The following is a 56,312-nucleotide window of genomic DNA, read 5'->3' as shown; positions in this document are numbered from 1 at the left end:
TCGGCACGCGCGTCGACGTCCAGTGTGTCCGGAGCGAGGACGACGATCTGGCCCTGTGGCGGACGCGGGGTGATCAACGGCCCCTTGACGGTGAAGGACGCGCCTTCGAAGTCGATGTGGTGGACCCGGGCCGAGTCGAGGAACCGGCCGCTCGCCACGTCCTTGATGACCGCGTCGTCCTCCCACGAGTCCCACAGGGCCCGGGCGGTGTCGATGACGTCCGAGGTCTCACGGGCGAGGGCGGCGGCGGGGAGCGCCGCTCCCCCGACGGTGGCGAGGTCGTCGCGGCCCGAGGCCCCGCCGACCACCCAGCCGGCCCGCCCGTGCGAGGCGTGGTCCAGGCTCGCCAACTGCGTGGCGAGGTGGAAGGGTTCCGTGGTGGCGACGTGCAGGGTGGGCGCCAGACCGATCCGGTCGGTCAGGGGCGCGGCGTACGAGGCGCGGGTCCCGGCCTCCAGTCGTCCGGCCGCGCCGGTGCCCGTACCGGGCGGCAGGGGTGAGTCGGCGAAGGTGACGAGGTCGAAGCCCGCGCCCTCGGCCGCGGCGACCACGTCGCGGAGTGCGCGGGGGCCGAGGACGGCGCCCGGCGCTCGCCCTGAGTGGCGCCAGGCGGCGGGGTGGGCGCCGTCGCCGTCGGCTTCCAGCGCGAGGCGCAGTCCGGCGAGCCCGGTTTCACGGTCGGTCATGGGGTGGTACCTCCGGTCGGAGTGGAGTCGGGTGCGTAGGGATCGGCAGGGGTCGGGACGGGGGCGGGAGGGAGGAGGACGGGAGCTTCCCGGTCGCGGACGGGTGCCGGGTCCTGGACGGGTGCCCGGTCATGGAGGGGTGGCCGGTCATGGAGGGGTGCCCGGTCCTGAACGGGTGCCGGGTCCTGGGCGGGTGGCCGGGCGCCGGTCCGCTGCCGGGACAGCCACAGCGCCACCGCGAGTGCGGCGAGGACGGCTGCCCCGGCGCCCGACGCCATCCCCCAGCGCACTCCGGCGTGCTGGGACACCCAGCCGATGACCGGGCAGCCGATCGGGGCTCCGCCCATCGAGATCACGGTGTAGACGGCCATCACCCGTCCGCGCATGGCGTTGCCGACCTCCGACTGGACGAAGGCGCTGACCGCCGTGTTGAGCGTCATCAGCATGAATCCGGCCGGCAGCAGCAGGGCGAGGAAGGTGACGTACGTCGGCATGAAGGCGGCCAGCACCTCGCACAACCCGAACAGCACCGCACCGGTGACCACCGTCCGTACCTTCGGCGAGGCGCGGCGCGTGGCCACGAGCGTTCCGGCGATCGTGCCGATCGACAGGGCGGTGGACATGAGCCCGAGGCCGCGGGAGCCGACGTCGAAGACCCGCCCGGCGAACAGGGTCAGGGTCGTGGAGAAGTTCAGCGCGAGGGTGGAGACCAGGCCGAAGACCGCGAAGACGGCGATCAGTTCGGGCCGCGCGGCGACGTAACGGAGCCCGGCCACGCCCGCTCCCGCCCAGGGGGGCCGCTCACTGCCGGCCGGCTTCGGCTGGGGGCGGATCGTCAGGAGGCCCACGAGAACCACCGCGAAGGACACGGAGTTCACCGCGAACACCCCGCCCGTGCCGATGAGCGTGATCAGCACTCCCGCGACGGCGGGGCCGATCAGATCGCCGACCGGGTGGGGGTGATGCGGCAGGGACGTCTGGTCGAGACGGGCACGACGGACGACATCTTCGCGGCGCCGTCCGATCCGTACACGAAGGAACTGCTCGCCGCCATTCCGGGCAGGCGGCGGGTGACCGCCGCCCCGTGAGCCCCGGAGACGACGCCCGGGGGCCCCGGGGCCGGCGGCAGAGCCCGCCTCTACGCAAGGAGCACGCCGCAATGGACGTCCACGCCTCGCTGACCGATGTGGTCGGCAACACGCCGCTGGTGCGGCTGAACCGTGTCACCGGCACGGTGCCCGCACCCGTCCACGTAAAACTGGAGTACGTCAATCCGGGCGGCAGTGTGAAGGACCGCATCGCCCTGGCAATGGTCGAAGCGGCCGAGGAGGCCGGGGAGTTGCGGCCGGGCGGCACCGTCGTCGAGGGCACCTCGGGCAATACGGGGGTCGGCCTGGCCATGGTCGCCGCGCAGCGCGGCTACCGCTGTGTCTTCGCGATCCCGGAGAAGAGCAGCGCGGAGAAGATCGCCGTCCTGCGCGCCTACGGTGCCGAGGTCATCGTCTGCCCCAGCGATGTGCCGCGCGAACACCCCGCCCATGTGCACTCCGTGGCCGAGCGGGTGGCCGCGGAGACCCCGGGCGGCTGGCTGGCGAACCAGTACGACAACCCGGCCAATCCGGGGGCCCACTACCGCACCACGGGTCCGGAGATCTGGCGGCAGACCGACGGGCGCGTCACGCACCTGGTGTCCGGGATCGGCACCGGCGGCACCATCACCGGGACCGGCGAGTACCTCAAGGAGGTGAGCGGCGGCCGGGTGACGGTCGTCGGCGCCGACCCGGAGGCCTCGCTCTACTCCGGCGGGGACGGCAGTCCGTACCACGTGGAGAGCATCGGCCGGTTCCGCCACCCCGAGACGGTGGACGACACCTGGCCGCGGTCCTACCACCCGGCGGTGGTGGACCGGTTCGAGCGGGTCAGTGACCGTGACTCCCTGCTGACCGCCCGGCGTCTGGCGCGGGAGGAGGGCCTGCTGGTCGGCGGCTCGGCGGGCACCGCGGTCGCGGCCGCCCTGCGGGTGGCGGCCGAACTGGGCCCGGAGGACTTCGTGGTGGTCCTGCTGCCGGGCTCCGGCCGCAACTATCTCTCCAAGGTCTTCGACGACGACTGGCTCCGCGGTCTCGGTCTCGGTCTGCTGGACGACGAGGTGCCCTCCGAGCCCTCCCCGACGGCGGAGGCCCGGATCGCGGGCGGTGCCCTGTGAGCGCGGAGCGCCCCTTCGATACGGATGTGGATGTCCTGCCGTCGCGCGGCGGCCCGGCGACCCCGTGCGGAGGCACCGTTCGGTGGGTCGCCGCCGGCTGGGACCACCCGGACGCGCTGGCCCTGCGTAACCGGATGGACGCCGAACTGCGGCCTCGTTACGCGCCCTTCGACGCCCAGCGGGCAGGTCGGCGCCCCGGGCCGCCGACCGCCGGGGAGATCGTCGTCACCTGGCTCGCGTACGAGGCCGGACGGCCGCTGGCGACGGCCTCCCTGAGACTGCTCACCCAGCGGGACGGTGAGGACCTCTACGAGGTCAAGCGCGTGTACGTGCACGACGAACACCGCGGACGCGGCCTGGCCAGGGCGGCGCTCGACGCCGTCGGGACCAGCGCACTGGCGCTCGGCGTGCGCCGGCTCTCCCTCCAGACCGGAAAGCTCCAGCCGGAGGCCATGGGTCTCTACGAACGGCAGGGCTGGCACCGGATCCCGTGCTACCCGCCCTACGACACCGATCCGTTCAGCGTCTGCTACGGCAAGGACCTGTGACCCGCCCGGACCCGGCGGAGCGCCCGGGACCGGCTCACGTATCTCACGTACACCCGAGGCACGTATCTCTCGTACACCCCATGAAGGAGCGAACATGAGTGTCCAGGACGTCGGCGTCGACCGGTCGGATTTCGTCAAGGACTGGGAGCAGTGGCACCGGGAGCACGAGGAGGTGCTCGCCGGACCGCACGGATTCCTCGCCATCACGAGCCTGCACTGGCTGAACGCCGAACCCACCCGCTTCGAGGACGCCCCGGGAGCCTGGTCGACCACGCCGGAGGGAGTGGTGGTCGAGCTGGCGGAGGGCGAGGAACTCACTGTGGACGGTGTGCCGGTGAGCGGCCGGTACGACTTCGGCGTCATCGGCGAGAGGGAGAGCCTGTACCCGGGGTTCGGCGACGCGGTGATCGAGGTCGCCAAGCGGGGCGGGCATGACATCCTTCGCCCCCGCCACCCCGGGAACGCGCTGCGTACGGCGTTCACCCGTACCCCGGCGTACGCCCCCGACCCCCGCTGGGTGCGCCCCGGCCGCTTCGTTCCCTTCGACGCGCCGCGCGCGGTGACGGTCGGCGCGGCGGTCGAGGGGCTGGAGCACGTCTACGAGTCCCCCGGCCAGGTGGAGTTCGAGCTGGACGGCGCGGTACACCGGCTCACGGCGTTCAACGGCAGGGCCGCCGGAAGCCTGACGGTGCTGTTCACGGACGCGACCTCGGGGGTGACCACGTACGCGGCGAACCGCTCCCTGTCGATCGCGGCTCCCGACGCCGAGGGCAGGGTGACGATCGACCTGAACCGCGCCGCGAATCTGCCGTGCGCGTACACGGATCTGGCGACCTGCCCGCTGCCCCCGGCGGAGAACCGGCTGCCGGTCGCGATCGAGACGGGAGAGAAGATCCCTCTGGAGCGCGGCGGGCAGCCCTGACCGCGTAGGGCTCCCGGCTCGCCCCCTGACCGCGTAGGGCTCCCCGGCTCGCCCCTGTCAGCGGGACGAGCCGGGAGCTCCTGCTGTTTGTCATGGGCCAGGCCCATGTCGGCGTCCGTACGGGCCGGGGCCTCGTCCGTGCCCGTCCGGGGCCTTACGCCACGGACCCGGCGTCGCTCGTCTCCGGCTCCCCCACCGGCTCGCTGAGCTGCTCGCGCAGGTAGTTCCAGACGACGGCGGCCAGCGCGGCGGCGGGTACGGCGAGCAGGCTGCCCACGATGCCGGCCAGGCTGCCGCCCAGTGTCACCGCGAGCAGGACCACGGCGGCGTGCAGGCCGAGTCCGCGGCTCTGGATCATGGGCTGGAACACATTGCCCTCGAGCTGCTGCACCAGGACGATGATCGCCAGCACGATGAGCGCGTCGGTCGGTCCGTTGGAGACCAGGGCGATGAGCACGGCGACGAAGCCGGCGAACAGGGCGCCGACGATCGGCACGAAGGCGGACACGAAGGTCAGCACGGCCAGCGGGAGCACCAGCGGCACTCCCACGATCCACAGGCCGAGGCCGATGAGGACCGCGTCGAGCAGGCCGACGTAGGCCTGGGAGCGCACGAATCCGCCCAGGGTCTCCCAGCCGCGCTCCGCCACGACCGGGACGTCGGTGGCGAACCTGCCGGGCAGCTGACGCGCGAGCCACGGCAGGAACTTGGGGCCGTCCTTGAGCATGAAGAACATCAGGAAGATCGCCAGCACGGCGGTGACCACTCCGTTGACCACGGTGCTGACGCCGGTGACGACCGTGGTGACCATGCTGCCCAGACTGTCCTGGATCCGGGCGGTCGCCGAGTCGAAGGCGCCGGTGATCTGGTCGTCGCTGATGTTGAGCGGCGGCCCGGAGGCCCACTCGCGCACCTTCTGGATGCCTCCGACCACGCCGTCGGCGAGTTCCCCGGACTGGGAGGCGACCGGCACCGCGATCAGTGCCACGACCCCCAGGGCGACCACGAGGAACCCCACCGTCACGACCGAGGCCGCGAGGGCCGGGGGCCACCCGCGCCGACGGAGGTAGCGCGCGAGGGGCCAGGTCAGGGTGGTGAGCAACAGGCCGACCACGAGCGGCCAGACGACCGACCACATCCGCCCGAGTGCCCACACGGCCACTACGGCCATGGCGAGGACCAGAAGCAGCTCGCCCGAGACGCGGGCCGAGACGCGGAGTGCGGCGCGGGTCTTGCTGGGGCTCAACGTGTCAGACATGCGCGTCAGCCTATGGGCCGAAGAATCCCCTCGTGATGTCAGGTCCCTCTCAAGCTCGCAGGAACGGGGATCGCGGCGGACGGCCCCTGCCTCGACGTGCCGACCGGCCGTGTGGCCGCCTGTGACAGGCATTGACACGGCGACTGCCCGTACTTAACGTGGCGCCCCGTCATTACATCGATGTAAACGCGCGTGTGGTCCCCATCCCGCAACGGGTTCAGCCCCGGAAGGAAGCCTCATGCCCTCGCAGTCACACCGACCCCCCGCAAGACACGCCCTCCCCCTCCTCGTCGCACTCCTCGGGCTGGTCCTGGGCCTGCTCCCCGCTGCCGCGGCCCCGGCAGCGGCTTCGGCGTCACCGGCCCCGGCCGCCGCGGCAGGGACGTTCCGCAACCCGCTGAACTCGGGGCCCGACCCGTTCATGACGCATTGGAACGGGAATTACTACCTCACCACCACCCAGGGCGACAGCATCAGGATGTGGCGCTCGCCCTCCCTCGGCACCCTCGCCGCCGCCGACCCCGTCACCGTGTGGACCGACTCCGACCCCTCCCGCAACCGCAACATCTGGGCTCCGGAGTTCTACCGCTTCGGCGACCGCTGGTACCTCTACTACACGGCGGACGACGGCGTCGACGACCACCACCGCCTGTACGTCCTGGAGTCGGAACGCGACGACCCCACCGGCCCGTACCACTTCAAGGCGAAGCTCGCCCCGCCCAACCACGCCGACGAGTTCGCCATCGACGCGGGCATCCTCCAGCTGAACGGCCGTCTCTACCTCGCCTACAGCGGGATCAACCAGTACCAGCACAACGGACTGAACATCGCCCCGATGTCCGATCCGTACACCGTCTCCGGGAACGCCGTGCCGATCGACGCGGCCGGCGGGTGCCCGGAGGTGCGTGAAGGCCCGGAGTTCCTCTACCGCAACGGCCGTGTGTGGATGACGTACTCCGCCTGCGACACCGGGAAGCCCGACTACCAGGTCCGCATGATGTCGCTCCCCACGGACGCCGACCCGCTGGTGCCGGGCGCCTGGCACCAGCACCCGGACGCGGTGTTCTCACGGGCGGACGACCGTGGTGTGTTCGGCCCCGGGCACCACGCGTTCTTCACCTCACCGGACGGCACGGAGGACTGGATCGTCTACCACGCCAAGACCACATCGGTGAACACCTACAGCAACCGCACCACCCGTGCGCAGAAGTTCACCTGGCGCGCGGACGGCACGCCTGACTTCGGCCGCCCGCTCGCCCTCGGCGCCACCCAGGACCTGCCCTCCGGCGACCCCGGTTCGGGCAACTACTGGATCAACGACGACGGCCGCTCCAGCGGGTCGGGCGGCGTGACCTACAGCGGGGCCTGGAACTCGGGTACGGGCTGCGCGACCCAGTGCTTCTGGGGCGACGACCACTGGAGCGACGCCGCCGGCGCCACGGCGACGTTCACGTTCACCGGTACGCGCATCGCGCTGCTGTCCGTCAAGGACACGGGCAACGGTTACGCGGCCGTCAGCATCGACGGCGGAGCGGAGCAGACGGTGGACCTGCACGGCCCCATCCGCGTGGGCGAGGCCGTGCAGTACAGGAGCCCACGGCTCGGATACGGCGCTCACACCCTCCGCGTACGGGTGACCGGTCAGCACAACGGCCAGTCACAGGGGTCCTTCGTGAGCATCGACCGCGCCGAGGTCTACGTCGACTGAGTCCGCGCCCACCGGCCGCCGGCGGGGGCGCCGACGGCCGGTGCCCCCGCCGCCGGACCGTCCCGCCGCCCAGCCCCGTCGGTCAGCCCCGCCGTCGGATCATCGACAGCAGGGCGCCATGGGTCTCGGCGTCCGCCGCCGCCACGAGCCCTCGCCCCGACTCCCCGGCCGGGGCGCCGTCGACTCCGGTGACGACGCAGCCGGCGGCCCGGCACAGAGCGATTCCGGCCGCGAAGTGCACGCTCCCGGCAAGGCCGTTGCCATCGGTGACGTACGCGGCGCGCTTGCCGGCCGCGACCCAGGCGAGCGCCAGCGTCGAGGACACGACCCGGGGCCGGAACCCCTCGACGAACCGGGGGTGGGCGAGCAGGTCCACCGCCCTGAAGGCGGGCGCGCCGGGAAAGGGCGGGTCGAGGTTCACGTCCACCAGCCGGGTGGCGGCCGTCGGCGCCAGCGGCGTATCGCCCCCTCGACCCCCTTCGCCCCGGGCCCAGGCGGTCCCCTCGCGGGTGAAGAAGACCTCGCCGCTGAAGGGATCGGCGACCGCCACCGGGCCGTCGGTCAGGTCCACGTTCACGGCCACCAGCATGCTGCCGACGGCATAGTTGAGGGTGCCGCAGAGGGGGTCCACCAGCCATCGGCGCTCCGCGTCGGCCGCGCCCCGCTGCCCGCCCTCCTCACCGTGTACCGCGTCCTCGGGCCGTGCGGCACGGATGACGCCCAGGATCGCCTCCTCGGCGGCCACATCGACATCGGTGGCGAAGTCCCCGGCGCCCTTCTCGATGCGGGAGTGCCGCCGCCCGTATCCGGCGCGCACCACCTCCGCGCCGGCCCGCGCCGCTGCCACCGCGATCTCTGCATCGTCCAGGCCCGCATATGTGTCGATCACGGCGTGCAGATTAGCTGAGTTCGCCGCCGAGGTCAGTCGGCGGTGGGGATCCAGGGGTCCGGCCGGGACAGCGCCTGGGACAGCGGGACCCCCTCCCGTGCGGCGGCGGACCGGCGGGCCCGGAGAGCGGCTCGTGTGCGCGGCCGGTAGCGGGGCTCCTTGCCGCAGCCGCAGGCCGACAGCCCCTCGTAGCGCAGCCCTTCCCCCAGCACCACCGCGACCACCGTCCAGGCGCGGCGGTCACGCCTGGGCGGTGGTGCGAAGTCATGTCCGGCGCACACCAGGGGCCGGGCGCAGTTCGGGCACGGGTGACCACGGCGCGGATCCGGGTGCCGCTTGAAGCTGAGGCGGCACGGGACGCACGCGTGGTGCAGCTTGTAGGAGGTCATGGCGTAGAAGCACACCGAACGACCGTACGGGACGGGCTTTGGGGCGGACCACTCGTTTCCAGGAGGCCAGGTAGGCCGGGTAGGCCGGGTTGTAGCGGACGATCCGCGCACACCCCCGCCCCCGGCGTCACGGGTGCCGGGGGGCGGGGGTGTGTGCGGGATCGTCGTACGACGGTCAGGTCAGGAGGCGACGAAGCGCGCGATCTGGCCCAGCACGATCGTGTCCGCCAGATACCCGATGTGGGTCTGGCAGGCCACGTTGTTGTTCGTCGCACCGCTGAGCTTGGTGCTGGTGTACGGGAGGATGATGCCGTCGCAGGCCGAGTACCAGGTCGCGTACTTGGTGTCACCGGGCGTCTCGTCCCCCGCGGTGATCTGCGCGATGAACGAGGAGCCGGGGTACATCTGCTGGCAGGTCGTGTAGATCAGGCAGGCGCCGGCGTACGTCGTGCCGTGGTTCGCGCCCGCGATCGACGCGAGGTGGCTGACGCTGGTGTTGCCGCCCAGCACCTTCAGGTAGTACTGGCTGACGAGGCCGCCCATCGAGTGGTTGACGATCGCGACCTTGCTCGCGCCGGTCCTGGACTTGACGTCGTTGACGAAGGTGGCGAGGCCCTGGGCGTTGGTGATGTTGTTCCCGTAGGAGTTGTACTCGTACGCGAAGAGGTTGGAGCTGGACCAGCCGTTGCGCTGGAAGACGCTTCTGGCGGTGACCCAGTTGGAGGCGTTGCCGGTGTACCCGTGGACGAAGACGACCGGTGTGCTGGTCGACAGCGGCTGAGCCGCGGCGGCGCGTGCCGCCGGTGCGGCCGTGCGGTCGGCGGTCTGGGCGGCACCGGCCGTCGGTGCCGAGGAGAACAGGGTGAACGCCACGGTGACGGCGGCGAGGGCGCCGAGAAGCCGGCGGGGGGAACGACGCATGGAGCACTCCTGACGGGGATGCGGGTGCCTGACCCGACAAGAGTCGGGGCGCTGGGCTCCCCCGCCATCGGTGAAATCACCGGCGTTCGCGGGCGGGGGCGCGGTCGGGCGGGTCAGCTGCCCGCTTGCCCTCAACCGCGCTTGAGGTCCTACGGTCTCGGCATGACCCGCACACCGTGCGGGTCCGACGCCGAAACACCAGGAGGGCCACCTCATGACGACCCAGCAGACCGCCGACGCCGAACTCGCCGGACAGCCCGCCGCCTACTGGACCGGGGTCGCCCATCACGCTCTGATCGCGTACACCCGGGCCCGGCAGGCCGAGAAGGGCTACACCCAGCCCCAGTTCTGGCTGCTGCGCAATCTGTCGGCGAACGACATCTCCCCCGACGGCAAGGGGATGACCCTGCCCGAGCTGCGGGAGGCCATGACCTCCTACATCCGGCCCGAGGACGACCTCGCGGCGGAGGCCCAGGGGCTCCTGGAGCGCGGCTGGCTGACCCGCGACGCCGAGGACCGGCTGTGGCTCACCGAGGAAGGGGAGCAGGCCCGGGTCGACCTCGCCCGCAACGCTCCCGCGATCCGCGCCGCCCTGCACGAGGGCATCGACGACGCGGACTACGTCACCACGGTGAAGGTGCTCCAGCGGTTGATCCGCAACGCGGGCGGGCCGGTCGCCTGACAGGCGGCGGCCACCGAAGCGTGGCCGACCGGCCGCAGCGAGGCGCGGTCGGGTGGCGCCCCGAAGGCCGTGTCAGAGGCTGTTGCCCGGGGTGGGAGAAGCGGTCAGGTTCTCCCAGTGCACGGTGTGGTCGCACCAGCGTTCCAGGAGGGTGCGGTCGTGGCCGACCGCCAGGAGTCCGGCGCCGGTCGCGCTGCGGTAGCTCTCGACGACGGCGACGAGCGCGGCCGTGGTGGACGCGTCGAGCATCGCGGTCATCTCGTCGCAGATCAGCCACCGCGGTCGCAGGATCAGGGCGCGGGCGAGGCAGGCGCGCTGGAGCTGGCCGTCGCTGACCTCGTGCGGTCGTCTGCCCAGCAGGTCCTGGGTGAGACCGACGGTCCCGGCCAGTTCCGCGACCCGCTCCCGGGCGGTTTCACGGCGGCCGGTGGCCCGCAGCGGCTCCTCGATCAGGTCGCTGAGCGTCAGACGGGGGTCCGCCGAGAGCCTCGGCTGCTGGAAGACGACCCCGAAGGCCGTGCGTTGCGCGCGCGGGGCACGGTGGCGCCAGTGCCTCACCGGTTCGCCGTCCAGGACCACCGCGCCGGAGTCCGGGCGGTGCAGCAGCGCGGCGACACGGGCGAGGGTGGACTTGCCGCAGCCACTGGGGCCGACGAGGCCGACGGCTTCGCCGGGGGTGACGGTCAGGGAGACGTCGTCGAACACCGGCTCGTTCCTGGCGTAACCGGCGGTGACTGAGCGCAGTTCAAGCACGGTCGGCACCCTTCCGCATGAGCGTGTACGGGGCGGCCTCCGGCCCCTGGTGGGGGTGGTGGCAGGAGATCCCGTCGACCGTCGGCGGGCGGGTGGAGCACAGGCCGGTGGCCCGCTCGCAGCGGGCGGCGAAGGCGCAGCCGTCGGGGAGGTCCCCGAGTTCCGGTGGCATGCCGGGAATGGCCGTGAAGGCGCGGTCCGGCAGCGCCTGGAGCAGCCGACGGCTGTACGGGTGGCGTGGGCCCGGAGCCCCGAAGAACGCGTCGGCCTCCCCCAGTTCGACGATACGGCCCGCGTACATCACGGCGACCCGGTCGGCGATCCGCTCGGCGGCGGCGAGATCGTGCGTGATCATCAGCAGCCCGTGGCCCGCAGCACCGCTCCGGGCGTCGACGTGCCGGCGCAGTTCGTCCACCGTACGGTCCACCAGCTCCCGGTCGAGACCGGTGGTCGGCTCGTCGGCGAGCAGCAGCGGCGCGTCACCGACCAGGGCCAGGGCGGTCGCGGCGCGCTGGGCGAGGCCGCCGGAGAGCTGGTGGGGGTGGCGGTCGAGGTGGTCCTCGGGAAATCCGGCCCGCCCGGCTGCCGCCAGGACCGCGTGCTGGAGCCGTGCTCCGCGTCGTATCCCCTTCAACTCGGATATCACCTCTCCCAGTTGCGAGCGGATCGTGCGTACGGGCGTGAGGTGGGCGGCCGGGCTCTGGGGCACCAGTCCGATCCGGCGGCCCCGGACGGTGCCGGCCAGGGTGCGTTCGTCGGCGGTGAGGAGGTTCAGATCGCCCAGGAGTGCCTCGCCCGCGGTCTGCGCGTTGCCGGGGAGGAGGCCGAGGAGGGCCGAGGCGAGGACGGACTTGCCGCAGCCGCTCTCGCCGAGCAGGGCGAGGCACTCGCCGGGCAGGACGTCGAAGCGCGCGTCGGTGACCGCGGCGACGGGGCGGCCGTGCGGCATGAGGAAACGCACCGACAGGCCGCGTACGGACAGGACGGGGGGCGGCACTGTCACAGCATGAGCTCCGATCGGCGACGCGGGTTGATCCGCTCCCGCCAGGCTCCGGCGAGTCCGGCGACGGCGAGGGTGGGGATGATGATGAGGAGGCCGGGGAAGAGCGTCGGCCACCACTGGCCGGCCAGCAGGCTGCCCCGCGCACCCTGGATCAGGTTGCCGAGGCTGGCCAGGTGGGCGGGCAGGCCGAGGCCGAGGAAGGACAGGGCGGACTCGTGCCACATGGCGTGCGGAACCATCAGGGTGGCGGCGAGTCCGGCCTGCGGCAGCACGGCGGGGATCAGGTGCCGCACCGCGATCCGTCGTCGGGACGCGCCGCCGGAGATCGCCGCGTCGATGTAGGGGCGCGAACGCAGGGAGAGCACCTCGGCGCGGACGATGCGGGCGGTCGACACCCAGTGGGTGAGCCCGACGGAGACCACCACCGGCCAGACACCGGGCCGGAACATGGCGACGATGAACACGCCGAGCAGGAGGTGCGGTACGGACGAGATCGTGTCGACCGCCCGCATCATGGCGCGGTCGGCCCAGCCGCCGAGCGCTCCGGCCGTCGCCCCGACCGCGATGCCCAGGACGGCGGCGGTGAGCGCCGCCACCAGCCCGACGGTCAGGGACACCCGCAGTCCGTAGACGCACCGCAGCAGCAGGTCGCGGCCCACGTCGTCGGTGCCGAAGGGGTGTGCCCAGCTCGGAGGCAGCAGCTCGGCGGAGAGATCGACGGCCTGCTGGTCGAGCTGGACGAGCGGCGGGACGAGCAGAACGGCCAGGACGGTCGCCCCGGCCACGACGGCCGAGACGCGCACCCGCGAGGTGCGCGTGGAGCGGCGCCTTCCGCCGTAGGAACGCCAGGGGGTGGTGGCCGTGAGGGACGGGGTGGGTTCCGCCGTCGCACCGGCGGACGGCGATTCACATGTCACTGAACTTCACCCTCGGGTCGAAGAGTCCGTAGAGCAGGTCCGCCAGGAGGTTGCCGGCCAGGACGGCGGCGGTGGCGAGGACGGTCACGGCGGCGAGCAGCGGGAAGTCGACGGCGGTGGCCGCCTCGACGGTGGCCGCGGCCATGCCGGGCCAGCTGAAGACGGTCTCCACCAGCAGTGCTCCGGTGATGAGTTCGGGGACCCGGGTGCCGATCAGGGTGAGCACCGGCAGGAGGCCGGAGCGCAGGGCGTGCCCGAGCAGGACGGTGTGGTCGGCGAGTCCGCGCGCACGGGCGCCGCGCACCGGGTCCTCGGTCAGCGCGTCGGCGACACCCTGGCGCGTGTAGAGGGTGAACCAGGGAAGCTGGGACACGGCGAGGACGGAGGCGGGAAGCGCCAGGTGGCGCGTCACCTGCCCGAAGGTCACCTGTTCGCTGCCCGTGTCGGTGAGTCCACCCGCCGGGAGCACATCCCACTGGAGGGTGAACAGCCAGACGGCGAGCAGAGCGGTCCAGAAGACCGGCGCGGCCTCCAGGGAGTAGCAGAGCGAGCTGACCGCGCGGTCCAGCACGGAGCCGGGGCGGCGCGCACAGAGCACTCCGAGCAGGATGCCCGTCAGCAGGGCCAGCGCGAAGGCGACGGCGCACAGCAGCGTGGACCACACCACCCGCTCGCCGATGACCTGGGCGACCGGCTGGCGCATCACCGTGGACCAGCCCCAGTCGCCGCCTGCCGCTGAGGTCAGCCAGTCCCACCAGCGGACCACGAAGGGCTCGTCCACACCGAGGTTCTCGCGCAGCCGGTCCAGGGTCCGCCGGTCCGCGTTGAGGGCGGCCGTGCCGGCGTAGGCCCTGACCGGGTCGAAGGGGGACGCGGCGGCGATCGCGAACACGCCGAAGGTGACGGTCAGCAGGACGGGGACGGCGAACAGGATCCGCCGCCCCGCCATGCGCGCCGTCGCTCCCCAGGGGAGGGAGGTCACCGCTTCGCCTTCCAGTCCTCGATGTTCCACCACGGTCCGCTGCCGAACCCGTGCTCGTGCGGCTCCAGCTGGGTGGTCAGTCCGGCCCAGCGGTCGGCGAGTACGTAGACGTGGTCGATGTGGGTGAGGAAGGTGTAGCCGGGGTCCTTCACCAGCTCGTGCTGGATCTCGGTGTAGGCGGACTTCCGCTCCTGCCGGTCCTCGGTGCGACGGGCGGTTTCGAGGGCCCGGTCCACGGCGGGATTGTCGTAGTGGGCCATGTTGTTGAAGCCGTCGCCGGCCAGGGAGGAGTGCAGCAGGGTGTAGAGGCCGAAGTCGGGGTCACCCGTGCTGCCGCCTCCGGCGAGGACCGCGTCCCGGTCCATGCGGGGTTCGATGACCTCCCAGGTGGCGCTCTCCACCTTCACCTCCACCCCGGCCTTCTTGGCGTCGGAGGCGTAGGCGAGGGCGTGGTCCTGGCGGAGTTTGTCGCCCGACGGCGCGTACAGGGTGAAGGAGGCCCGTCGGCCGTCCTTGGCGCGGATGCCGTCCTTGCCCGGCTTCCAGCCGGCCTTGTCGAGCGTGGACCTCGCCCGGTCCAGATCCTGGGTGCGCTTGATGTCCGGGGCGAACGCGGGGTCGGCCACCGGCAGCGGCCCGTACGCCGGTGCCCCGGCGCCGTCGAGGATCGTGTCGACCATGGCCTCGCGGTCGACCGCGGCATCGAGGGCCTGGCGGACGGCACGGTCGCCGGTGACCGGATTGCCGGTGGGGAGGGTGACGGTGCGGAAGTCGTAGGACTCGGCCGCGTACGTGCGCAGCTCGTCGCCCTTGAAGACGGCGGCCAGGGCGGGTGGGAGCACGGCGCCGTCGAGGTCACCGGAGCGGAGCCGGGTGGCCCGTACGTCGTCGTCGGCGATGAACGCCATGGTGAGGTTCTTGACCTCCGGCTCACCACCCCAGTAGTCGGGGTTGGCCTTGAAGGTGAGCCGGTCGCCCTTGCGCCAACCGGTCAGGATGTAGGGGCCGGTTCCTACGGGCTCGGTGTTGAAGGAGCCGGTGTTCGGGTCCTGCTCCGCCGCGATGTGCTCGGGAACGACGGGCAGTACCGTGCGGGAGGCGAAGGGCGTGTAGGGGTACTTGAGGGTGAAGACGACCGTGTCGTCGCCGCTCGCCCGTACGTCCTTGACCGCGTCCAGTTCGCTCCTGGCGGTGTTGTTCGTCCTGGGGTCGAGGACGGTCCGGTAGGTGAAGACCACGTCCTGGGCGGTCAGCGGCTCGCCGTCGCTGAACGTCACCCCTTCGCGCAGGGTGAAGGTGTAGGTCCGTCCGTCGTCGGAGACATCGGGCAGCGCCTTCGCCAGGGCCGGCTGCAGCGCCAGGGCTGAATCGTGGGCGAGGAGGCCGTCGAAGATCTTCGAGTTGCCGTCCTTTCCGTATCCGAGCAGCGGACTGAGCGTGTCCGGCTCGGAGGCCACGCCTATGACCACGGAGTCGGCGGCCTTGCCGTCGCCGGAACCGTCACCGGGAGCGGAACAGGCGGCGAGCGCCATGCCCAGCAGACCCGCCATGGCCGTACCGCGTATCCGGGGACCGTTCATGAGTTACCTCGCACTCTCGCCCACGACTTGTTGTTGCACATCATTCGCAAGTAAAGCTCAAGAAGCCGGTCGGCGCAGTACCGCGAGGGCGGGGCACCCCCGGAACCGGCCTGCGGGAGCGGCGACTTGAGGCGACGGAACCCGGGTCACCGTGCGGGCGGCCGGTGACGGGACGGGCAGCGCCGAGGCGATGTCCGTCAACGACGCAGGAGGCACCCAGGCGGGCCCGGGGCCTCGGCGCGGGCGCTGTAATGCACGAGTAACGGCGTCTGCCTAGGGTCCGAACTCCCCCGTACCGTTCATGGAGGAGCACCCTCGATGCACCTGTCCTCACCGCCGTCGCGCGGACGCGCCGCCTGGGCGGCCGCCGCGTTCGCCGCGGCCGCCCTGCTGACCGCGCCGCTGCCCGCGGTCGCCGCCGACTCCGGCGCGGCGCCGTCCCCGAAGGTCGACTCCGCCCTCCTGAAGGCCGTGGACGACGGCGGCCAGGCGTCCTTCTTCGTCGTCCTCAAGGACCAGGCGGACCTGTCCGCCACCAGGAAGAAGAAGTCGCACACCGCGAAGGCGCGGTCCGCGTACAGCGAACTGCGCGCCCACGCGAAGACCAGCCAGCGCTCGCTGAGTTCCTTCCTCGACAAGAAGAAGGCGGGGCACGAGGACTACTGGATCGCCAACACCATCAAGGTCGACGGCGACCAGGACCTGGTGAACGAGCTCGCGAAGCGCTCGGACGTCGCCTCGATCGTCATGGAGCAGCACTACAGGCTAGACGACATCGAGACCTCCGACGCCAAGGTCACCAAGACGCGCCCGGCCTCCGGGAAGACGGACTCCGCCGGCACCGGCGACGACACCCCTGAGTGGGGCATCGCCGACATCGACGCGGACGACGTCTGGAGCCAGTACGAGACCCGCGGCGAGGGCATCGTCATCGCCAACGTCGACTCGGGTGTGCAGTACGACCACCCGGACCTGGTCGCCCAGTACCGGGGCAACAACGGCGACGGCTCCTTCTCGCACGACTACAACTGGTACGACCCGACCGGCGCGTGCCCCGACAGCGCCGTGCCGTGCGACAACAACGGTCACGGCACGCACACCATGGGCACGATGGTCGGCAGGAAGGGCATCGGCGTCGCGCCGAACGCCACCTGGATCGCCGCCAAGGGCTGCGAGAGCGACCAGTGCACGGACTCGTATCTGCTCGCGGCCGGCCAGTGGATCCTGGCGCCGACCGACCACAAGGGGCAGAACCCGCGCCCCGACCTCGCCCCGAACATCGTCAACAACTCCTGGGGCGGCGACAACAACACCTTCTACCAGGACATCGTCGAGGCCTGGAACTCCGCGGGCATCTTCGAGGCCTTCGCGGCCGGCAACGACGGCGACGGCGTCACCTGCTCCACCACGCACCCGCCGGGCGCGCAGGTCTCCTCGTACGGGGTCGGCGCCTACGACGCCAACGGCAAGATCGCGTCGTTCTCCGGGTTCGGCCCCTCGCTGGTCGACGGTTCGGCGAAGCCGAACATATCGGCGCCGGGCGTCAACATCGGTTCGACGTGGCCCGGTTCCTCGTACAACACCATCAACGGCACGTCGATGGCGACCCCGCACGTCGCCGGTGCCGCCGCGCTGCTGTGGTCGGCCGCCCCGTCGCTCATCGGCAACATCGACGAGACGCGCAGGCTCCTGAACGAGGGCGCCCGTGACGTCGAGGACACCCACTGCGGTGGTACGGCCGGCATGAACAACGTCTGGGGTGAGGGCAAGCTCGATATCCTGGCCTCCATCGACAAGGCCCCGCACACCGCCGTGACGGTCTCCGGAAAGGTCACCGACCGGGCCACCGGCAAGGCCCTGTCCGGTATCGCCGTCAAGGCCACGGACGGCTCCTCCGCCGCCCGCACGGTCAGCACCGCCTCCGACGGCTCCTACCGCCTGGCGCTGGCGCCGGGCACGTACTCCTTCGAGCTCAGCGGATACGGCTACGCGGACAGGGCGGTCTCCGGCGTCGAGCTGACCACCGGAACTCCCCTGGCCCAGGACGTCGCTCTGGACGCCGTCACCACCCACCCGGTCACCGGAACCGTCCTCGACGTCACCGGCAAGCCGCTCGCCCGGGCGACCGTCGAGGTCACCGGCACCCCCGTCCCGTCCGTCACCTCGGGCGCCGACGGCACGTTCACCCTGCCGGCGGTCGCCGAGGGCAGCTACACGCTGACGGCGAGGCCCACCGCCCCGGTCCTGTGCAACGGGATCTACTCCGCGAGCCTCGCGGTGGACGGCGTCGAGACCCGCATCGTCCAGCTCCCGGCCCGCTCCGACAACTCCGGCAACAGCTGCACCCCGGCGGCGTACTCCTGGATCAAGGGCTCCACCGCCGTCGCGCTGACGGGTGACGAGGACGCCAGGACGGTGTCCCTGCCGTTCTGGGTGACCCTGTACGGAGTGGACTACTCCAGCGCCGCGGTCACCACCAACGGGCTGGTCAACTTCATGGAGCCGCGCCTCGGCGACTACGCCAACACCGCGCTGCCCTCCGCCGCCCGTCCGAACGGCATCGCCGCCCCGTTCTGGGACGACCTGACCCTCGACAAGAAGTCGAGCGTGCAGACCGCCCTCAAGGGCAAGAACGGCAAGCGACAGTTCGCCATCGTCTGGAACAAGGCCCTGCTCGTCTCGGACGGCAGGACCCGCGTCACCTTCGAGGCCGTCTTCGACGAGGCCACCGGTGACATCACCTTCCAGTACAAGTCCGTACCCGGCAGCGGCTCCACCGCCACCGTCGGCATCGAGAACCAGGCGGGCACCGACGCCCTCCCGTACTCCTTCGACCAGGCCGTCCTGACCGACGGTGCGGCGATCCGTATCGCGCAGGGAGCCTGAACATGAGAACCCCTCACTCCAAGCGGGCGCTGACGCTCGCCTCCGCCCTGGTGGCCGCGGGCCTCGCCCTGGCCTCGGCGCCGCACGCGCTGGCCGCCGGCACCGACGGCAACGCGGTCCTGAAGCTGACCGACACCCAGGCCGAGAAGCTCGCCGACCACATGGGTGTCGACGTCTACGGGGACAGGCAGGTCTCCGACGACGCGTCCGACGGCCAGGCGCCGACCGATGACGCCTCCGGTACGTCCGGCGGCTCCGCCGGCAGCGGCTCGCACCTCAAGGACACCGGCTCCGGCACGACGGCGACCGACACCCCGGTCGCCTTCACCGAGAAGTCCACGATGGAGGGCGTACGCGGCCTCGGCGTCACGGTGCCCGCCAAGGGCAGCCAGTACTTCACCGTGCACAGCCTGGGCAACATCCAGCTGCACAACGCCGACGGCTCCACCGCGTGGGCCCGCACCAACGCCTCGCTGTACGCGGACTGGCAGGTCAAGCCGCTCCAGCCGTGGCGCACCGAGCCGTACCCGGCCCGCATCGTGATGGGCTACAACGCCGTCAGCCCGTTCTCGCCCTATTCCGACCAGGGGTACGACACCAGCGACCTGACCGGTGACGGTGTCCCGGACCTCGTCTTCTCGGCGGCCGTCGGCTTCTCGCCGACGCCCCGGACCTTCACCTCCCCGGGCTCGTCCCTGCCGGCCGGCACGTTCGTGACGGTCATGGACGGCAAAACCGGCAGGACGCTGTGGTCGAAGCTCTACTCGTACGTCACCAACGTGAAGATCGTCGACGGCACGCTGCTCCTCGCGAACTCGCCGCGGACGAACGACTACGCGCCCGCGGACGAGACCGCCACCCTCACGGGCATCCGCTTCGGGTACGCCGACGGCGCGCTGACCCCGTCCTCGACATGGACGTACGACACCAAGGAGACGCGCGGCGTCAGCTGGGGCGCCCTGGAGGGCGCGGGCGACGGCAAGGTCGCCGCGTCCTGGAACCTGCGCAAGGCCGCCGACGTCGACGCCCACGGCAACACCCTCGTCCTCGACACCGCCGACGGTTCCGTGACCTGGCAGGCGGACAGCGATCTGTACGGCCGCCAGCTCCACCTGGACGCGCAGCGGGGCCGCATGGTCGCCCTGGAGCAGTCGGACGTCAACGACGCCCTCACGTACGAGGTCGCCTCCTACGACCTCAAGAGCGGCGAACGCACCACCCTGGACACCCGCGTCAACGCCATGGCCACCGCCATGACGATCGGCGACGCGGCCTCGGGCGGCGGCACGGAGTACGCGGTCAGCGAGTCGACCTTCGACTCCTACTTCTCCGTGAACGCCAGCACGATCCGTGTGCTGGACGGTGAGGACGCGTCCACGGTCGAGTGGACCCACACCTTCAAGCGCGACGCCGCCAACACCGGCAACGGGGCCAACGCCTGGCAGCTCGACACGGTGGGCGGCAAGCTCGTCGTCTCCAGCCAGGACGACAAGGGCATGGGCGAGGCCGACAACATCGGCGGTCTGCGCTACGGCGCGCTGACGGTGTTCAACGCCAAGGGGAAGATCGCCTGGCGGCAGGACGGCGTGCACGCGTCCCCGATGTTCCAGCAGGTCTACCGCTCCGACGGCACGGACTTCGTCCGCGTCATCGATCAGAACCAGAACATCCGGACGTACAAGCTGGGCAACGGCAAGGAGAAGGACCTCGCGCCGCTCCAGGCCGCCCTGAACTACGCGCAGGCCGTCGACCTCAACGGCGACAGGAAGAAGGATGTCGTCGCCGGCGGTACGTCCAACGGCGTGTGGGCCTGGTCCGGTCCCTCGCTCGTCAAGGGCGAACCGAAGCAGCTGTGGCGGGCCACCGTCGCCGGTGAGATCCACACCATCGCGACCGGTGACGTCAACGGCGACGGCAAGCCGGAGATCGTCGTCGCGGCGGACAGTGCGACCACGGTCCTCGACGGCGCCACGGGCACCGTCCTCACCACCATCGACGGAGCCGGCCAGTACGTCCGCTCGGTGACGGTGGCCGACGTCGACGGCGACGGCAAGGACGAGATCCTGGTCCCGACGGACGCCCTGCGCGTCTACAACGCCCGCGGCAAACAGCTCTGGTCGTACGCCGCGCCCGCCGGCGCCGGTGACGTGGTCTTCTCCGACACGGCGGTCGCCGACGGCCAGGTGTACACGCAGTACTCCAGCCTCGGCGCGATCAACAGCACGTCCGCCGTCCAGAACGGTGTCGCCCTCGACGGCGCCAAGGGCACGGTGCGCTGGACGGCCGATCCCAAGGCCCCGGCGGGTTCGGCCAACGGCAGGCTGTACGGTGCGGTCCTCGACCACGCCGTCTTCGCCTCGCCGAACATCCCGTACGCGGACGGGCACGCGGTCGTCCACACCTGGATCACGCGGTCCGAACCCACGGTCGCCGGTGAGCTGGAGACCGCCACCCCGCGTGTCGTCATCGAGATCCGCGACGGCCGTACCGGTGAGCTGCTGCACCAGGGCGTCGGCGGCAGCCCCTGGTCGCACGACAACTACTTCATCGACGGCAGGAACGACCCGCTGTACCACCTCAGCTACGGCACGTTCCTGGGCTTCGGCGCGGAGGGCGCGGACACCTCCAGCTCCGTCGCCCTGCCGGTGCGCGGCGTCCAGTTCATCGACGGACCCGGTGGCCGCAGGCTGCTGGCCGGCGGCGTGGAGGGCGGCCTCGGCGTCTGGGACCCGTCGGTGCTCACCACCGGCTGGCAGTTCCAGAGCGGGGTGGGGAGCACGGGCCTGATGGGCGGCCGCAACTACCTCGCCGCCGACCTCGACGGTGACGGTGTGGACGACATGGTGTCCCTGAACTCCGACGACTTCGGGCGCCATCGGATGGCCGCCCAGCTGGGCGGGGGCGTCCTGTCCCTGAATAACGCCATCCAGCAGATGACCACGTACACCCTGTCCTGAACCGGGACCGGCCGGCTGCCGGGCTGACACCGAGACCCCCTGGGCACCGCCCAGGGGGTCTCGGCACGCCTCGGTCGGCGCGAATCCCTCGGTGGCCTGACGGGACGTCGTTTCGGGCCGCCGTCTCCCGCGGCGGCCCTGCTTCGGCGCCACGCCGGCCCGCATTCGATATCGAGTGGCGGACGGAGTCGAGGCGCACCACGATGCGACGATGGACTCAGGCAAGCGCGGCGACGAAGCCGTGGTGACTCGATGGACCCCTTCCACCGTCCACCCCGACATGTGGGTCGACCCGGACGACGACCCACGCGAGACCGAGGCCGAGGCGGCCGACGAACGCGGCACGCTGCTGCAGTGCCTGCGCCACTTCCGGCTCACCATCGAGATGAAATGTGCGGGCCTGGACACCGAACAGATGGCCCGGCGCTCCGTACCTCCGTCCACGATGTCCATGCTCGGGCTGGTGAGGCACATGGCCGAGGACGAGCGGCACTTCCGCCGGATGGCCGGCGAGGACTCCCCCAGGATCTATCGCACCCCCGAAGACCGTGACGGCGACTGGAACGGAGCGGTCGCCGACCCTGCGGTCGTGGAGGACGCCTGGCGTCGGTGGCGGGCCGAGAGCGAGGCGACCGACCGCTTCATCGCCGGCTTCCCCGACCTCGGCACGCGGACCGGGGAGGGACCGCTCCGCGAGATCCTGGTCGCGCAGATCACCGAGTACGCGCGGCACTGCGGGCACGCCGACCTTCTGCGCGAGCGGATCGACGGCCGGGTGGGCCAGTGATCACTCGGGACGCACGGGTGCTTGACACGAACACGTCCGCTTGTATGGTCTAGGCCAACAGAACTCACCGCTCCGCTTCCGGAGTTGGGCCCTGTCGGCGCCCCCATGCGCCGGCGGGGACGGTGAGTGCGCGTGACCTTCGCGCCTCTTGGCCCCCACCCAGAGGCCGCACCCCGGCACGTGCGGTCCCCCCACATACGACCGCACATGCCCCGGGGCGGCCTGATGTGAAGGAGTACGTATGCACGCCAGCAGGAAGACGGCAGCACTGATCGGTGCGGCCCTGGCCCCCGTCATCGCGATCAGCCTGCCCGCCGGTTCGGCCAGCGCCCACGGCTACATCTCGGATCCGCCCAGCCGGCAGGCCCAGTGTGCCGCGGGGACGGTGTCCTGCGGAGACATCACCTACGAGCCCCAGAGCGTGGAAGGGCCCAAGGGCCTGACCAACTGCAGCGGCGGGAACAGCCGCTTCGCGGAGCTGGACGACGACAGCAAGGGCTGGGCCGTCACCTCGGTCCCGAAGAACGCGACGTTCTCCTGGAAGCTCACCGCCCAGCACTCCACCAGCACCTGGGAGTACTACGCCGGCGGCCAGCAGATCGCCGTGTTCGACGACAGCGGCGCCAAGCCGGGCGCCGTGGTGAACCACGAGGTGGACTTCGGCAGCCTCACCGGGCAGCAGAAGGTGCTCGCCGTGTGGAACGTGGCCGACACCGACAACGCGTTCTACGCCTGCATCGACGTCAACGTCGGCGGCTGACACATCGAGTGGAGCGAGGCCGGGTGAGCGGTGGCCCCATGCCGGGTCACCGGGCTCGCCCGTCCACGGAGGGGCTTGCCACCAACACGCCAAGCCCCTCCGAGCTCCCACCCACCCTGTCCTCGCCTTCGCCCTCGTCCCACAGGAGCCGACCTCGTGAAGTCCCGCAAACTCGCCCTCCTGGCCGCCACCGGCGCGGCCGCCACGCTCTGCACCCTGATCCTCGCCCCGTCAGCGCTCGCCCAGAAGACGGATGCGCGGTCCACGGCCGCCGAGTTCGTGCTCTCCGAGACACAGTTCGACGAGATGTTCCCGAACAGGAACTCCTTCTACACCTACAGCGGCCTCACGGACGCACTCAGCGCCTATCCGGATTTCACCAACGCCGGCAGTGACACGGTGAAGAAGCAGGAGGCCGCCGCCTTCCTCGCCAACGTCAGCCACGAAACCGGCGGGCTGGTGTACGTCGTCGAGCAGAACACCGCCAACTATCCGCACTACTGCGACGCCACCCAGCCGTACGGCTGCCCGGCGGGCAACGACAAGTACTACGGGCGCGGGCCCATCCAGCTCAGCTGGAACTTCAACTACAAGAGCGCCGGCGACGCCCTGGACATCGATCTCCTCAACAACCCCGACCTGGTCCAGAACGACGCGTCCGTCGCCTGGAAGACGGGCCTGTGGTACTGGAACACCCAGAGCGGACCCGGCACCATGACGCCGCACGACGCGATGGTCAACAGTGCCGGCTTCGGCGAGACCATCCGCGCCATCAACGGCAGCCTGGAATGCAACGGCGGCAACCCCCAGCAGGTCCAGAGCCGCATCGACATCTACGAGCGCTTCACCCAGGTCCTGGGCGTCGAGCCCGGAGACGGCCTCAGCTGCTAGGGCCCTTTCGTCCGGATCAGGCCGGGCCAGGTAGCGGGGTCCGTTGCGTGCAGCAGCTGCAAGGCGGAGCCCGGCCTGATCCGAACGAGAGGCACTGGGCAGCGGTCGCCCTCACATCGTTCCTGATGTGAGGGCGACGTCCGGCGGTCGGGCCTCAGGAGCCACCCGTGGGGTCCGCCGGTTCGTTGACCAGTTCCCAGAGGGTCGCGCGGCATTCGTCCAGGCGCCTGTCGCCGATCCGGTCGGCCCACTGGCGGTCGATGTTCTCCGCACTGCGCCGGGCGGCCTCTGCGGCGGTAGTTCCGCCGGGGGTGAAGTCGACGATCTTGGCTCGCGCGTCCGCCGGATCGCGCCGGCGGTGGAGGTAGCCCCTCGCCACCAGTTCGTCGACCAGCGGGCCGACGGTCTGTTTGGTGCTTCCGAGGCGTTCGGCGATCTCGGTGACACGGGCCCCGTCGCCGTGGCCGAGCGCCGCGAAGATCCGCAGGTGGGCGGGGCGCAGATCCGTGATGCCTACGCCGGCGAGGTCGTCCTGCACCCGGTCGGTGACGATCGCGGCGAGCCGGCGCGCCAGCGCGCCGAGCCGTGAGTCCGGTTCCAGGCGGGTGTCGGCGGCGGAATACGGGTTCCTCGGCATGGTCAGGTCACCATACCTTCCCTTAATAGTCAGGTGACCGTACTGTTTGTGCCCTGCACCAGGCCGAGCGGATCCGCTGCCGGAACCGCGGGCACCACCGGAAGGAACCCTGCGATGAACACCCCACCCCAGGCGCACCCGGCCCTTCCACAGACCGCCAGGGTGCTGGCGGGCCTGCTCCTGCTGTCCGGCGTCACCCACCTCGCGCAACTCGCCGTCTACCAGCACGAGGCGAACATGCTGGGCGCCGCCGCGTTCGGCGCCGTGTACGTGGCGATCGGAGTCGCGGTCCTCGGACGACGGCCTGCCGCGCTCCACCTCGCGGCCGTGCTCCCCACGATCGGCGGTCTGCTCGGCATCTACCGCTTCTTCTTCCTCCACACGAACCCCTTCAGCGTGTGGCACGTCGCCCTCGACCTGATCATCGTGCCGCTGGCCGTGACGCTCTTGGCCCGCCGGCGCACCGAGCCCTCCGGAGCCCTTTCCGGTGCGACGGCCGGTCCCTGAAACGCACCCCGGGTCCGATGCCGGCGCGACACGTGGCGGCAGCACCCAGGGCGTGCGCCGTGACCGGTCGCCATTCGCTTGCCCTGCCCCCGGGCCACGGCTGCACTGGGGCCGGACACCACCAGTCGTGGTGCCGGTACTTCGAGGAGGCAGGCGACACCGTCTTCACGGCCCTGGCCCGGTTCGTACTAGGAAACGACCTGGTGTCACAGGTCGTGTTCAAGCGCGACCCGCCCGAGCACCCGCTGCGCTGGCAGAGGTACGATCCCACGCAACCAACTGCGTCCCGTTCACGGCGCCGTCTCACGCAGGTCCGGACGGTTCCTCGGCAGTCCGAAGCCCGCCATCTCCTTTTCCTCGTAGGACAGGAAGCCCAGGCTCCGGTAGAACGCGTGGTTGCGCTTGCCCTCCGGTGACGACTCGTGGTCCGTGGACAGGAGAAAGAAGCGGCAGTGCGAGTAGCGCGGCATGAGGTCTTCGATCAAGGCCCTGCCGATGCCCTGCCTGTGATGGTCGGGGTTGACCACGACGTCTTGGACGTAGCAGATGTGCTCGTCGTCGGAAATGGTCCTGGCCAGCCCGAGGAGCGTTCCCGCACTGTCGCGTGCCGTGATGACGAGGTGCGAGTTCAGCAGGCCGCGGCAGAGCTTCTCGACGTCACGGGTGTAGCCCTCCCAGCCGACCGAGGCGTAGAGCGTGAGCATCTCCTCAGGATCAAAAGCTTCCTCTTTCGCGATGAACACAACAAACCCCCATGCGATGACGCAATGTCCGATGCCAAGCCCGACACTGCATCTGACGTCACGTCCGTCGGACACGTCAAGATCGGCAACCGAACTCGGCCGGTCCGGGCGGGGGTTCCTCGGCGCCGGCCTCCCCGTGCCCGCCGCGTCGATGTCCGCGCTCTCGGGCACCATGGGGGACATGGATCACCAGGGGCGGTTTCGTCGTGCGGCACTTGAGCTGGGCATCCCGGACGACGAGATCGGAGCGTTCAGCCGGCACCTCCGTCTGTCGATCGGGCTGAGCGGGGGTTCCGGCGGTGTTCCGGTCGGGCAGTTCGGTGGGTCGCCCCGGCTGCCGGTGGGCATGGACTGGCCGTCCGCCGGGAACAGTCCGCTGCCGTTCGTCTTCTCCGTCGAGTGCGGGGCGCTGCCGGGAGTGGACGGCTTCGACCTGCCGGCGGACGGGTCGCTGCTCTTCTTCCTGGACCACGAGAAGGACCATCTGGACGACACCGGGGCGTACGCGCGAGTCGTGTACGTCCAGGACGGCACGGCTACTGCGGTCACGGAATCCCCCCGCCCCGAGCTCACCGGCAAGCAGTACGACGTCAGCGCCACGCTCCTCGCCGAGCTGCCCCCTTGGTTCGGGACGGACGAGGACGATGATGACGACGAGGACGAGGACCGGGACGACCTGTCGCCCTTCCAGCAGCAGCTGGCCCGCGATCTGGAGCGCGACATCCCGCACCTGGACGAACTCCGCGCTCTCGCCTACGACCTCTGGCCCGGCGAAGGCCTCGCCGGCGCCTGTATCGGTGGGTACGCAGACGAGGAAGTGGTCACGAGCGTTGCGGAGCAGACCCTCGCGGGGCTCGAGAAGGCCGGCGGGCCAGTCATCCCGATGGCGATGTGGGACTCCCATGTGGAGAAGGAAGCGCACCGGCTGACGAGCGAGTGGATGTCACTCGCCCGCTTTCCCGTGGCCGACGCGTACTACTACGGGAGTTTCGCGATCCGCCACGACGACCTGGCCGACGCTCGGGTGGACAAGGCACTTCCCGTGACCAGGTTCAGCGAGTAGGACACCGGCCCCTTCCGAACCGGTGGCGTGACCGCGAGTCGGATACGTCGCCCCGGATCAGCGGACCCGACCCCGCGGAGGAGGCCGGTCGATGCGATGGCCTCCTCCGCGACGGCGATGCGGTCGCCGCCCGAGACGTACGCCGCGTCCGAACTTCTCCTTCTGCGTGGGTGTGTGCGCCCCTATGGCCACTGGTCCCAGTTGATGGTTGGACCATGCACCAAAGTTCGGACCACCTGCCGCTCGGCTCTTCCCTCAGGTCGATGTCCGCTTGATAGTTGACCCACGAGCGGAAGATTAATTCCGCATTACGGAATTACGGTAGGAGGAGAGCAGCCCATGACGCAGGTCGGTCCGTCCCTGACTCGTCGTCTCGCCCGGAGTCTTCGGACTTCGATGTTCGTGCAGGTGCTCTGCGCCCTGATCCTCGGCATCGTCGTCGGAGGGGTGTGGGCCGATGTCGGATCTGCCGTGCAGCCGCTCGGTGATGGTTTCATCCGGCTGATCAAGGCGTTGATCGCCCCCTTGGTCTTCTGCGTGGTGGTCACCGGCATCGCCAAGGCGGGCGATCTGAAGTCCTTCGGGAGGATCGGGCTCAAGGCGCTGATCTGGTTCGAGGTGGCCACGACGATCGCTCTGGCGATCGGGCTGGTGGCCGGGAACCTGGTCCGTCCGGGCAGCGGGATGAACGTGGATCCCGCCTCGCTGGATGCCTCGGCCGTCGACGAGAAGACCGGCGGCGGTCAGCTGCCGTCCACGAGTGAGTTCCTGCTGCACTCCCTGCCCGACAGCGCGGTAGGGGCGTTCGCCGAGAACTCCCTGCTCCAAGTCCTCATCCTGGCCTGCCTGGTGGGTGCTGCCCTGCTTCACCTGGGACACACCAAAGTGCCGGCGATCCTCCCGGCGGTCGATCAGGCGCAGCAAGTCATCTTCGCCATCGTCGGCTTCATCATGCGGCTCGCTCCTCTTGCCGTCTTCGGGGCCACTGCCCACCTGGTCGGCGAGTACGGCATCGGCGCGCTGTCCACGTACGGCAAGCTGATCGGCGTCTGCTATGCGGTGGCGCTGGTCTTTCTGCTGCTGCTCGGTGCCGCCTTGAAGATGTTCACGGGGGTGAGCCTGTGGAAGTTCGTCCGTTACACCCGCGAGGAACTGGTGCTGGCGCTGGGCACGGGTTCGAGCGAGACGGTGATGCCGCGCATGATGCAGAAGCTGCGGCAGGCGGGTTGCCGCGACGATTCCGTGGGCCTGGTGCTGCCCACCGGATATTCGTTCAACCTCGACGGCGCTTCCATCTACCTCTCGATCGCGACACTGTTCATCGCTCAGGCCGTGGGCGTGGAGCTGACGCTCGGGCAGCAGGTCACCGTGGTGCTGGTGCTGATGCTGAGCAGCAAGGGAATGGCGGGCGTGCCCGGGTCGGCGTTCCTCGCCCTGTCGGCGACGGTCTCGGCCCTGGGCGTCATCCCGGCCGGTGCCGTGGCGCTGCTGCTCGGAGTCGACCGGATCATGGACACCATGCGGGTGGCAACCAATCTCCTCGGTAACTGTGTCGCCGTGTTCGCGGTGTCCAAGTGGGAAGGAGCACTCGACCGCGAGCGCGCCCGCGCGGTCCTGGACGGCGAGATCGCGTTCGTCCCCGAGGAGGACGCATCTGCGGCGCAGGACAAGGACCAGGTGCTGGCGTCCGCTTCGACGAAGCCCGGCGCCGACCGGTGAACGCGGCGGCCGCGCACCCGTTGCGGGGCCGCCCCCCGGAAGCATTCGCCGGGCTGTCGAAGTGTCCGCGAACCTGAGCAACGTGCTTGCGGCTCAGCACGGCAATCTCGACGCGCTCCTGGTCACCGCGCCAGACCGCAGGGTCCCTGCGACGTTCATGGCGTCAGGGAACGGACAAGGTCGATTGTTTGCCGTCAGACCCCAGGCAGGGTGAGCCAGTCCGACCAGGAGATCTCCCGGCCGAGGAAGCGCGGCTGTTCGAACGGCCAGTCGGCGGCGATCCACTGCGGCACCAGCTCGTCGAGGGCCTGCTCGACCTTGGTGTCCACCAGCTCGTCCACCACCCACCAGGCGATCTCGCCGTCCGCGCCGGCCCTCTCCGGTGGGTCGATGTAGACGCACCCGAGCAGAGCTGTCTCCGCCGCGTCGAACAGCCCGTAGTTGAAGGACTGGTGTGCGGCGATCTCCTTCTCGTGGCGCAACAGGTCGGCCTGGTCGGCCTCGTAGGTCATGGTGGCCGCGGGCCAGCCCCAGGCGGGGCCGAAGATGGTCCACAGCCGCTCGCGCGAGCCCATCACAGCCGGATAGTCGAGCGGAGTGTCCGTCTCCCGGATCGGCCGCAGGTGATGACCGCCGCCCGGCAGCGGTACCAGGACGGGATGGACGAAGTTGTCGGGGAGCCAGCTCATAGCGCCCAACCGTAACAGTGCGCGACCATCCGTTCCTTTGGATTTGCCCAGGTCAACGGATTCTCAGGCCCCCACACTCACATGGCCCGCTCAGCGAGTACACCAGCCGACGGCGTCGGCGGCCACGCGGTAGTCATGGTGCAGCCCTGCGACTTGCAGTACAGCCCGAGCTGGGCGGTGGGTGCCGAACACCTCACCGAAGACGGCATCGACGGAGTCCCAGTCCGAGATGTCCGTGAGGTACAGCGTGACCCTGGCCACCGAATCGGCTCGGCCCCCTGCGGCCTCCACGATGGCCAAGACGTTGCTGAGGGCTTGTCGCGTCTGCTCCGCCAGGGGCGAAGTGGCGAGCACGCCGCTCCCGACCGGTAGTTGGGCGGACACCCAGACGGCACCGTCCGGGGTGACGGTCGCCTGTGCGTAGTGCCCGAAGGGTTCCGGAGCCGTGGCTGTTGCGACGCTGCGGAGGCCGCCGGTGGAGTAGTGGTTCACCGGTCCGCCCCTGACCGCTCCAGGGCGGCGTCCTGCGCCAGTTGCACCAGAGTGCGTACCGCACAGCCGGTGCCGCCCCGGGGTGTGTGTCCGTAGGGCTCGCCTTCGTGGAAGGCGGGACCCGCGATGTCGAGATGGGCCCAGGGCACACCGTCGGGTACGAATTCCTGCAGGAAGAGACCGGCGACCAGGCCGCCGCCCATGCGTACCCCGGTGTTGGCGATGTCGGCCACCGGGGAGTCCAGGCTCTCGCGCAGCTGGTTCGGCAGCGGCATGGGCCATGCCTCCTCCCCCGCGCGTTCGGCCGCGTCGACGACGTGGGCACGGAAGCGTGCGTCCGGCGACATCACGCCGAAGACGCGGTCGCCCAGGGCCATCCTCATCGCGGCGGTCAGGGTGGCCACGTCCACGAGGGCGTCCGGTCCCTCCTCGCCCGCGCGGACGAGAGCGTCCGCGAGCACCAGGCGCCCTTCGGCGTCGGTTTTGAGCACTTCGACGGTCCTGCCGTTGTACATCCGCAGCACGTCTCCCGGCTTGGTTGCCGAGCCGGACGGCATGTTCTCGGCGATCGCGAGCCAGCCGGTGACGTTCACGCGCAGGCGGAGCCGTGCAGCAGCCACCACAGCGGCCAGGACAGCGGCGGCCCCGGACATGTCCCGCTTCATGATTTCGTTGGAGCCGACCGGCTTGAGCGATATGCCGCCCGAGTCGTAGGTAATGCCCTTGCCGACAAAGGCGAGGGTCTTGTCGGCGGCCGGGTGGGTGTAGGCGACCCTGACCAGGCGTGGCGGTCTCACGGAGCCCTGGCCGACACCGAGGATGCCGCCGAACGACTCCTTGGCGAGGGCCTCCTCATCGAGTACCTCGACGTCGAGCCCGTACGTCTCCCCGACATCGCGTCCGGTGGCGGCGAAAGCCTCCGGCGTCAGATGATTGGCCGGCATGTTGATCAGGTCCCGGGCACGGTTCATCTCCTCGCCGATCACGCTGCCGCGCCGCACACCGGCCGTCACCTCGTCCTGAGTCGCCTCATCCGCCTGGATCACCAGTTCACCGACGGGGCCCTGGCCCTCGCCCGGGTCACGGTATGCGGTGAAGGTGTAGGCGCCGAGCAGAGCGCCCATCGCCACGGCTTCCGCGGCTTCGGCGGTGTTGGCCGGAAGGGCGAGCACAGCACGCCCGGTTCCGGCCAGTACACGGGCGGCCACTCCGGCGGCTCGGCGCAGCGCGTCGTCGGTCGCCACACCGCCCTCAGTTGTCTTCCCCAGACCGACCGCGAGGACCACCTCGGCCTGGAGGCCTGCTGGGGCGGGCAGCTTGAGCGTTTGTCCTTCCGCTCCGGTGAAGCCGAGAGTGCCGAGCGGCGCGGCGAGGCCGGCGTCGAACGCCTCGTCCACAGCTTCCGCGCCGGGCGCGACGACCGGCCCTGCGGGGCTTGCTGAGACACCGATCACGACGCAGTCCGCGGGCTGCGCTCCAGGGGCGGCAGTCGAGACGGTAAGGGTGGTCACGTCATTGTCCTGTTCTCCGAAGGATCTTTCGGGCTTGTCGAAGCCGATTCCGGCTGGCTCACCGACCGTGTGGTGGGAGCCGATGTGCAGGGCGGGCTTCGACCGTCCGTTGTGGGGCGGCGGCCCTGACGCTGGTCGGACCGAGGCAGGCCACCGGAACGGCCGTTTGTGCCTTCATGAGCGGAGCAGATGAGGGGAGATGCGATCCATCCTCACGGTCCCGGTCCGGTCCGTTTTCAGGCCGTCGGCGTCAGGGCGATCAGCCCACGGGCGGACATGCCCATGCGGTGGAAAGCCATATGGCCGTGACGCCCTTCATGTTCGGTCTCCGCCGCGTCTGCCACCTGAGGAACGATGCCTGGGGCTGGTGCCTGAGCATAATCAAAAGCTTCTGCACTACCGTTAAGTACGCCTACATTTCTGCCCGAGGGGAGCGAGCCGGATCACCCTTGCCCGGTCCCGCTCCTCGGCGCGTACCGGGTGAATCACGTGGTCCATGCACCGCGTCCATTGCGTGGGGCGGACGGACTCACCACACGGTTCATGCAGTCGGGGCGCTCTCCGGTTCATCGGAGATGAACGACCGGTGGTCGGACAGCGCGAGAGCGGCCTCGCCCAGTGCGTCGATCAACGCGTTCAGGGCGGAGGGGACCGTCATCGAAGCGCGAACCGCACTGCAGATCGACCGGACCGGCTCCGGTGCCCGGACCTCCCGCACGACCACGTTCGAGGGAACGGCACGCAGCCCGAGCCGCGGGACCAGCGCGACCCCGATTCCTGCGGCCACGAAGCCCAGCGCCGTGGCGTAGTCACCGCTTTCGACGACGAATTTGGGCGTGAAACCCGCGGCCCCGCAGGCGTCGAGGACGATGGCCTGGCAGGGATCGGAGGAGCGCTCGCTGCCCACCCACGGCTCGTCGGCCAGGTCCCCCAGGGCAAGTACGTCGCGCTCGGCCAGTGGGTGGCCCGCAGGCAGGATGACTCGGTACGGGTCGTCGAGCAGGGGGATGAGCCGCACACCGGCGGGCTCCCCGATCGAGGGACGTACCACGACGGCGAGGTCGGCGCGTCCTTGTTGGACCTCCGGCAGCGGGTCGTGCGGGTCGCTGAGGTGGAGGTCGAACCGTACGCCTGGGCGAGTCTCGCGCAGCCGGGCCAGAGTGGGCGCCATCAACGGGGCACCTGCCGTGCCGAAGTACCGCACGGTCACGCGCCCGGCGCGGCCCTCACGCAGATCTGTGAGCGCTGTTTCTGCCTCCGCCACGGTTCTGCCGATGGCGGCGGCGTAATCGCTGAGCAGCCGTCCCGCCTCGGTGGGACGTACGCCGCGTCCGGCCCGCTCCAGCAACGGCATGCCGGCTTCCTTCTCCAGGGCGGAAACCTGCTGGCTGATGGCAGACGGGGTGTATCCCAGATTGGCCGCCGCGGCGGTAACCGATCCGCTGGTGACCACGGCACGCAGTACCTGCATGCGCCTCATATCGAGCATGTAGCAGACATTAACAGTAGGTGTAGATCATTTCACTTGTGCTATCGGTTCGCTCGGCGCAGGCTACCGCTGTCGGGGTCCGCGCACGGCTCCCGTACGACCCCGAACAGGCTCACCGACCGCACAGGAGACCCGATCGTGTCGACCTTCCACGTGGACCACCAGGACTCATCCGCCTTCACGCACGGCATGGCCGATATCGAGCCGGGGCTGCGCTTGCACTACGTGACGGCCGGGCACGGGGACCGCACGATCGTCCTCGTGCACGGTTTTCCCCAGACGTGGTGGGAGTGGCACCGGGTGATCCAGCCCCTCGTGGACGCCGGGTACCGCGTCGTTGCCCCCGACTACCGGGGTGCCGGTCACTCGTTCCGGCCGGTCGCCGGCTACGACAAGTGGACGATGGCGAACGACCTCCACCGGCTGCTGCACGAGCATCTCGGCGTGCGCGAGCCGGTGGTGATGGTCGGTCATGACATCGGCCTGATGGTCGCCTACGCATACGCGCAGCGCTTCCGTGACGACGTATCCCACCTGGTGACCATGGATGCCCCGTTGCCCGGCACCGCGGTCTTCGACCGGCTGCGCAGCGACCCTCGCGTATGGCACTTCGCCTTCCACGGGGCACGGGACGTGGCGGAGATCCTGGTCGCAGGACGCGAACGGCAGTACCTCCAGACGTTCTTCGGCGTGCGCACCTCCGATCCCTCCGCACTGTCGGACCGCGACTTCGACACGTACGTGGCCGCGTACTCCGCCCCCGGAGCGATGCGCGCCGGGTTCGAGGTGTACCGCGCCTTCGATCAGGACGCGGCCGACAACCGCGCGGCGCTCGCTCGCAACGGCAAGCTCACCGTGCCGGTCCTGGCGGTCGGTGGGGCTATGAGCACGTCAGGGGCGCTCATCGAGGAAATGATGCTTGAGGTGGCCGAGCAGGTGACCGGACTCATCGTGGCGGGGACCGCGCATTGGATCGCGGAGGAGAATCCGGAGGCCTTCGTCGCCGCACTGCTGCGGTTCGTGGCAGTGGACTGACTCGGCCCATGTCCCATGTGGAGCCGGGTCGACCACGCAGCACGAGACCCAGGAGCGGAAAGCACACGGCGAGACGCTTCGCGTTGCCGAACGTACGGACGAGACGATGGTGAAGGGCGGCATGGACGGGACCCGGACGTGGGCACGAATCGGCGCACTTGCCCTGCTGTGGGGAGCAACCTTCCTCTGGATCGAGTTGGCTCTCGAGGCGCTGGCACCGGTGCATGTGACCCTCAGTCGATGCGTGATCGGGTCGATCACTCTGCTGGTCGCCTGCCGAGTCGCGGGGCAACGGCTCCCCCGCGACCGGAGTGTCTGGGGCCGAATCGCGGTGGCCGCCTTCTTCTGCAACGCTCTGCCCTTCGCGATGTTCAGCGTGGGCCAGCGGAGTATCGACTCGGGTGTCGCCGGCGTGCTGAACGCGACCACTCCCCTGTGGGCACTTCTGATCGGCGTCATCACCGGTGCCGAGCGGGGGCTCCGGTCGACCCGGCTGTGTGGACTGCTGATCGGATATGCCGGAGTCGTGCTGATCCTCGCCCCGTGGAAGGCCGCGGGGTCCGGCGGGTGGGGCATTGTGGCCGTCGCCCTGGCAGCGGCCAGCTACGCGATCGGCTTCGCCTTCATGGCACGCCACCTGGTCGGCACGGGCATCCCCACCATCTCGCTCTCCGCCGCGCAACTCGTCGTGGCGACCTGTCTCACTGCGCTGACCCTGCCCTTCGGCGGCCTGGAGCCGGTCGAGATCAGCGCGAGGACGATGGCCGTCGTGCTGGTTCTGGGCGTAGTCGCCACGGCTGCCACGTTCTACCTCACCTACCGCAACATCGCCGCCGAAGGAGCCACGAACACCGCGACCGTGGGGTACCTGTTGCCGGTGGTCTCGGTGGCCCTGGGTGTCGTCGTGCTCGATGAGGACTTCAACGTACGGATCGGTGTCGGGATGTCGGTCGTGCTCGTCGGCGTCGCCCTCACCCGCCGCTTCACGTCCACTGACCCGGAGCCGTCGTCTCCGGCGCCGGCCGGAACGCCCTGACCGAGGGCCCATGCCGAAAGGAGCAACCGTATGCCGCAGGTTCTCTATCAGATCGATGCCTTCTCCCCCGCACCCTTCCAGGGCAACCCGGCTGGAGTGGTCCTCAGCGCCGAAGGCCTGACAGAGGCCCAGATGCAGGCCGTGGCACGGGAGCTGAACAACTCGGAAACTGCCTTCGTCCTGCCGCCGGAGGGGGCCGACCACGATGTGCGAGTGCGGTTCTTCACCCCCACGACAGAGGTCCCGACCTGCGGACACGCCACAGTGGCGGCTCACTACGCACGGGCCGTCGAGTACGGCCTGCCGTCGGGATCATGTGTACAGAAGTCCGGCACGGGCCTTCTGCAAGGAGTGCAGATTCTTCGCGAGGGCGACCGCGTACGGATCAGCATGGAACAGGGCAAGGCCGTCTTCAACCCCGAACTGAACGGCAGCCAGACGGACCGACTGCTGCGGGCACTGGACGCAGGCCTCGACGACCTGGCCGACAGCGGCCCGGTTCAGATCGTGTCCACCGGTCACTCCAAGGCACTCGTCGAACTGCGTGACCGCAGTGCCATCGACAGCCTGCGCCCGGATCCCACCGCACTGACAGCGCTGAGCCACGAGGTCGGCACCAACGGCTTCTTCGTCTTCACACGAGCCACCGGCGAACCGCACCTGCTCACCTGGTCACGCATGTTCGCCCCCGCGATCGGAATCGCCGAGGACCCCGTCACCGGCAACGGGCATGGCCCCCTCGGCGCCTATCTGGTACGTCATGGCATCGTCCCCACGGTGAACGGCCGGCTCACGTTCACCGGACGGCAAGGCTGGGCCATGGGGAGGCCCGGTGACGTCGAAGTCCGCGTCGACACAGGAGCCGATGACGCACTGCAGGTCGCCATCACCGGCGAGGCATCAACCGCGTTCAGGGCTGACCTGCACATCTGATCGGGCGGTCGACCGGTACGTACAAACGACTGGCCGCCGGCTACAAGGCAACGGCCGCAGCTGATCATCAGTGCGTGAAGACAGAGGGTCGTGCGGTGCTGCAGGTCGCGTCAGGCGAGCTGATCGCGGAACAGTGCGTCGAACTGCGCCCTGCCTTCCTTCCGTAGCCAGGTGTCGAAGGTCATCAGAGCCGGGTGCAGGCTGCGCAGCTTTGAAATGTCAGCCTGCCAGCCACCACCCTTGCGATGGGCGAAGTCGTAGCCGGCCTGGGCGTCCGGGTCCAGCCCTGTGAGAGCCTCTCGCGGGATCGCCCGGTAGGCGACGGCGACTCCGGTAGTGCGGCTGATCGCGTCGACCACCTGCGGCAGCGTCAATTCATCACCGGCGATCTCGAGTGCTCGGCCGATGTACTGGTCGGGATGGGTGAATGCCATGGCCGCGAAGGCGCCGATATCGCTCCCGGCTATGAGCTGGACGGGCACCTCAGGCTCGACCACATCGGTCAGTACGCCATCGCGCACCCCCATGGTCGGGTCGGAGTGGTTCTCCATGAACCGCACAGGACGCAAGAGGGTGGCGGGCAGCCCCAGGGCGCCGATTCGCCTCTCGATCCGCCATTTGCTCTCCCAGCGGCGGATGCCGGGTGAGCGCTCCACGCCGGCGACCGAAGCGTAGACGAGGTGCCGGACATCGGCTTCGTACGCCGCTTCGATCACATTCATGCCCAGCTGCATCTCGTCCTCGACGGAGAAGCCGGGCGGGGTGCCGGGATAGCCGGCGGTGGGCTGGACACTGAAGACCCCGTGCACGCCCCGCATCGCCGCGTCGAGGGAAGCCCTGTCCCCCATGTCTCCCGAAACGACCTCGGCGCCGGCCCGTACCAGCGCCTGTACCCCGGGGCTGACCTGGTCGCGGACAAGGGCTCGCACCCGCCAACCGGCCGCCAGCAGCTGCCGCGCGGTGGCTCCACCCTGCAGACCGGTGGCCCCGGTCACCAGCACAGTGGGATTCGTCGTCATTTCTACCTCCGCGTGAGCGCCGGACATTGCCGGGCCGGGAAGAGCTACATCAACTGGGGAACTTCCCCGGTTACTGCTTGCTACTATATGGGGAGACTCCCCGTTTCGTAAACAGGAGGCGCCGTGCCCACACCTTCACCCCAGCCCGAGCTCCGAGCCGACGCACGGCGCAACTACGAACGGCTGGTCAGCTCCGCTCGCGAAGTCTTCGCTGCACGGGGAGTCGACGCTCCCATGGACGACATCGCCCGCCACGCCGGCGTGGGGAACGCGACTCTCTACCGCCGCTTTCCGACCCGCGAGGCATTGCTGCAGGCCGTCCACCGCCACCAGATCGAGGCCCTGTACGCACGCTCGCAGGAACTGCTCGCCGCACGATCCCCGGACACGGGACTGGAGACCTGGCTACGGGAGCTTGTCGTACAGGGGAGCACGTCACGCAGTCTGGCGACGACACTGATGCTTGCCCTACGCGATGAGGGCTCCGACGTTTCCTGGTGCCGGGAGACGATGTACTCCGCAGCGGCGGCCCTGCTCGACCGGGCCCAGCAGGCGGGTTCGATCCGCGCCGACGTCGCAGTGGGCCAGGTACTCAAGCTGGCCAACGCCATCGCCTTCGTCACCGAATGTGAACCCGACGGTGAAGAGCAGGCTGATCAACTATGTGCAGTGGTGATGGACGGTCTGCGGCACCGGCGGAGCCTTGGCACTTCAAACGAACGTCCCTAGGGCGTGTTTTGCTTGCGCCCGCTGCCCCTCTTCGCCGCTTCGAAGCCTCGCGAGTCCTTCCGGCAGGCCCCTGCCCGTGGCCCCTTCTTGCGGCCGCCGACGGCGTCTCGCGTCCGGCGCGGTGCGAGCGGCAAGCCTACGAGGTCTGCCCGGTCAGCCGGATGCGGGAGTCCTACGTCCGCGACGGCCGACCCCGCGAGGCGGTTGTGACCGGCTTCGCTCACAGCGCCCGGGTCGTCACCGCCGCCGCACTGATCATGATCAGCGTCTTCAGCGGCTTCGTACTGTCGGAGTCGACGATGCTCCAGGCGTTCGGACTCTCGCTGGCCGCGGCCGTCTTCTTCGACGCCCTCGTCGTACGCATGACCATCGTGCCTGCGGTCATGGCCCTGCTGGAGCACCGTGCCTGATGGATGCCCGGCCCGCTGGACAGTCTGCTGCCGGACATCGACATCGAGGGCGAAGCCGAGGAGACGCGACGCCTGCCCAGGCCCCGCCCCTCCGTGCCCGGCCCGGGCGACGCTCGGTCGGCGAACGATCCCCGGCTGCTCTGACCATCCGCCACCACCGGTCTTGCCACTCCTCAGAGCTCGTCAGGTCCGTTTCAGGAAGCTGGCGCAGGACGCCGACTGCTCGTCACGATGATTGCCCTTGCAGCGACTTGACGCCATGTCGAATGCAAGGTACACGTCAAATGCTACCCTCCTCCCCTTATCCACAAAGGAGAGGCACCAAGTGAAGAAACTGCTGAGTTTCGCGTCCACACTGGCACTCTTGACCGGGATCGCCATTTCCTCGACACCGTCCGCCCACGCCGCTACGGACAGGAGTGGGGCGGAACGGCTGAACATCCCGAACAGCAGCGCATGCAGGGCAGGCCGCACCGTCATGCAAGGCATGGCCACGGGGTCGGGCGGCCAGCTCTACATCATTTTCACCAAGGCGGGCGGGAAGGATCCGGTCCTGTCCAGATGGTTGCGCGACGGCTCGACCTGGGACGGCACCAGCTGGACCTGCGCCGGGGCGCCGACCTCCATACCGGCACTCGGCCATGGCAACGACCTCGCCTACCATCCGAACTATCAGGGCCAGGGTGCCGCCCTGATTGCCACCCAAGGAAGTCAATCGGCGTACCCGAGCGCTGATGTCACGATCATTCACCTGGACTCGTCGGGATCTGTTGGCGCAAGCGAGGTTGTCCACCTGCCCATCGGCAATATCAGCGGCCTCTGCTACAGCGCGACGGCGGCCGGCGGAGCCGGCAAATACGCTGCCCGCCGCTTGGGGAACCTGTGGACCCATCCCGGTGCCGGTTCACTGACGAGCGGATGGACGCTGGTGAAAAGCAACCTGACGAGTCACGACAATCGTTCCGACCAAGGCATCGACTGCTCCGAGAACTACATCTGGAACACCAAGTCCATCAACAGTTCAACGCCCGACACCGGATGGAACTGGGTGTACCAGTACAACTGGTCCGGAGGTGACGTGGAGAGCGATATCGGGATTCCCGGGAACAACCTGACCGACGAGATCGAAGATGTTACGCACGTGGGGGGCGACTTCTTCGTCGGCGTCAACCGAAACGGCGGGAGCGCCGACTCCGTGAAGGTCTTCACCGAGTGATTTCCTCCCCTCCGTACGCGGGCCGCTACCAGAGACGGACTTAACGACCTCTCGGTAACGACCCCTCGGTGCAGAGCGAGGAGAGCGGTGACGCCTGTGAGGGCCGGGTGCTGCGGGCAGCGAGTTCGTCCGTCACTCCCCCGGTGACCAGGCAGCGGAGCGCAAGTACGCGACGCTGTGCCGGGCCCGGCCCTCCGGCGGTCCGCCGGCCGCCTTGCCCACTGCGACCATGGAGATGATCGCCCAACCCGGGTTCGGGTCCAGCTCCTTGGTCAGCCCTTCCTTGTCGAAAGCCCGAAATTGATGCGCGGCCAATCCGATGGCCTGGGCCTGAACAGTCATATGGGCGACGGCCTGGCCCAGGTCGTAATCCGCGAACTCGGAGTAGAGCACCTCCGAGTCATCGACGTACCGGCGCGTCAGCGTCACCACCAGCAGGCCCGCATCCATCGCCCAGCGGGCCGAGCACCGCCGCCAAGGTCACCGGCTGGCTCACCTTCATCGAGGCCCGGCTCCGCAACCCGGGCGGTGTCGCACTGGGCATCAGCAGCTGTGAGGCAGCAGGGTTCTCGCTCTGGGACGCGGCCCCAGTCTCAGGTGACGCCAAAATGCACTACGCCCACTTCAAGATCATCCACGCCAAGCCCGAAGTCTGGCCCGCCAGGGTACGCCTGGAGGGCCTGACGTACGAGACCCTCGCCCCGCGCCTGCCAGCCGCACAACGACTCGCCCTACTCGAGCGAGACGAAGACGGCTTCGTGCAGCACGCCTACGAGCAACTCGCGGCCTCGTACCGCCGCGTCGGTGACGACGCCGAAGCCCGTGCGGTCCAACTCGCCAAGCAACGCCGGCACCGGACCACGCTGCTTTGGCACGGCAAACTCTGGGGCTACCTCCAGGACGCTACTGTCGGCTACGGTTTCCGCCCCCTCCGTGCCATGGCCTGGCTCCTGGCTCTTTTGCTCCTCGGCTCAGTCGCCTACGGACTGAACCAGCCGCCCGCGGCCGAGCGGGGCAAAGGCCCGGACTTCAACCCTGTCATCTATGCCCTTGACCTCCTCCTGCCCATCATCGACTTCGGCCAGGACAAGGCATTCGCTCCCACCGGCCTTTACCAGTGGCTGTCCTATCTTCTGATCGCGGCAGGCTGGATCCTCGCCACAACCATCGCCGCCGGAGTGACCCGCAATCTCAACCGCCAATAACCTGTCCTGCCTGCAAGCCTTGACGTCGCCAGACCGTCTGCTGGTCAACCGCCATCCGCTATGAGGCGGCCGTCGCAGTCCACAGCGAGTGGCTGTGCCCAGCACTTTCGCAACAGGCCCTAGGCCGTGTCCGCAATGTCGGCGTAGGGGTTGCCGCCGAGCCAGGTGGTGTCGTCGATCAGTTCGCGCACCGCATCTAAGTGACCGCTGTGGCAGGCAACTTCAGTGAGCACGTGGATCAGGATGTGTCGCACGTCAGGCAGCTGCCAGGTCGGCCAGATCTCCATGGGCCAGGCAGCAGGCTTCTGTTCGGGCGCGGCGGCAGCGAGTACGGCGTCCGCGCGCGCGATGGTCGCCCGATAGTCGGCGAAGACCTCCTCGGCGCTCATCCCCTCGGGTACGTACCAATGCGCCTCCGCCCCTGCCGTGAGCTGTCCGGCCACGTCCGGTTCGCCCGCGATCACCCCGGGGAACCAGAAGCGTTCGACATCCAGGGTGAGGTGGCGCAGCAATGCCAGGCAGCTCCAGCCGCTGGGCAGCACCGGCCGCCGCAGATCCTCCTCCGAGAGCCCTTCGAGGATCCCGAGGACGTGCTCGCGCTGGCGGTCCAGGGCGCCCTTGAGGGCGTCGAGTTCGGCGTTCACCGGCCGGCGCTCAGTTCGGCGAGGCGTTCCAGGGTGCTCACCATTTGCGTCTGCCACCAGGCACGCCCGCTGTCCACTTCCGCGCGCTTGTCCTCCGGCATGCGCGAACCGTCGAAGATCTCAGTCACCACCGTCGCTCCGGCGCCGTCCGCGAGCAGGTCGAAGATCCACCGATGGCCCCACGCGGCCTCTTGCTCGGTGGCGTCCGGGTGCCCGCGACCGGGCCTCGGCTCCCAGCCGATGCGGCGGTCCGGCTCGTACTCGAAGACATGGTTGTTCATCTCGTAGTCGCCGTAACGCTCGTAGTGCATCCGCATCACGAAGACGTCCCCCACGCCCGAGACCACGGCGTCGCAGACGCCACCACGCAGCATCCCGGAGCCGTCGAGGTCCGGGTGCCGCCCGGGGTCGGCCAGGATCCGCAAGATGTCCTCCGCCGGGGCCTTGATGCGCCTGGACACCACCACCACGGGCTTGCCTGTCGTACTCGTCATCCGCGCGCCTCCGGTCAACCGCAGAGCATGAACCTGTACTCCGCTTGGACGCTACACCGGGGGTACGACAACCAACTGGCCGAGTACGTACGAGCCTCGCCCTACGCGCACTCCCACAGAACCAGTTGTGTCGCCGGCACCACTGGGCGCGCCCTGATCCTCGTACGGCGCGTCGATGTCGCCCACGGCCTCGCCAAGGATCTGCGCGCACCGTTGCGCGACCTCGGTGACCAGCAGAGCTACCAGCCCGACGCCCTGCCGCTCGACGGCAGTCACCCGCTGTGGGTCTACCGTGGCTGGCGCCAGGTGTTCAACACGTACGACCCGCCGCGCTTCGCCGTCGCGGAGGCCTGGGTGGGCACCTCACGGCGCATGGCCTACGCCTCGGCCGACGGGCTGGGCCAGGCGTTCAACTTCGACTTCCTCGGCGCACGGCTCGACGCCGACGAGATGCGCGCCACCATCGACACCGCGCTCGCCGACGCCCTCGACGCCGGTGCGACGAGCACCTGGGTGCTCTCCAACCACGACGTCGTACGTCATGTCTCGCGCTACGCCCTGCCCGGCGACCACGGCAAGCGCGACATCTGGGCGTGGCTGCTCACCGACGGCCGGGAGCCGGCCCCGGACCTGGCTGCGGGTGACTGCAAGGCGCGGGCCGCCGCGCTGCTGATGCTGGCGCTGCCCGGTTCCGCGTACGTCTACCAGGGCGAGGAGCTGGGCCTGCCCGAGGTCGCCGACCTGGACCGCGCGGACCTCCAGGACCCGATGTGGGTACGCAGCGGCGGACGCGTCAAGGGACGCGACGGCTGCCGGGTCCCGCTGCCGTGGACCGCCGACGGCAGCAGCTTCGGGTTCGGTTCGGGCGGCTCGTGGCTGCCGCAGCCTTCCGGCTGGGGCCGTTACGCCGCGGAGGCGCAGCGCGGGGACGAGGGCTCCTTCCTGGAGCTGTACCGGGAGGCTCTGCGACTGCGTCGCACCCTGGTCGCGGACGAGACGCTGGTATGGGCGGACCCGCGGGAGCCGGTGCGTCAGGGGCTGCTGCACTTCGAGCGGACCGGGGGCTGGCAGACCGTCAGCAATCTGTCCGACGAGCCCGTGCGGCTGCCGCGGGGAGAGGTCCTCCTCGCCTCCGCGCCGCTGACCGGTGACGCGCTCCCGCCGTGGACCACCGTCTGGCTGCGGACCGAGGCCGCGTCCTCCGGTTCTTCGTCCGGCCGCTGAGGCACGGAGCCCCGGCCGGTGAGGTACGCCGTCCGGCCGGGGGTGTCCTCATCGGGCGCGGCGGTTCTCACGGCCGGGCTTCGCGGCGCCAGCGTTCCGGGTCGATCGTCCCCGCGTACAGGGGGAGTTCGAGCGGGGGCTGACCGTCCGTGAACGGGTCCCACACCCGGGTGAGGCCCGCCGTTCCCCGGGCGCGCACCCTCCGTGCCTCGGCGAGGTCCAGCACGTCCGTCAGGACCTCCGCCGGACCGGGCCCGGCCTCGGCGCGCGTATGCCCCTCGGGGTCCACGACGACGCTGCGGCCGATGCCGTCCGGCGACGCCGCGTTGAGGCTGGCCATGAACACCTGGTTCACGATCGCGTTGGCCTGTGCCAGCACGACCTCCTGGGCGCGGTCGACGGTGGGGGTGCGCACCAGGTTGAGCACGAGGTCGGCGCCCTGCCAGGCCAGGTGGCGGGTGGTCTCGGGGAACCAGGCGTCGTAGCAGATCGTCAGGCCCACGCGTCCGTGGCCTTCCAGGTCGAAGACCACGAAACTGCTGCCGGACGCCGTGGTCTCGTACGGCCGCCACGGGAAGATCTTGCGGTACTCGGCGACCCGTTCGCCGGAGGGCGAGTAGACGGGGGCGGTGTTGTAGATCCGGCCGTCCGCGCCCTGTTCGTAGACGCTGCCGGGCACGAGCCAGATGCCCAGTTCGCGGGCGAGGGCGGCGAGTCGGGTGCCACGGGGGCCGTCCAGCGGCTCGGCCGCCTCGGTCATGACCGTCCCGGGGTCCTCGCCGGGCCCGTGACCGCACAGATGCAGCTCCGGATAGGCGAGCAGGCGTACGTCGGGGTGCGCCTCGACGACACGGCGTACGTCGGCGGCGAACGCCTCCGAGTCGTCGGCGGTGTGGTGGAGCGCGGCCGTCTGGACGAGGCCGATCGTCAGGGGGACCGTCATCGGGGGCAACTTTCGCGCAGGGGGGTGGCCCGTGGTGTCCGGGGCGCTGACGAGCCAATCATCAGGTCTGCCGCAGGACAAGATCCCATCACCCAGCGCGATCCACAGGGAGACCCAGTGGCTCCGTGGTAGAACGAGGGCCACCGGCCCACCGAACACAGGACGCGGAGATTCGTATGACCCTCACCCAGCTGAGGGCCTTCGTCGAGGCGGGGCGACTCGGGTCGTTCACCGCGGCGGCGCAGGCCATGGACATCGCCCAGGCGTCGGCCTCCGAACTGGTGCGGCGCCTGGAGACGGAGCTCGACGCCGAACTGTTCGCGCGGGGCAGCCGCACCCTGACCCTGACCTCGGCCGGCCAGGAATTGCTGCCGTACGCCCAGCAGGCGCTGGAGGCCGCCGAGGGCGGGACGCGGGCGGTGCGCTCGCTGGGGTCGCTGGGCGGCGGGACCGCCACGTTCGGGGTGCTCCGCAACGCGGACTACTACCTGCTGTCCAACCTCGTCCAGATGTTCCACGCCCGGTATCCGTCGGTCAGGGTCAGGCTCGTGGGGCAGAACTCGTCGGAGACCGCGGCCGCCGTGGCCGCGGGCCGGATCGAGGCGGGACTCGTGGTCCTGCCGATCGACGACGAGGGGCTGGTGGTGACCCCGCTCCTGCGCGACGAGGTGTTCTACATCAGCGCGAGCGAGGAACGGACCCGCGTCCCGGTGACGATGGAGGCGTTCGCCCGGGCCCCGCTGGTTCTCTACGACGCCCATTACGGCTGGCAGGACCCCACCCGGCGGCAGCTCGCGGAGCGGGCCCAGCTCGCCGGGGTCGGCATCGATCCGCTCATCGAGCTGGAGCGTGTGGAGGCCGCGCTGGGCCTGGTGGCGGCCGGGGTGGGCGACACGATCGCCAGCCGGGCGGTGGTCGCCGGTCCGGCGTTCCCCCCGGGGCTGCACACCGCCTCGTTCGCCGACCCCCTCTACGACACGATCGCCCTCGTGAAGCGGCGGGGGCATCCGCTGTCGCGGGCCACCCGAGAGCTCGCCCGGCTGGCCGAGGACACCCTGCGCGAACTCCGTACCGACCTCGGTCTCTGAGCCGGAGCCTCCCATGGGTCAGGGAAACCCTGTGGATGGGACAGGAATCGCCCCTCTGGTCCTGTGGCAGCGTGGCGTCTAGCGTCCCTGCCATGCAGATCACGCACGACGAAGCACAGGCCCTCCCCCCGTTCCAGTGGCTCAAGAAGCCGTCCGTGGACGGTCCCCCCGCCCAGCGCGACCCCAAGGTGGTCGAGCGGGTCTCTCAGATGCTGAAGGAGATCGAGCACAAGGGCATGGACGCGGTGCGCGCCTACGCCCAGGAGCTGGACGGCTGGTCCGGCGACGTGGAGATCGGGGCCACCGAGCTCAAGAAGTCGGGGGACGCCCTGCCCCCGGACGTCCGCACCGCCCTGGAGATGGGCTACGAGCGCACCCACCGGTTCGCCTCCGCGCAGCGCGAGCACCTGACGGACTTCGAGGTCGAGGTCGCCCCGGGTGTCGCCGGCGGCCAGCGCTACGTCCCCGTCTCGCGGGTCGGCGCGTACCTGCCGGCCGGCCGCTTCCCGCTGCTCGCCAGCGCCTTCATGACGGTGAACGTCGCGAAGACCGCCGGTGTGCCCACGGTGCTGGCGTGCACTCCCCCCTCGGGTGAGCACGGCGCGCACCCCGCCGTCCTGTACGGCGCCTACCTGTCGCGCGCCGACCGGGTGTTCGCGCTCGGCGGCGTCCAGGCGCTCGGCGCGATGGCCTTCGGCCTGCTCGGCGAGGCGCCGGTCGACATGCTGGTCGGCGCGGGCAACGCGTTCGTCACCGAGGCCAAGCGGCAGCTGTTCGGCCGGGTCGGCATCGACCTGCTGGCCGGCCCCTCCGAGGTCGCCGTCATCGCCGACGACAGCGCCGACCCCGAGTGGGTCGCGGCGGACCTGCTGGGCCAGGCCGAGCACGGACCCAACTCGCCCGCCGCGCTGATCACCACGTCCGAGAAGCTGGGGCGCGCGGTGATCGCGGAGATGGACCGCCAGCTGGAGTCCCTGGTCACCCGGGACATCGCCGGCCCCGCGTGGCGTGACTTCGGGTCCGTCGTCGTGGTGGACGACCGGGCCGACGCCGTCGCCGTCGCCGACGTCATCGCCCCGGAGCACCTGGAGATCCAGACCGAGGACGACGACTACTACCTGGAGAACCTCTCCAACTACGGATCGCTGTTCATCGGGTCGTGGTCGACGGTCGCGTACTCCGACAAGGGCATCGCCGGCACCAACCACGTGCTGCCCACGGGCAAGACGGCCCGCTACAACGCGGGGCTCTCCGTCTCCCGCTTCCTCAAGCCGCTGACGTACCAGCGTGCCTCGAAGGAGGGGACCGCTTCCCTCGCCCCCGCCGTCGAGCGCATCTCGGCCTTCGAGGGGCTGGCCGCCCACGGCGCCACGGCGACGCTCCGCATCGACCGGATCGGGCGGACGTCCGGCGCGTTCGACGAGATCCCGGCCGCCCTGCGCGACCAGCTCTGACCGCTCTCCCGTGCCGCCGCTCCGCGTGCGGCGGCACGGGATCGCCGGTGCGCGCCCGTACGACCGCGCCCTTCGGCCGCGCCCCGGGCCGCACCGGCTCCCCCTGACTCCGCCCACACCCGAGGTCCCCCATGCGACATCGCCCGTCCGCGCCGTCCGCGCCTCCCGGAGGCGGGAGCGGCACCGCTCTCACCCAGGGCCTGAAGGGCCGCCAGATCACCATGATCTCCATCGGCGGGGTGATCGGTGCCGGCCTCTTCGTCGGTTCGTCCACCGCCGTGACCGCCGCCGGGCCTGCCGTCCTGATCTCGTTCCTGCTGGCCGCCGCGCTCGTGGTGCTCGTCATGCAGATGCTGGGCGAGATGGCCGTCGCCCAGCCGGACACAGGCTCCTTCTCCACCTACGCCGACCGCGCGCTGGGCCGCTGGGCGGGCTTCTCGATCGGCTGGCTGTACTGGTGGTTCTACATCCTCGTCATCCCCATCGAGGCCATCGCCGCGGGCGAGGTGATCGCCGGTCTGACCTCGGTCCCGAGCTGGATCCCGGCGCTCCTGGTGATCGCCGTCCTCGCGGGCAGCAATCTGCTCGCGGTGCGCAACTACGGGGAGTTCGAGTACTGGTTCGCCCTTCTGAAAGTCATCGCGATCGTGGCGTTCCTGGTCCTGGGTGTGCTCGCCGTGCTCGGTGTGCTGCCGGGCTCGGACACCCACGGCGTGTCGAACCTCTGGAGCCACGGCGGTTTCGCCCCGCAAGGCGCCATGGCCGTCATCGCCGGCCTGCTCACCGCGATGTTCAGCTTCCAGGGCAGCGAGATCGTCACCATCGCCGCCGCCGAGTCCGAGGAGCCGCGCAAGAACATCAAGAAGGCCGTCCGCGCCGTGGTCTGGCGGCTGGGCCTCTTCTACATCGGCTCGATCCTCATCGTTGTCTGCCTCGTGCCGTGGAACGCCGACGACCTGGCGGGCGGCTCCTACCAGGCGGCCCTCGACCGGATGAACATCCCGGGCGCCGCGTGGATCATGGACGTCGTCCTCGTCGTCGCCGTGAGTAGCTGCCTCAACTCCGCCGTCTACACCGCGTCCCGCATGATGTTCTCGCTGGCCGGCCGGGGGGACGCACCCGCCGCCTTCGCGCGTACGTCGCGGCACGGGGTGCCCAGCAACGCGGTCGTGGCCTCCACCGTCATCGGGATCGCCGCGGTGATCGCCAACTATCTGCTGCCGGACGTCTTCTCGTACCTCATCGCCTCCAGCGGCGCGATCGCCCTGATGATGTACATGGTCATCGCGCTCACCCAGTACGCGACGCGCCGCAAGGGCGGGCTGCCGGCCGAGGTCCGGATGTGGGGGTTCCCCTACCTCACCCTCGCCACGGTCGCCTTCATCGCCGGGGTGCTGGTGCTCATGGCCGTACTGCCGGGCCACCGGCTGGAGCTGTGGCTCTCACTGGGGCTCGCCGCCGCGCTCGTCGCGGTGGGGGTGGTGCGGCAGCGCCGGGCGGGTGCCCGCGGCGACGGCCCGGCAGTCGGCACCCGGGACGCGGTGCGGACACCGGAGCCGGCCGCCTGACCGGGCCGGGGCGGGTCGGCGGGCGCGGAGCTCAGCGGGCGCGGGCGTGCGTGGCGCGGGGGACGAACTCGGTGGGCAGCACAAGGCGTTCACCGGCCGGGTCGACCTCCTTGGCGATCCGCCGCACCAGCAGCCGCGCCGCCTGACGCGACAGCTCCCGCAGATCGTGCCGGACGGTGGTGAGCCGGAACACCTCCCAAGCCGCCATCGGGAGGTCGTCGAAGCCGATGACGGTGAGGTCCTCGGGGACCCTGACGCCCGCCGCGAGCGCGGCGTTCAGGACACCGATGGCGACGACGTCGTTGCCGCAGAAGACCGCTGTGGGCGGCTCGTCCGCATCGAGGAGGGCGGGCAGCGCGCTGTAGCCGGTCTCGTACTCGAAGGCCCCGCGCACCACCCGGCTCTCCGGAAGCCCTACGCCCGCCTCGGCGAGGGCCAGCCGGAAGCCCATCTCGCGCTCGCGCCCCGTCGTGGTGTTGGCGGAACCGAAGATCCCGGCGACACGCCGGTGCCCCAGGGCCGCGAGCTCCCGCGCGACGAGCCGTCCGCCGCCTTCGTTGTCGACGACGGAGGCGAAGTCGTCGCTGCGTCCGGTGTCGCGGTTGAGGAAGACGTACGGCATGCCCCGCCGGTCGAGCTGGGCCGGCAGCCGGGAGTCCGTGGTGGCGGTGGCGAGGACGACGCCGTCCATCGACTGGTCGAGCAGCTTCTCCTCGGCGACCGCCTCGTCGGACCGCTCGGTGATCAGCATCATCCGGTAGCCGAGGCTGCTCAGTTCGTCGTGGAGGGGGGCGATGACATGCGGGTAGAACGGGTTCGTCAGATCGGTGACGATGACGCCCACCCGCCGGGTGGCGCTCGTGGACAGCGTGCGCCCGGCCTCGCTCGGCACGTAGTTCAGCGCCTCGGCGGCCCGCCTGACCTTCTCGCGGGTGGCCCGGGACACACGGGGGTCGTCGCGCAGCGCGCGGGAGACCGTGGGCTGCGAGACACCTGCCAGCTTGGCCACGTCGTGACTGGTGATCCCCATCGGCTCTCTCCTCGTCGCCACCCGGAGCCGCCCGACCGCGCCTCCGGTCCAGTATACGTATGCCGTACACACGCCCCGCATCCCGCCGCCCGGGGCGTCGCGGCGCGTCCGGAAAAGCCCGCACCGACAATTACCTCACCCCTCCCCCTTGACATCCACCGCAACGGCGCCTGTCATGGAATGCATACGTATTCACACGCGAGGAGCAAGCAATCATGGCAGTCATGCCCGATGTCGTCGTATCACCCAGCGAGCTGGCCCGCCGCACGGTCCGGCGCAGCGACTTCGTCTCCTGCAACCAGGCGTTCATCGACTGCCGTACGCCCGGGTCGGACCGCAAGGAGAACTACGCGATGATCGGGCCGGGCGTCTCGCAGGCCGCCGGTCAGCACGTCAACCTACGGCTGCCGCACGGCTACAACATCGGTGCCGCCGCGATGCCGCACGGCATCACCAACAACCTCCATCTGCACTACACCGCCGAGGTGTTCGTCTGCACCGAGGGCGAGTACCTGCTGCGCTGGGGCGCCGACGGCACCGAGGGCGAACTCACCCTCAGGGCCGGCGACATCGCCTCCATCCCCACCTGGATCTTCCGCGGCTTCACCAACACCGGTCCGGACGACGGCTGGATGTTCACCGTGCTGGGCATGGACCACACCGGCGGCATCATCTGGGGCCCCTCGGTCCTGCGGGAGGCCGGGAAGCACGGTCTGTACCTCTCCGCGGACAACCAGCTGGTGGACACGGTCGCCGGCGACCCCCTCCCGCCGGAGTCCGAGCTGGTCAGCCCGATGGCGCAGGAGCACATCGACCGGCTGCGCCACTACACCCCCGACGAGATGAAGCGCCGCATCGCTGCCGCGGACGAGCTGGTCTTCTCCGAGCACCCCTTCCTCGACAGCACCCTGCCCGGCGGCGGCGCCCGGCTGAGCTGCGTCATCGGATACGGCATGACGGAGGACCCGCACCAGGAGCCCCGCGTGTTCAATCCGCACGGGCACAACGTCGCCTGGCTCCGCGCCGACCCGGGGCAGGGCGTCTCGGCGCACCGCCAGCACGAGACCCAGACCCTGATCGTGAAGGACGGCCTGTGGGAGGTCACCCTCAACCGCACCGACCCCCTGCCGGTCCGTCTCGGCCCCCGCGACATGCTCTCCGTCCCGCAGAGCGCCTGGCGCACCGTACGCAACGTCGGCGACGAGCAGGGCGACCTCCTCGTGGTCAACTCCGGTGACGGGCGGGTCCGTCTGGAGTGGGACGAGGAGGTGCACAAGAGCGCGGCGGACGCGGGCCTGGGCATCGACCACAACGGTTACGTCGCCCCGTACGCCCTGCTGCCCCGCTCCGCGCGCTCCTGGTGACCGGCGTGGAGCACGAGGGGGTGACCGGTGTGGAACACGGGGTCACGGACCGTCCGCTGCCGTTCGTCGTGGTGCCCGGGATGCTCTGCGACGCGAGCCTGTGGCGCGACGTCGGCTTCCCCGAGGGCCACCACGTCCACCACGTCGCCCTGCGGCGCGGGGACATCGGGGCGCTCGCCGAGGACGTGCTCGCCGCGGTGGCGGGTCCGTTCGTGCTGGTCGGGCTCAGCCTGGGAGCCATCGCCGGCTTCGAGGCGCTGCGCCGGGCGCCCGGCCGGATCGCGGGTCTGTGCGTGATGGCGACCAACGCCGGCCCGCCGCGTCCCGAGCAGTACGCGGCCTGGCGGGCGATGGACGAGCTGATCGCGGCCGGCCGGTTCGCGGACGTCGTCGAGCAGACGCTGCCGGACATGTTCCCCGACCGCACCCCCACGCCCGAGGCCGCCGGGCGCTACCGCGCCATGGCGCACGCGGTGGGCGCCACCGCCACCCGCGCCCAGCTCGCCGCGCAGGCCACCCGCACGGACGCGGCCCCCGCGCTGCGGACGGCCCGCTGCCCCACCGCCGTACTGGCCGGGGAGCGGGACGCCCTGTGCCCGCCCTCCTTCCACCGGGCGATCGCGGACGCGGTCCCCGGAGCCGCCCTGACCCTGCTGCCCGAGGCGGGACACCTGCTGCCGTGGCAGCGGCCGGAGGCGGTGACGGCCGCACTGCGCGCACTCGTCGCGGCCGCCGGCCGTACGGGACCGGCGCCCGCCGCTCCCTGAACGCACCACCCCCGCCCCCTTCATCCTCACCGGAAGAGAGCCGTCATGCCCCGACACCTCAAGTCCCCCGTCCCCGCCGCGCAGGTGAGCGCGGCCCGGGCCGATGTCGCCGAGCGCGTCCACGCCATCCTCGACGACATCCGCCGTCGCGGTGACGACGCGGTCCGTGAGTACTCCGAGCAGTTCGACAAGTGGAGCCCCGAGTCGTTCCGCCTGAGCGCCGACGAGGTCCGGCGGATCGTGTCCCAGGTGCCCGGCACGGTCCTGGACGACATCCGCTTCGTACAGCAGCAGGTACGTACGTTCGCGCAGGCCCAGCGTGACTCGCTGGCCGACGTCGAGATCGAGACGCTGCCCGGCGTCCGCCTCGGGCACCGGCACGTGCCCGTGGCCGCCGCCGGCGCGTACGTGCCCGGCGGGCGCTACCCGCTGACGGCGTCGGCCCATATGACGATCGTGACCGCCAAGGTGGCGGGCGTGCCCCGCGTCGCCGCCTGCACACCGCCCATCCGGGGCGAGATCCCCGCCGCGACGGTCGCCGCGATGCACCTCGCGGGCGCCGACGAGATCTACCTGCTGGGTGGTGTCCAGGCCGTCGCCGCGCTGGCCGTGGGCACCGAGACCATCGGCCGCGTCCCGATGCTCGCGGGACCGGGCAACGCGTACGTGGCGGAGGCCAAGCGGCAGCTGTTCGGCGAGGTCGGCATCGACCTGTTCGCCGGTCCGACCGAGATCCTGGTGATCGCAGACGAGAACGCGGACCCGTTCGTCGTGGCCGTCGACCTGCTGTCGCAGGCGGAGCACGGCCCGGACTCCCCCGCCGTGCTGGTCACGACCTCCGAGGAGTTGGGCCGCGAGGTCGAGCGGCACATCGAGCGCCTGCTGCCGGGCATGCCCACGAAGGACTTCGCCGAACCCGCCTGGCGCGACCACGGCGAGATCGTGGTGGCCGAGACCCTCGACGAGGCCTTCCGGATCGCCGACTCCTACGCCAGCGAGCACGTCGAGGTGCTGACCGAGAACCCCCGCCAGGCACTGGAGAAGATGCGCGACTACGGTGCGCTCTTCCTCGGTGAGGGCACCTGCGTCTCCTACGGCGACAAGGTCATCGGCACCAACCACGTCCTGCCCACCCGTGGCGCCGCCCGCTACACGGGTGGCCTGTGGGTCGGCAAGTACCTCAAGACGGTGACGTACCAGGAGGTCACCGACACCGCGTCGTCCGCACTGCTCGGCGAGGTGTGCGGCCGGGCCGCGCGCGTCGAGCTCTTCGAGGGCCATGCCCGCTCCGGAGACGTCCGCGCCGCCAAGTACGGCAAGGGCACCCTGCCGTGGAACGAGGAGGGTGCCGCATGAGCGGCCGCACCGCACCGCTGGCCGGTCGCACCGCTCTCGTCACCGGCGGCGGCAGCGGCCTCGGCCGGGCCGTGGCCGGGGCGCTGCTCGCCGACGGCGCCCATGTGGTGATCACGGGCCGCAACGAGGCCGCGCTCAAGGAGACCGCGGCGCACTTCGGCCCGCAGGTCTCGTACCGCGTCTGCGACGTCTCCCGCCCTGACGACGTCGAGGAGCTCGCCCGGGGGCTGGCCGGTGAGGAGATATCGATCCTGGTCAACAACGCCGGGATCGCGGGCCCGGTCGCCCCGCTGACCGAGATCACCCCGCAGGAGTGGGACGAGGTCTTCGACGTGAACGTGCGCGGGGTGTTCCTGATGTGCCGGGCCTTCCTTCCCGCCATGACCGCGCGGGGTGCGGGCGACGTCATCAACATCGCCTCGGTGTCGGGCAAGCGCCCGCTGCTTCGGCGTACCCCGTACTGCGCCTCGAAGATGGCGGTCATCGGCCTCACGACCACGCTCGCCGGCGAGGTCGGACCGCTGGGTGTCACGGTCAACTCGCTCTCCCCCGGGCCCGTCTCGGGTCCCCGCATGGAACGCAACTTCCGTCTGGAGGCGGAGCGCACCGGGAGCACCTACGCCCAGGCCGAGCAGGAGTTCGTCGGACGCTCCGCCCTGGGGCGGATGGTCACGGAGGCCGAGGTGGGCGAGGCCGTCACCGCGATGCTGCGCATGCGCGGACTGTGCGGGGCCGACATCGACCTCTCCGCGGGGATGGTGGCCCGGTGACCGCGCACCGCACACCGCGCCGCAGCCTCAAGCAGAGGCTGGCGGACGGCGAGCAGCTGCGGGGCGCCCTGCTGCGGCTCCCCTCGGAGACGCTGGTGGAGATGGCGGGTGTCGCGGGATTTGACTACGTCGTCATCGACTGCGAGCACGGCCCCGCCGACACCGCCCTCCTCCAGCAGCACCTCACGGCCGCTGCCGCGCAGGGGACCGATGTCCTCGTACGCGTCGGTTCGGCCGAGCCGGCGCTCGCGCTGCGCTGCCTTGACCTGGGTGCGGCCGGGCTGATCTTCCCTCATGTGGACAGCCACGAGGACGCGGCGCGGGCGGTGGCGGCCAGCCACTACGCGCCGTGGGGAGAGCGAGGCTTCGCCACCTACAGCAGAGCGGGCCGGTTCGGCACGGTCACGGCGGCCGACCATGTGGCCGCGTCCCGCGAGACCCTGGTCGTGGCGATGGTCGAGACCCGGCGCGCCTGCGAGGACGCCGAGGCGATCCTCGGCACCGAGGGGGTGGACGCGGTCCTGGTGGGCCCCGCCGATCTGGCCGTGGACTGTGGCTTCCCGGGGGCCGGCGTCGTCGAGGGGCTGACCGCGCGGGCACACGACGCGGCGCGGGCCCACAAGCGCGCGGTGATGACGATCGTGCCGAGCCTCGACGCCGGCCGGACCGCCGAGCGCCAAGGGGCGCAGCTCGTCCTCTACAACATGGCCCATGTCCTCATGGACACCATGCGCGCCCTGGCCGGGCCCGGCACGACGGACGCGGCCGACGCCCCTGCCTGACCGGTTCCGGGACAGCCGAGGACCCTGCCTGCGGCTGGGCGGCTCGCCTTTGTGCGCACCGCCCCGCCGGGCTCCCGGCTGCCGCTTTCCGGGGCCTCCGGCCCACTCCCGGCACACTCTTGACGCCCCGGACCCGGGTCCTGAGTGTTCTCGACCAGTTCATCTGATTCATACGTATGCACCCCCAATCCTCGCGTGATCGGAGCAGCCATGTCCGCCACGGCGCCACCCGGCCCAGCCGTCACCTCCCCCCAGGCCGACCCGAACAGGCGGAAGGCGGTGCGCCGAGCGATCGGCGCGGGAAGCATAGGTAATTTCGTCGAACAGTTCGACTACGGCCTGTACGGCTACATGGCGCCGATCATGGCTCCGGCGTTCTTCCCCGAGAGCGACAGGACCGTGGCGGTCCTGAGCACGTACGCGATCATCGCCGTCGCCTGCCTGTTCCGCCCGCTCGGCGGCACCCTCGTGGGCCGCTGGGGCGACCGGGTGGGCCGCAAGAAGACCCTGCTGTGGACCATCGTCGCCATGGGCGTGGCCACCGCCCTGATCGGCGCGCTGCCCACCTACCAGCAGATCGGCGTCGGCGCTCCGGTGCTGCTCCTGCTGCTGCGCGTCGTCCAGGGCTCCGTCTCCGGCGGCGAGTACGTCGGGGCCGTCGCGTTCATCGTGGAGTGGGCGGAGCCCAACCGGCGCGCCTACTACACGTCGTACGCCTCCAACAGCTGCTTCGTCGGTACCCTCGCCGGCGCCGGCACGGCGGCCCTGACCAGCTGGGTGTTCGAGGGCGAGGCCCTCGACTCGTACGGCTGGCGGATCCCCTTCCTGCTGGCGATCCCGCTCAGCCTGGTCGGGGTGTGGCTGCGCCGTCACATCGAGGAGACGCCGGAGTTCATCCGCGCGACCAGCGAGGGGACGGACGTCGTCAAGGACCCGATCCGTGAGGCGCTGCGCTCGCAGTGGCGGCCGATCCTGGTCTTCTGCGGGATATCGATCATGCTCGCGATCCTGTCCTACACCTGGGTCACCTTCTATCCCCAGTACCTGACCGACACACTGGGCCTGCCGCGGTGGATGGCCCTCACCTCCAACGCCATCTCCATCGCCGTCCTCATCCCGATGCTGCCGTTGGCCGGCATCCTGTCGGACCGTATCGGGCGCAAGCCGATGCTGGTCACCGGCGCCATCGCCTGCATCGTGCTGGTCCCGGTCGCCTTCATGGTCGGCGAGCACGGCACCTTCGGGACGGCCGTGGCCAGCCAGCTCATCTACCTCGTGCCGGAGTTCTTCCTCACGGGCATCGTGACCGTCTGCGCGGCCGAACTGTTCACCACCCGCACCCGGTTCAGCGCCAGCGCCATCGCGTACAACAGCTCGTTCTCCATCTTCATGGGCACCACGCCGTTCGTCGCGACCCTGCTGGTCAGCACCTTCGACACCATCTATGCCGTCTGGGCCTACCTGGCGGTGGGCGCGCTCCTGGCGCTGGCCGTCGTGAGCGCCTTCATGACGGAGACGTACCGGAGTCAGCTCGGCGCGGACAAGTTCGCCCGCTAGGCCTGCCGGGCGGTAGTTGCCCCCGGCTACCCTCACAACCAGCCATATGCATACGCATTCACACACGCACCACATCACCGAAACGGAAAGCACCATGGCCCTGGACCCTGTCGCGTACCTCCCTTACAAGGACCCGGACGACTTCATCCGCGAGGTGACCGACCGCATCTGGGTCGACCGCGACATCGCGCACATCGTCGACAACTACGAGCCCGACTCGATCGTGCACGCCAGCCTCGGCACCGTCGTCGGACGCGACGGCGTCATCGAGGGCAGCACGATCCGCATGGGCAGCACGCCGGGCCACATCGGCCAGGCCGAGGACGTGGTGTGGGAGGCGCGTGGCGACGACGCGTTCCTCAGCTCACACCTGGTCTTCTCCGCCGACGAGCACCTCGTGGACGGCCGCAACATCCGCATCCGCAAGCGCACCGTGGCCAACTGCCTCTACAGGCGCGGCCGGATGGTGGAGGAGTGGGTCGTGCGCGACGACCTCGCCGACTGTCTGCAGCGCGGCCAGGACCCGGCCGAGGCGGCCCGTGAGCTGACCTTCCAGGGGTACAGCGGCTCGATGCTCGACGAGCCGCCGCAGGACGTGCTGGTCAACGGGGTCAGCGGTGAGCGTCCGGACGAGTTCCGCCCCGAGTGCGAGATGGTGCTCCGGTTCATCGACGAGGTGTGGACGCAGCGTCAGCTGAACAAGGTCCACGACTACATGGACCGTGACCTGTTCCTCCACACGATCGGCGACCGGACGGTCATCCGGCCCGAGCGCTACCAGGCCGATCTGCTCGCCATGGTCGGCCCGTTCCCCGACGCACGGTTCGCGGTCCGGGACATCCAGACGAACTTCTCCCCGCGCTACGCGGGCCTGCGCGTGGCGGTCCTGTGGACCATGCACGGCACCTACCGCGGCACCCCGTCCTTCGGCCCGATCACCGGAAAGCCGGTCACGGTGCTCGGCGTCTCGCAATTCCTGATCCAGGAGGGACGCATCGTCAAGGAGGTCCGTGTCTACGACGAGATCTCGCTGCGTGCGCAGATCAACGCCGGCCGCGAGGAAGGCTCACAGGTGGAGGCCAACATCTACTGAGCACCCTCGATGCGGGCGGC

Annotated in this window: 53 protein-coding genes and 3 pseudogenes (1 of these 56 running past the window's edge); 33 read left to right on the top strand and 23 right to left on the bottom strand. The window is 70.3% G+C overall.

From position 1 onward, the window contains the following. Positions 1 to 686, bottom strand: the 5' portion of a protein-coding gene (locus JKV81_RS14110) for an LLM class flavin-dependent oxidoreductase (RefSeq protein ID WP_202076184.1). Its footprint begins 418 nt before the window's first position; only the first 686 of its 1,104 coding nucleotides appear in the window; the start codon lies at positions 684 to 686; its stop codon lies beyond the left edge, outside the window. Next, entirely contained in the window at positions 683 to 1,624 is a 942-nt protein-coding gene (locus JKV81_RS14105) for an MFS transporter (protein ID WP_307820536.1), read from the bottom strand. The genes JKV81_RS14110 and JKV81_RS14105 overlap by 4 nt, the downstream gene beginning before the upstream one ends. A 24-nt stretch (positions 1,625 to 1,648) precedes the next feature. On the opposite strand from JKV81_RS14105, the gene JKV81_RS36260 reads away from it, so the two are divergent. The 4 genes and pseudogenes from JKV81_RS36260 (at position 1,649) to JKV81_RS14090 (ending at position 4,362) form a co-directional block, all read left to right on the top strand. After that, positions 1,649 to 1,774, top strand: a complete 126-nt coding sequence (locus tag JKV81_RS36260) for an ABC transporter ATP-binding protein (protein WP_307820537.1) — start codon at positions 1,649 to 1,651, stop codon at positions 1,772 to 1,774. Between the two features lie 71 nt (positions 1,775 to 1,845). After that, positions 1,846 to 2,889 (top strand): annotated as a pseudogene (locus JKV81_RS14100) (PLP-dependent cysteine synthase family protein); the annotation flags it as partial. A gap of 29 nt (positions 2,890 to 2,918) precedes the next feature. After that, a complete protein-coding gene (locus tag JKV81_RS14095; protein WP_202076180.1) occupies positions 2,919 to 3,440 on the top strand; it encodes a GNAT family N-acetyltransferase in 522 nt (173 codons plus the stop codon). 94 nt (positions 3,441 to 3,534) lie between these two features. Beyond that, positions 3,535 to 4,362: a DUF1684 domain-containing protein gene (locus JKV81_RS14090; RefSeq protein ID WP_202076178.1), complete on the top strand. Its 828-nt coding sequence runs from the start codon at positions 3,535 to 3,537 to the stop codon at positions 4,360 to 4,362. 154 nt (positions 4,363 to 4,516) lie between these two features. Here JKV81_RS14090 and JKV81_RS14085 read toward each other — a convergent pair whose 3' ends face one another. After that, the gene (locus tag JKV81_RS14085; RefSeq protein ID WP_129260044.1) at positions 4,517 to 5,620 is read right to left on the bottom strand and encodes an AI-2E family transporter; all 1,104 of its coding nucleotides are present in this window, start codon (positions 5,618 to 5,620) and stop codon (positions 4,517 to 4,519) included. A gap of 238 nt (positions 5,621 to 5,858) precedes the next feature. Here JKV81_RS14085 and JKV81_RS14080 point away from each other — a divergent pair, with 238 nt between their 5' ends. Further along, positions 5,859 to 7,328 (top strand): glycoside hydrolase family 43 protein, encoded by a 1,470-nt coding sequence (locus tag JKV81_RS14080; protein ID WP_202076176.1) that lies wholly within the window; start codon positions 5,859 to 5,861, stop codon positions 7,326 to 7,328. An 82-nt stretch (positions 7,329 to 7,410) separates the two neighbouring features. On the opposite strand, the gene JKV81_RS14075 is transcribed toward JKV81_RS14080, so the two are convergent. From JKV81_RS14075 to JKV81_RS14065, 3 genes are all read right to left on the bottom strand, one after another. Continuing rightward, positions 7,411 to 8,217 (bottom strand): inositol monophosphatase family protein, encoded by an 807-nt coding sequence (locus tag JKV81_RS14075; protein WP_202076173.1) that lies wholly within the window; start codon positions 8,215 to 8,217, stop codon positions 7,411 to 7,413. A 32-nt stretch (positions 8,218 to 8,249) separates the two neighbouring features. Then, positions 8,250 to 8,606 carry a hypothetical protein gene (locus tag JKV81_RS14070; RefSeq protein WP_236056583.1) on the bottom strand — a complete coding sequence of 119 codons (357 nt, stop codon included), beginning with the start codon at positions 8,604 to 8,606 and terminating at the stop codon, positions 8,250 to 8,252. Between the two features lie 180 nt (positions 8,607 to 8,786). Beyond that, the gene (locus JKV81_RS14065) at positions 8,787 to 9,527 is read right to left on the bottom strand and encodes an esterase/lipase family protein (RefSeq protein WP_202076172.1); all 741 of its coding nucleotides are present in this window, start codon (positions 9,525 to 9,527) and stop codon (positions 8,787 to 8,789) included. Positions 9,528 to 9,741: 214 nt separating this feature from the next. Here JKV81_RS14065 and JKV81_RS14060 point away from each other — a divergent pair, with 214 nt between their 5' ends. Beyond that, a complete protein-coding gene (locus JKV81_RS14060; RefSeq protein ID WP_129260039.1) occupies positions 9,742 to 10,209 on the top strand; it encodes a MarR family winged helix-turn-helix transcriptional regulator in 468 nt (155 codons plus the stop codon). A gap of 72 nt (positions 10,210 to 10,281) precedes the next feature. Here the strand turns inward: JKV81_RS14060 and JKV81_RS14055 are convergent, their stop codons facing one another. Genes JKV81_RS14055 through JKV81_RS14035 form a run of 5 tightly spaced genes read right to left on the bottom strand, consistent with a single transcriptional unit; the run spans position 10,282 to position 15,444 of the window. Continuing rightward, complete coding sequence (locus JKV81_RS14055; protein ID WP_129260038.1) at positions 10,282 to 10,962, bottom strand: ABC transporter ATP-binding protein; 681 nt, start codon at positions 10,960 to 10,962, stop codon at positions 10,282 to 10,284. Then, positions 10,955 to 11,965 carry an ABC transporter ATP-binding protein gene (locus JKV81_RS14050; RefSeq protein ID WP_129260037.1) on the bottom strand — a complete coding sequence of 337 codons (1,011 nt, stop codon included), beginning with the start codon at positions 11,963 to 11,965 and terminating at the stop codon, positions 10,955 to 10,957. The genes JKV81_RS14055 and JKV81_RS14050 overlap by 8 nt, the downstream gene beginning before the upstream one ends. After that, complete coding sequence (locus JKV81_RS14045) at positions 11,962 to 12,882, bottom strand: ABC transporter permease (RefSeq protein WP_202076170.1); 921 nt, start codon at positions 12,880 to 12,882, stop codon at positions 11,962 to 11,964. Before JKV81_RS14045 ends, JKV81_RS14050 begins: the two co-directional genes overlap by 4 nt. Next, the gene (locus tag JKV81_RS14040; RefSeq protein ID WP_202076205.1) at positions 12,872 to 13,831 is read right to left on the bottom strand and encodes an ABC transporter permease; all 960 of its coding nucleotides are present in this window, start codon (positions 13,829 to 13,831) and stop codon (positions 12,872 to 12,874) included. The genes JKV81_RS14045 and JKV81_RS14040 overlap by 11 nt, the downstream gene beginning before the upstream one ends. Positions 13,832 to 13,860: 29 nt before the next feature. Next, positions 13,861 to 15,444, bottom strand: a complete 1,584-nt coding sequence (locus tag JKV81_RS14035; RefSeq protein WP_372444150.1) for an ABC transporter substrate-binding protein — start codon at positions 15,442 to 15,444, stop codon at positions 13,861 to 13,863. A 318-nt stretch (positions 15,445 to 15,762) separates the two neighbouring features. Between JKV81_RS14035 and JKV81_RS14030 the strand changes: the two genes are divergently transcribed. From JKV81_RS14030 to JKV81_RS14010, 5 genes are all read left to right on the top strand, one after another. Continuing rightward, entirely contained in the window at positions 15,763 to 18,330 is a 2,568-nt protein-coding gene (locus tag JKV81_RS14030; protein WP_202076168.1) for a S8 family serine peptidase, read from the top strand. A 2-nt stretch (positions 18,331 to 18,332) separates the two neighbouring features. Then, complete coding sequence (locus JKV81_RS14025) at positions 18,333 to 21,287, top strand: FG-GAP-like repeat-containing protein (protein ID WP_202076166.1); 2,955 nt, start codon at positions 18,333 to 18,335, stop codon at positions 21,285 to 21,287. Positions 21,288 to 21,498: 211 nt separating this feature from the next. Next, positions 21,499 to 22,074: a DinB family protein gene (locus JKV81_RS14020; RefSeq protein WP_202076164.1), complete on the top strand. Its 576-nt coding sequence runs from the start codon at positions 21,499 to 21,501 to the stop codon at positions 22,072 to 22,074. 241 nt (positions 22,075 to 22,315) lie between these two features. Then, complete coding sequence (locus JKV81_RS14015; RefSeq protein WP_202076162.1) at positions 22,316 to 22,834, top strand: lytic polysaccharide monooxygenase auxiliary activity family 9 protein; 519 nt, start codon at positions 22,316 to 22,318, stop codon at positions 22,832 to 22,834. Positions 22,835 to 22,990: 156 nt separating this feature from the next. Continuing rightward, complete coding sequence (locus tag JKV81_RS14010) at positions 22,991 to 23,725, top strand: chitinase (protein WP_202076159.1); 735 nt, start codon at positions 22,991 to 22,993, stop codon at positions 23,723 to 23,725. A gap of 154 nt (positions 23,726 to 23,879) precedes the next feature. On the opposite strand, the gene JKV81_RS14005 is transcribed toward JKV81_RS14010, so the two are convergent. After that, a complete protein-coding gene (locus JKV81_RS14005) occupies positions 23,880 to 24,362 on the bottom strand; it encodes a MarR family winged helix-turn-helix transcriptional regulator (protein ID WP_202076157.1) in 483 nt (160 codons plus the stop codon). Positions 24,363 to 24,476: 114 nt separating this feature from the next. Here JKV81_RS14005 and JKV81_RS14000 point away from each other — a divergent pair, with 114 nt between their 5' ends. Next, entirely contained in the window at positions 24,477 to 24,869 is a 393-nt protein-coding gene (locus JKV81_RS14000) for a hypothetical protein (protein ID WP_202076156.1), read from the top strand. A 290-nt stretch (positions 24,870 to 25,159) separates the two neighbouring features. On the opposite strand, the gene JKV81_RS13995 is transcribed toward JKV81_RS14000, so the two are convergent. Beyond that, entirely contained in the window at positions 25,160 to 25,573 is a 414-nt protein-coding gene (locus JKV81_RS13995) for a GNAT family N-acetyltransferase (RefSeq protein ID WP_129260233.1), read from the bottom strand. Between the two features lie 220 nt (positions 25,574 to 25,793). On the opposite strand from JKV81_RS13995, the gene JKV81_RS13990 reads away from it, so the two are divergent. Further along, complete coding sequence (locus JKV81_RS13990) at positions 25,794 to 26,675, top strand: DUF1963 domain-containing protein (RefSeq protein ID WP_202076155.1); 882 nt, start codon at positions 25,794 to 25,796, stop codon at positions 26,673 to 26,675. Positions 26,676 to 27,014: 339 nt separating this feature from the next. Beyond that, positions 27,015 to 28,394, top strand: coding sequence for a cation:dicarboxylate symporter family transporter (locus JKV81_RS13985; protein ID WP_202076154.1), 1,380 nt, complete (start codon positions 27,015 to 27,017; stop codon positions 28,392 to 28,394). Between the two features lie 194 nt (positions 28,395 to 28,588). On the opposite strand, the gene JKV81_RS13980 is transcribed toward JKV81_RS13985, so the two are convergent. The 4 genes from JKV81_RS13980 to JKV81_RS13965 all read right to left on the bottom strand — a co-directional run bounded on the left by JKV81_RS13980 (position 28,589) and on the right by JKV81_RS13965 (position 32,557). Further along, complete coding sequence (locus JKV81_RS13980; RefSeq protein ID WP_202076153.1) at positions 28,589 to 29,083, bottom strand: GNAT family N-acetyltransferase; 495 nt, start codon at positions 29,081 to 29,083, stop codon at positions 28,589 to 28,591. 90 nt (positions 29,084 to 29,173) lie between these two features. Next, positions 29,174 to 29,575 (bottom strand): RidA family protein, encoded by a 402-nt coding sequence (locus JKV81_RS13975; RefSeq protein WP_202076152.1) that lies wholly within the window; start codon positions 29,573 to 29,575, stop codon positions 29,174 to 29,176. Further along, the gene (locus JKV81_RS13970) at positions 29,572 to 31,086 is read right to left on the bottom strand and encodes a leucyl aminopeptidase (protein WP_202076151.1); all 1,515 of its coding nucleotides are present in this window, start codon (positions 31,084 to 31,086) and stop codon (positions 29,572 to 29,574) included. Before JKV81_RS13970 ends, JKV81_RS13975 begins: the two co-directional genes overlap by 4 nt. A gap of 541 nt (positions 31,087 to 31,627) precedes the next feature. Continuing rightward, entirely contained in the window at positions 31,628 to 32,557 is a 930-nt protein-coding gene (locus JKV81_RS13965; RefSeq protein WP_236056580.1) for a LysR family transcriptional regulator, read from the bottom strand. 156 nt (positions 32,558 to 32,713) lie between these two features. Here JKV81_RS13965 and JKV81_RS13960 point away from each other — a divergent pair, with 156 nt between their 5' ends. The 3 genes from JKV81_RS13960 to JKV81_RS13950 all read left to right on the top strand — a co-directional run bounded on the left by JKV81_RS13960 (position 32,714) and on the right by JKV81_RS13950 (position 35,579). Continuing rightward, a complete protein-coding gene (locus JKV81_RS13960; RefSeq protein WP_202076149.1) occupies positions 32,714 to 33,610 on the top strand; it encodes an alpha/beta fold hydrolase in 897 nt (298 codons plus the stop codon). A gap of 106 nt (positions 33,611 to 33,716) precedes the next feature. After that, entirely contained in the window at positions 33,717 to 34,646 is a 930-nt protein-coding gene (locus JKV81_RS13955; protein WP_236056577.1) for a DMT family transporter, read from the top strand. A gap of 30 nt (positions 34,647 to 34,676) precedes the next feature. Further along, positions 34,677 to 35,579, top strand: a complete 903-nt coding sequence (locus JKV81_RS13950) for a PhzF family phenazine biosynthesis isomerase (protein ID WP_202076146.1) — start codon at positions 34,677 to 34,679, stop codon at positions 35,577 to 35,579. A 110-nt stretch (positions 35,580 to 35,689) separates the two neighbouring features. Here the strand turns inward: JKV81_RS13950 and JKV81_RS13945 are convergent, their stop codons facing one another. Beyond that, positions 35,690 to 36,598 carry an NmrA/HSCARG family protein gene (locus JKV81_RS13945; protein ID WP_129260022.1) on the bottom strand — a complete coding sequence of 303 codons (909 nt, stop codon included), beginning with the start codon at positions 36,596 to 36,598 and terminating at the stop codon, positions 35,690 to 35,692. Positions 36,599 to 36,721: 123 nt separating this feature from the next. Between JKV81_RS13945 and JKV81_RS13940 the strand changes: the two genes are divergently transcribed. The 4 genes from JKV81_RS13940 to JKV81_RS13925 all read left to right on the top strand — a co-directional run bounded on the left by JKV81_RS13940 (position 36,722) and on the right by JKV81_RS13925 (position 38,953). Next, positions 36,722 to 37,327, top strand: a complete 606-nt coding sequence (locus JKV81_RS13940) for a TetR/AcrR family transcriptional regulator (protein ID WP_129260021.1) — start codon at positions 36,722 to 36,724, stop codon at positions 37,325 to 37,327. After that, positions 37,261 to 37,737 (top strand): MMPL family transporter, encoded by a 477-nt coding sequence (locus tag JKV81_RS36825; protein ID WP_202076139.1) that lies wholly within the window; start codon positions 37,261 to 37,263, stop codon positions 37,735 to 37,737. Before JKV81_RS13940 ends, JKV81_RS36825 begins: the two co-directional genes overlap by 67 nt. 3 nt (positions 37,738 to 37,740) lie before the next feature. Further along, complete coding sequence (locus JKV81_RS13930) at positions 37,741 to 37,881, top strand: hypothetical protein (RefSeq protein ID WP_164992612.1); 141 nt, start codon at positions 37,741 to 37,743, stop codon at positions 37,879 to 37,881. 181 nt (positions 37,882 to 38,062) lie between these two features. Next, positions 38,063 to 38,953: a hypothetical protein gene (locus JKV81_RS13925; protein ID WP_129260019.1), complete on the top strand. Its 891-nt coding sequence runs from the start codon at positions 38,063 to 38,065 to the stop codon at positions 38,951 to 38,953. A 132-nt stretch (positions 38,954 to 39,085) separates the two neighbouring features. Here JKV81_RS13925 and JKV81_RS13920 read toward each other — a convergent pair. Beyond that, a pseudogene (locus tag JKV81_RS13920) lies at positions 39,086 to 39,418 on the bottom strand (nitroreductase family protein); the annotation flags it as partial. A 143-nt stretch (positions 39,419 to 39,561) separates the two neighbouring features. Here JKV81_RS13920 and JKV81_RS13915 point away from each other — a divergent pair. Beyond that, positions 39,562 to 40,158: a hypothetical protein gene (locus JKV81_RS13915; protein ID WP_202076133.1), complete on the top strand. Its 597-nt coding sequence runs from the start codon at positions 39,562 to 39,564 to the stop codon at positions 40,156 to 40,158. Between the two features lie 119 nt (positions 40,159 to 40,277). On the opposite strand, the gene JKV81_RS13910 is transcribed toward JKV81_RS13915, so the two are convergent. Both JKV81_RS13910 and JKV81_RS36250 read right to left on the bottom strand, forming a co-directional pair. Then, complete coding sequence (locus JKV81_RS13910) at positions 40,278 to 40,802, bottom strand: DinB family protein (RefSeq protein WP_129260018.1); 525 nt, start codon at positions 40,800 to 40,802, stop codon at positions 40,278 to 40,280. Continuing rightward, positions 40,799 to 41,296, bottom strand: coding sequence for an SRPBCC family protein (locus tag JKV81_RS36250; protein ID WP_129260017.1), 498 nt, complete (start codon positions 41,294 to 41,296; stop codon positions 40,799 to 40,801). The genes JKV81_RS13910 and JKV81_RS36250 overlap by 4 nt, the downstream gene beginning before the upstream one ends. 168 nt (positions 41,297 to 41,464) lie before the next feature. Here JKV81_RS36250 and JKV81_RS13905 point away from each other — a divergent pair. Continuing rightward, a pseudogene (locus tag JKV81_RS13905) lies at positions 41,465 to 42,520 on the top strand (alpha-amylase family glycosyl hydrolase); the annotation flags it as partial. Positions 42,521 to 42,587: 67 nt separating this feature from the next. Here the strand turns inward: JKV81_RS13905 and JKV81_RS13900 are convergent. Continuing rightward, positions 42,588 to 43,463, bottom strand: a complete 876-nt coding sequence (locus JKV81_RS13900) for a carbon-nitrogen hydrolase family protein (RefSeq protein ID WP_202076131.1) — start codon at positions 43,461 to 43,463, stop codon at positions 42,588 to 42,590. A gap of 176 nt (positions 43,464 to 43,639) precedes the next feature. Between JKV81_RS13900 and JKV81_RS13895 the strand changes: the two genes are divergently transcribed. The 3 genes from JKV81_RS13895 to JKV81_RS13885 all read left to right on the top strand — a co-directional run bounded on the left by JKV81_RS13895 (position 43,640) and on the right by JKV81_RS13885 (position 47,573). Next, on the top strand, positions 43,640 to 44,551 hold the full coding sequence (locus JKV81_RS13895) for a LysR family transcriptional regulator (RefSeq protein ID WP_129260014.1): 912 nt from the start codon (positions 43,640 to 43,642) through the stop codon (positions 44,549 to 44,551). A gap of 92 nt (positions 44,552 to 44,643) precedes the next feature. Beyond that, positions 44,644 to 46,005: a histidinol dehydrogenase gene (hisD, locus tag JKV81_RS13890; protein ID WP_202076130.1), complete on the top strand. Its 1,362-nt coding sequence runs from the start codon at positions 44,644 to 44,646 to the stop codon at positions 46,003 to 46,005. Between the two features lie 131 nt (positions 46,006 to 46,136). After that, entirely contained in the window at positions 46,137 to 47,573 is a 1,437-nt protein-coding gene (locus tag JKV81_RS13885) for an amino acid permease (RefSeq protein WP_202076128.1), read from the top strand. 31 nt (positions 47,574 to 47,604) lie between these two features. Here JKV81_RS13885 and JKV81_RS13880 read toward each other — a convergent pair whose 3' ends face one another. Beyond that, positions 47,605 to 48,684 (bottom strand): LacI family DNA-binding transcriptional regulator, encoded by a 1,080-nt coding sequence (locus tag JKV81_RS13880; RefSeq protein ID WP_268980725.1) that lies wholly within the window; start codon positions 48,682 to 48,684, stop codon positions 47,605 to 47,607. 134 nt (positions 48,685 to 48,818) lie between these two features. Between JKV81_RS13880 and JKV81_RS13875 the strand changes: the two genes are divergently transcribed. From JKV81_RS13875 to JKV81_RS13845, 7 genes are all read left to right on the top strand, one after another. Then, entirely contained in the window at positions 48,819 to 49,967 is a 1,149-nt protein-coding gene (locus JKV81_RS13875; protein ID WP_236056568.1) for a cupin domain-containing protein, read from the top strand. Between the two features lie 5 nt (positions 49,968 to 49,972). Further along, positions 49,973 to 50,734, top strand: a complete 762-nt coding sequence (locus JKV81_RS13870; protein ID WP_307820534.1) for an alpha/beta fold hydrolase — start codon at positions 49,973 to 49,975, stop codon at positions 50,732 to 50,734. A 45-nt stretch (positions 50,735 to 50,779) separates the two neighbouring features. Beyond that, positions 50,780 to 52,090, top strand: coding sequence for a histidinol dehydrogenase (gene hisD / locus JKV81_RS13865; RefSeq protein WP_202076126.1), 1,311 nt, complete (start codon positions 50,780 to 50,782; stop codon positions 52,088 to 52,090). After that, positions 52,087 to 52,860, top strand: a complete 774-nt coding sequence (locus JKV81_RS13860) for an SDR family NAD(P)-dependent oxidoreductase (protein WP_202076123.1) — start codon at positions 52,087 to 52,089, stop codon at positions 52,858 to 52,860. Before hisD (JKV81_RS13865) ends, JKV81_RS13860 begins: the two co-directional genes overlap by 4 nt. After that, positions 52,857 to 53,642, top strand: coding sequence for an HpcH/HpaI aldolase family protein (locus JKV81_RS13855; protein WP_307820533.1), 786 nt, complete (start codon positions 52,857 to 52,859; stop codon positions 53,640 to 53,642). The genes JKV81_RS13860 and JKV81_RS13855 overlap by 4 nt, the downstream gene beginning before the upstream one ends. 195 nt (positions 53,643 to 53,837) lie before the next feature. Further along, positions 53,838 to 55,199: an MFS transporter gene (locus tag JKV81_RS13850; RefSeq protein WP_307820532.1), complete on the top strand. Its 1,362-nt coding sequence runs from the start codon at positions 53,838 to 53,840 to the stop codon at positions 55,197 to 55,199. A gap of 94 nt (positions 55,200 to 55,293) precedes the next feature. Then, entirely contained in the window at positions 55,294 to 56,292 is a 999-nt protein-coding gene (locus tag JKV81_RS13845) for a nuclear transport factor 2 family protein (RefSeq protein WP_202076121.1), read from the top strand. Positions 56,293 to 56,312 lie beyond the last annotated feature (20 nt).

It is taken from the genome of Streptomyces silvae, assembly GCF_016745505.1.
Lineage (GTDB): Bacteria > Actinomycetota > Actinomycetes > Streptomycetales > Streptomycetaceae > Streptomyces > Streptomyces silvae.
Note: the sequence above shows the minus strand (reverse complement) of the source record. Positions and strands in the feature narration are given on the sequence as shown.

Bases quoted from the DNA above. Each gene is read 5' to 3' on its own strand.
- JKV81_RS14065 (WP_202076172.1), bottom strand. From the start codon at position 9,527: ATGCGTCGTTCCCCCCGCCGGCTTCTCGGCGCCCTCGCCGCCGTCACC.
- JKV81_RS14040 (WP_202076205.1), bottom strand. From the start codon at position 13,831: ATGGCGGGGCGGCGGATCCTGTTCGCCGTCCCCGTCCTGCTGACCGTC.
- JKV81_RS36260 (WP_307820537.1), top strand. From the start codon at position 1,649: ATGCGGCAGGGACGTCTGGTCGAGACGGGCACGACGGACGACATCTTC.
- hisD (WP_202076126.1), top strand. From the start codon at position 50,780: ATGCCCCGACACCTCAAGTCCCCCGTCCCCGCCGCGCAGGTGAGCGCG.
- JKV81_RS14080 (WP_202076176.1), top strand. From the start codon at position 5,859: ATGCCCTCGCAGTCACACCGACCCCCCGCAAGACACGCCCTCCCCCTC.
- hisD (WP_202076130.1), top strand. From the start codon at position 44,644: ATGCAGATCACGCACGACGAAGCACAGGCCCTCCCCCCGTTCCAGTGG.
- JKV81_RS13895 (WP_129260014.1), top strand. From the start codon at position 43,640: ATGACCCTCACCCAGCTGAGGGCCTTCGTCGAGGCGGGGCGACTCGGG.
- JKV81_RS14015 (WP_202076162.1), top strand. From the start codon at position 22,316: ATGCACGCCAGCAGGAAGACGGCAGCACTGATCGGTGCGGCCCTGGCC.
- JKV81_RS14060 (WP_129260039.1), top strand. From the start codon at position 9,742: ATGACGACCCAGCAGACCGCCGACGCCGAACTCGCCGGACAGCCCGCC.
- JKV81_RS13885 (WP_202076128.1), top strand. From the start codon at position 46,137: ATGCGACATCGCCCGTCCGCGCCGTCCGCGCCTCCCGGAGGCGGGAGC.
- JKV81_RS13930 (WP_164992612.1), top strand. From the start codon at position 37,741: ATGCCCGGCCCGCTGGACAGTCTGCTGCCGGACATCGACATCGAGGGC.
- JKV81_RS14070 (WP_236056583.1), bottom strand. From the start codon at position 8,606: ATGACCTCCTACAAGCTGCACCACGCGTGCGTCCCGTGCCGCCTCAGC.
- JKV81_RS14025 (WP_202076166.1), top strand. From the start codon at position 18,333: ATGAGAACCCCTCACTCCAAGCGGGCGCTGACGCTCGCCTCCGCCCTG.
- JKV81_RS13985 (WP_202076154.1), top strand. From the start codon at position 27,015: ATGACGCAGGTCGGTCCGTCCCTGACTCGTCGTCTCGCCCGGAGTCTT.
- JKV81_RS13955 (WP_236056577.1), top strand. From the start codon at position 33,717: ATGGTGAAGGGCGGCATGGACGGGACCCGGACGTGGGCACGAATCGGC.
- JKV81_RS13995 (WP_129260233.1), bottom strand. From the start codon at position 25,573: ATGCTCACGCTCTACGCCTCGGTCGGCTGGGAGGGCTACACCCGTGAC.
- JKV81_RS36825 (WP_202076139.1), top strand. From the start codon at position 37,261: ATGTGCAGTGGTGATGGACGGTCTGCGGCACCGGCGGAGCCTTGGCAC.
- JKV81_RS13980 (WP_202076153.1), bottom strand. From the start codon at position 29,083: ATGAGCTGGCTCCCCGACAACTTCGTCCATCCCGTCCTGGTACCGCTG.
- JKV81_RS13945 (WP_129260022.1), bottom strand. From the start codon at position 36,598: ATGACGACGAATCCCACTGTGCTGGTGACCGGGGCCACCGGTCTGCAG.
- JKV81_RS14085 (WP_129260044.1), bottom strand. From the start codon at position 5,620: ATGTCTGACACGTTGAGCCCCAGCAAGACCCGCGCCGCACTCCGCGTC.
- JKV81_RS14035 (WP_372444150.1), bottom strand. From the start codon at position 15,444: ATGAACGGTCCCCGGATACGCGGTACGGCCATGGCGGGTCTGCTGGGC.
- JKV81_RS13915 (WP_202076133.1), top strand. From the start codon at position 39,562: ATGCACTACGCCCACTTCAAGATCATCCACGCCAAGCCCGAAGTCTGG.
- JKV81_RS13845 (WP_202076121.1), top strand. From the start codon at position 55,294: ATGGCCCTGGACCCTGTCGCGTACCTCCCTTACAAGGACCCGGACGAC.
- JKV81_RS36250 (WP_129260017.1), bottom strand. From the start codon at position 41,296: ATGACGAGTACGACAGGCAAGCCCGTGGTGGTGGTGTCCAGGCGCATC.
- JKV81_RS13900 (WP_202076131.1), bottom strand. From the start codon at position 43,463: ATGACGGTCCCCCTGACGATCGGCCTCGTCCAGACGGCCGCGCTCCAC.
- JKV81_RS13965 (WP_236056580.1), bottom strand. From the start codon at position 32,557: ATGCAGGTACTGCGTGCCGTGGTCACCAGCGGATCGGTTACCGCCGCG.
- JKV81_RS13875 (WP_236056568.1), top strand. From the start codon at position 48,819: ATGGCAGTCATGCCCGATGTCGTCGTATCACCCAGCGAGCTGGCCCGC.
- JKV81_RS13950 (WP_202076146.1), top strand. From the start codon at position 34,677: ATGCCGCAGGTTCTCTATCAGATCGATGCCTTCTCCCCCGCACCCTTC.
- JKV81_RS13990 (WP_202076155.1), top strand. From the start codon at position 25,794: ATGGATCACCAGGGGCGGTTTCGTCGTGCGGCACTTGAGCTGGGCATC.
- JKV81_RS13860 (WP_202076123.1), top strand. From the start codon at position 52,087: ATGAGCGGCCGCACCGCACCGCTGGCCGGTCGCACCGCTCTCGTCACC.
- JKV81_RS14000 (WP_202076156.1), top strand. From the start codon at position 24,477: ATGAACACCCCACCCCAGGCGCACCCGGCCCTTCCACAGACCGCCAGG.
- JKV81_RS14030 (WP_202076168.1), top strand. From the start codon at position 15,763: ATGCACCTGTCCTCACCGCCGTCGCGCGGACGCGCCGCCTGGGCGGCC.
- JKV81_RS14020 (WP_202076164.1), top strand. From the start codon at position 21,499: ATGGACTCAGGCAAGCGCGGCGACGAAGCCGTGGTGACTCGATGGACC.
- JKV81_RS14005 (WP_202076157.1), bottom strand. From the start codon at position 24,362: ATGCCGAGGAACCCGTATTCCGCCGCCGACACCCGCCTGGAACCGGAC.
- JKV81_RS14090 (WP_202076178.1), top strand. From the start codon at position 3,535: ATGAGTGTCCAGGACGTCGGCGTCGACCGGTCGGATTTCGTCAAGGAC.
- JKV81_RS13880 (WP_268980725.1), bottom strand. From the start codon at position 48,684: ATGCGGGGCGTGTGTACGGCATACGTATACTGGACCGGAGGCGCGGTC.